A 57,671-nucleotide genomic window follows, 5' to 3' on the forward strand; every position below is an offset into this window, starting at 1 on the left:
TGCAGAAGTACACGCCGGCGCTGATGCCGATCTTCGCGCCGTACATCAATTCGTATCGCCGGCTGTCGCGCTTCATGGCCGCGCCGATCAACGTGCAGTGGGGTTACGACAACCGCACGGTCGGTTTCCGGATTCCGCACGCGAGCCCGGCCGCGCGGCGCATCGAGAACCGCATTCCGGGCGTCGACTGCAATCCGTACCTCGCGCTCGCCGGCACGCTCGCGGCCGGCTATCTCGGCATGACGCAGGCGCTGGAGCCGACCGCGCCGATCGCGACGGACGGCTACAACCTGCCGTACCAGCTGCCGCGCAATCTGGAAGAAGGTCTCACGCTGATGGGCGCGTGCGCGCCGCTCGCGGAGATCCTCGGCGACAAGTTCGTGAAGGCGTATCTCGCGTTGAAGGAAACCGAGTACGAGGCGTTCTTCCGCGTGATCAGTTCGTGGGAACGCAGGCATCTGTTGCTGCACGTATGAGCACGCGCGCGTTCAAGGAGACATCATGAGCAACGATTTCGACACGGCGCGCTACCGGGCGCTCGATGCGGCGCACCACCTGCACCCGTTCTCGGACATGGGTGCGCTGAACCGCGCGGGCAGCCGCGTGATCGTCAAGGCGNAGCGTTCTTCCGCGTGATCAGTTCGTGGGAACGCAGGCATCTGTTGCTGCACGTCTAAGGACGGCATTCGAAGACTGCAATCAGGAGAGCAAGATGACATACAGAATCGGCGAAGTGGCCTATGTGCAACCTCAGCAGGCGCCGAGCGCGAAAATCGCCGCGCCGCGCAGCACCGCGGAATATCGCGCGATGGATGCGGCGCACCACCTGCACCCGTTCTCGGACATGGGTGCGCTGAACCGCGCGGGCAGCCGCGTGATCGTCAAGGCGGACGGCGTCTATCTCTGGGATTCGGACGGCAACCGGATCATCGACGGGATGGCGGGGCTATGGTGCGTCAACGTCGGCTACGGCCGCGCCGAACTGATCGACGCGGGCAGCCGCCAGCTGCGCGAACTGCCGTTCTACAACACCTTCTTCAAGACCACCCATCCGCCCGTGATCGAACTGTCGGCGCTGCTGGCCGAGATCGCGCCCGCGCCGTTCAATCATTTCTTCTACTGCAACAGCGGCTCGGAAGGCAACGACACCGTGCTGCGCATCGTCCACCAGTACTGGCGCACCCAGAACCGGCCGCAGAAGAAATACGTGATCTCGCGCCGCAACGGCTATCACGGCTCGACCATCGCGGGCGGCACGCTCGGCGGCATGGACTACATGCACGAGCAGATGCCGTCGCAGGTCGAGCACATCGTCCATCTCGACCAGCCCTATTTCTTCGGCGAGGCGCCCGCCGGGATGACCCCCGAGGCATTCGGCCTCGAACGCGCGCGCCAGCTGGAGACGAAGATTCTCGAGCTGGGCGCGGACAACGTGGCCGCGTTCATCGGCGAGCCGTTCCAGGGCGCGGGCGGCGTGATCTTCCCGCCGTCGACCTACTGGCCGGAGATCGAGCGGATCTGCCGCCAGTACGACGTGCTGCTGGCCGCCGACGAGGTGATCGGCGGCTTCGGCCGCACGGGCGAATGGTTCGCGCATCAGCATTTCGGTTTCGAGCCGGACCTGATGACGCTGGCGAAGGGGCTGACGAGCGGTTACGTGCCGATGGGCGCGGTGGCGATGCACGACCGGATCGCGCAGGCGCTGATCGCGCACGGCGAGTTCAATCACGGGATGACCTATTCCGGGCATCCGGTGGCGGCGGCGGTGGCGGTGGCGAACCTGAAGGTGCTGCGCGACGGCGGGGTGGTGGAGCGGGTGAAGCGCGACATCGGGCCGTACTTCCAGCAGGCGCTGCGCGACGCGCTGGGCGATCACCCGCTGGTGGGCGAGATCGCGGGCGCGGGGCTGGTGGCGGGCGTGCAGCTGGCGCAGGACCGGGCGACGCGGCGGCGTTTCGCGAACGGCGGCGAGGTCGGCACGCTGTGCCGGGACCACTGTTTCAACGGCAACCTGGTGATGCGCGCGAGCGGCGACCGGATGCTGCTGTCGCCGCCGCTCGTGATCACCCGGACGGAAGTCGACGAGATCGTCGCGAAAGCGAAGCACGCGTTCGACGCCACGGCCGAGCAATTGGGCATTTCGTAATCGCGAGGCCGCCGGCGTGGGACGCTTGGCGCCGGCGGCCAGCACGAACAGGATCACACCATGAGCGAGAAATCCCTTCGACATCACGTGTTGCACACCCTCTCGAGCGCTGCGCTGCTGGCCGTCGCGCTGTCCGTTCCCGGCGCGCAGGCGGCCGAAAAGCAGCTCAATCTCTACAACTGGTCCGACTACATCGCGAAGGGCACGATTCCGGGCTTCGAGAAGCTGACCGGCGTCAAGGTCCGCTACGACAACTACGACAGCGACGATACGCTGCAGGCGAAGATGCTGTCGGGCAGCACCGGCTACGACGTCGTCGTGCCGACCTCCAATACGATGGCCAAGCAGATCGAGGCGGGCGTCTATCAGAAGCTCGACAAATCGAAGCTGCCGAACCTCGCCAATCTCGATCCCGTGCTGATGAAGATGCTGGCGGATGTCGACCCCGGCAACCAGTACGGCGTGCCGTGGGCGTTCGGCACGACGGGCATCGGCTACAACGCGCAGGCGGTACAGAAGGCGCTCGGCGCCCACGCGCCGGTCGACAGCTGGGCGCTGGTGTTCGATCCCGCGCACATGGAAAAACTGAAGAGCTGCGGCGTGTCGTTTCTCGATCAGGCCTCCGACGTGTTCGCGGCGACGTTGCAGTACATGGGCAAGAATCCGAACAGCACCGATCCGGCCGACTATCGTGCAGCCTACGAGGTGCTGAAGAAAGTCCGGCCGTACATCACCCAGTTCAACTCGTCGGGCTATATCAACGATCTGGTCAACAAGGACGTTTGCGTCGCGCTCGGCTGGTCGGGCGACGTCGGCATCGCGAAGCGTCGCGCGAAGGAGGCGAAGCGTCCGTACGACATCCGTTTCTCCAATGCGAAGGAGGGCGGCATTCTGTGGTTCGACGTGATGGTCGTGCCGAGGGACGCGCCGCATCCGGAAGCCGCGCTGCAATGGATCAACTATGTGTCGAATCCGCAGGTGAACGCGGCCATCACGAACGAAGTGTTCTATCCGTCGGCCAATCGTGCGGCACGCCCGTTCGTGACGCCCGCGATCGCGCAGGACCAGGCGGTGTATCCGACCGATGCCGAATTGTCCCGGATGTCGCTGCAGAAGCCGCTGCCGATCGTCATCGTGAAGCTGGAGAACCGGCTGTGGTCGCAGTTGAAGGCAGGCCGTTGAATTGACGCCGCGAGGCAGGCGTCGCGCGACGCCTGCCCGCCAACCATGACGAGACCGCGCGGGTCGGGCAACGAATGAAGCGCCCGCCGGCGGGGCGAAGTTTCCGATCGTAGTCCGCTGTCTGCGAAACGCGTTGCGCGCTTCGCATGGGAGCGCTCACGCCTGCGATTCGTAACGAGAGGGTGATGCCATGAACCAGAACCAGGTTTCCCACGACGATGCGCGCCGCGCGCCGTCATCCGCGCCGCACGCGCAGCCTAAGTCTTTCGTGCGGATCGAGCAGGTGGTGAAGAAATTCGGCGACAGCGTCGCGGTCGATCACGTCGATCTGACGATCGAGAAGAACGAGCTGTTCGCGCTGCTCGGCAGCTCGGGCTGCGGCAAGTCGACGCTGCTACGGATGCTGGCCGGCTTCGAGACGGTGACGTCGGGACGGATCCTGGTCGACGGCGAGGATCTGGCGGCGCTGCCGCCATACAAGCGGCCGGTCAACATGATGTTTCAGTCGTATGCGCTGTTTCCGCACATGACGGCGGAAGCGAACGTCGCGTTCGGTCTCAAGCAGGAGCGGGTGCCGAAGGCGGAGCTGCGCGAACGGGTTGCCGATGTGCTCGCGCTCGTGCAGATGGGCAAGTACGCGCAGCGCAAGCCGCATCAGCTGTCGGGCGGGCAACAGCAGCGCGTCGCGCTTGCGCGTTCGCTGGTCAAGCGGCCGAAGCTGCTGCTGCTCGACGAGCCGATGTCGGCGCTCGACAAGAAGATCCGCCAGAAGACTCAGCTCGAACTGGTCAACATCATCGAGAAGGTCGACGTCACTTGCGTGATGGTGACCCACGACCAGGAGGAGGCGATGACGATGGCGAACCGGCTTGCGGTGATGAGCGAAGGCCGGATCGTGCAGATCGGCACGCCGGGCGAAGTCTACGAGTATCCGAACAGCCGCTTTTCCGCGGAGTTCATCGGCTCGACCAACCTGTTCGAGGGCACGCTGGTCGAGGACGAGCCCGATTACATTTTTGTCGAGAGCGACGCGCTCGACGCCCGCATCCACGTGAGCCACGGCGTGACGGGGCCGCTCGGGATGCCGGTCGGCATCTCGGTGCGGCCGGAGCATGTCGCGCTGTCGCGCGAGCGGCCGGCGTCGCCGCACAACTGGGCGAAGGGCGTCGTCGCCGACATCGCGTACATGGGCAGCTACTCGCTGTATCACGTGCGTTTGCCGAGCGGCAAGACGGTGGTGTCGAACGTGTCGAGCGCGCAGATGGCGCAGACCGGCCTTCCCGATTATGACGACGACGTGTTCGTCTCCTGGCTGCCGACCAGCGGCGTGGTACTGACCCAATGAAAACGTCCACCTCCCCGACCCTGCGCGGCCTGCCCGGCGGCGTGCACGACCCGGCGCGCGGCGTCGCGCGGCGCTTCATCGCGCGCTGGCTGCCGTCCGGCCGCTCGTTCGCGATCGGCGTGCCGTTCCTGTGGCTCACCGTGTTCTTCGCGGTGCCGTTCGTGCTGGTGCTGAAGATCAGCTTCGCCGACCTGCGCATCGGCATTCCGCCGTATACCGAACTGGCCGCGATGAAGGACGGCGCGATCAATTTCACGGTGCAGCTGAGCCATTACGCGTTCCTGCTCGAGGACAGCCTGTATTTCGCCACCTACGTCAGTTCGCTGAAGATGGCAGCGGTGTCGACGGTGTTCTGTCTGCTGATCGGTTATCCGGTCGCATACTGCATCGCGCGTACGTCGCCCGGCACGCGCAACCTGTTGATGATGGCCGTGATGCTGCCGTTCTGGACCTCGTTCCTGATCCGCGTGTACGCGTGGATCGGCATCCTGAAGGACGACGGTCTGCTGAACCGCGCGCTGATCGGGCTGGGGCTGATCCACGAGCCGATCCGGCTGTATCACACGGATTTCGGCGTCTACATCGGCATGGTGTATTCATATCTGCCGTTCATGGTGATGCCGCTTTACGCGCACCTGGTGAAGATGGATCTGTCGCTGATCGAGGCGGCCTACGATCTCGGCGCGAAGCCATGGACCGTGTTCACGCGGATCACGCTGCCGCTGTCGAGGAACGGGATCATCGCGGGCAGCCTGCTGGTGTTCATCCCGGCGGTGGGCGAGTACGTGATTCCCGAACTGCTCGGCGGCGCGGACACGCTGATGATCGGCCGCGTGATGTGGAATGAATTCTTCAACAACATGGACTGGCCGATGGCGTCCGCCGTCACGGTCGCGATGGTGCTGCTGCTGCTTGTGCCGATGGCTGTGTTCCAGTACTACCAGGTGAAAGAGCAGGAGGGCGTGCGATGATCAAGCCGAACAGGGCGATTACGGTGAGCGTGCTGACGGGCGGCTTTCTGTTTCTGTACATCCCGATCATCAGCCTCATCGTGTATTCGTTCAACGAGTCGAAGCTGGTGACGGTGTGGTCGGGCTTCTCGTTCAAATGGTATGCGGCGCTGCTGAAGGACGACGAGTTGCTGAGTGCCGCCTGGCTGTCGCTGAAGATCGCCGTGCTGACCGCGTGCACGTCGGTCGTGATCGGCACCTGGGCGGGCTTTGTGCTCGCGCGCTTCGGCCGCTTCAAGGGGTTCACGCTGTTCAGCGGGATGATCAACGCGCCGCTCGTGATCCCCGAAGTGATCCAGGGGATTTCGCTGCTGCTGTTGTTCGTCGCGATGGAGCAGTTGCTCGGCTGGCCGGCCGGCCGCGGCACGCTGACGATCTGGATCGGTCACATGATGCTGTGCGTGTCGTATGTCGCGATCGTCGTGCAGTCGCGCGTGCGGGAGTTGAATCGCTCGCTCGAGGAGGCCGCGCTCGATCTCGGCGCGGCGCCGCTCAAGGTATTCTTCGTGATCACGCTGCCGCTGATCTCGCAGGCGCTGCTCGCGGGCTGGCTGCTGTCGTTCACGCTGTCGATCGACGACCTGGTGTTGTCGGCGTTCCTGTCCGGCCCCGGTTCGACGACCTTGCCGCTGCTGGTGTTTTCTCGCGTGCGGCTGGGCCTGAATCCGGAAATGAACGCGCTCGCGACGATCTTCATCGTGCTGGTGACGATCGGCGTGATCGCGGTGAACATGCTGATCCTCGCGCGTGAGCGCAAGCGGCTGCGCGACATGCAGGCGGCGCTCGCCGCGCCGCCGCCCGACGAACCGCGCAGCCCCGGCGGTCCGCGCCGCGCGGCCGACGCAGGCTTCGGCGTGCGCGGCTCGGCTCCCTCCCTGTAACGATGGCGAACGCTATGCTCGACTTTGCTCATCAACCGCATGCCGCGTCGTACTACGCGGCCAGCGCCAACGATTCGACCCGGCATCCGCCGCTCGACGGCTCGATCGCGGTGGACGTGTGCGTGATCGGGGCGGGACTCACCGGGCTGTCGGCCGCGTTGAATCTCGCCGAGCGCGGCTATTCGGTGGCCGTGCTCGAAGCGTCGAGGGTCGGCTGGGCGGCGAGCGGGCGCAACGGCGGCCAGTTGATCGGCGGCTACGCGTGCGAGATCGATACGTTTGCCGCGCAGATGCCGCCCGAGGACGTGCGGCGCATCTGGGACATGGGGCTCGAATCGGTCGAGATCGTCAGGGAACGGGTCGCGAAGCACCGGATCGATTGCGATTTGACGTTCGGTTATCTGACCGCCGCGAACAAGCCGCGCGACGCCGCCGCGTTGCGCGCCTGGTGCGACGAGGCGGCATCGCGCTACGACTATCACGCGTATCGCTATGTCGAGCAGCACGACCTGCCGCGCTACGTCGATTCGGCGCGCTACGTGGGCGGACTGTTCGATGCGGACAGCGGCCACCTGCATCCGCTTAATTACACGTTGGGTCTTGCGCGGGCGGCGCGCGAGGCGGGGGCGTCGATTTTCGAGGAGACCTGTGCGCTGTCGTTCGAGAAGGCGAACGGCCGCTATCGGGTCGTCACGGAGCGTGGCGAGGTCGCCGCGGGCCAGGTCGTGCTCGCATGCAATGCGTATCTCGGCCGCCTCGCGCCCCGGCTCGCGCGCAAGATCATGCCGGTCGGTACCTACGTGATCGCGACCGAGCCGCTCGGCGCGGAGCGCGCGCGGGCGTTGATGCCGGCGGACGCGGCGATCTGCGACAGCGCGTTCGTGCTCGACTACTTTCGTCGCTCGAAGGATCACCGCGTGCTGTGGGGCGGCAAGGTCAGCTATTCGAAGCTGGCGCCTCGCGATCTCGCGAAGGCCATGCGCCACGACATGCTGAAGACTTTTCCGCAGTTGGCCGACGCCAAGGTCGACTATGCGTGGGGCGGGTTCGTCGACATCACGATGAACCGTGCGCCGCACTTCGGGCGGCTCGAGCCGGACGTGTATTTCGCGCAGGGATTTTCCGGACATGGGGTGAATGTCACGGGGCTCGCCGGCAAGCTGATCGCCGAGGCGATCGATGCGCAGGCCGCCCGCTTCGACCTGTTCGGCAAGCTCCGGCATCGCGATTTCCCGGGCGGCGACTGGCTGCGCACCCCTGCGCTGGTGCTCGCGATGGCCTGGTATCGGATGAAAGATGCGCTATAACGTTCGAAGGAGTACGCGCGATCTTCACTAAATTTAACAGTGGGGGTCGCGCGGCGGCGCTATGGTGTCGGGATCGGTCGTCCGGTGGTTGGGGGACGATTTGGCCGGCAACATTTTTTCAAGGAGCAGCGATGACCAGGATCTTGCGGGCGCTTTGCGTGGCGGGCGGTGTCGCGCTGGTGGCGGGGTGCGCGACACAAGGGACGCCGTACCAGGACATGTCGGCGTCGATCCCGACGCTCGATGCCGAACACGGCCGGCTGTACTTCTTCCGCGAGACGAGTGCGCTCGGCGCCGCGAGCGGCGCGCAGGTGAAGATCAACGACCAGCCGGTCGGGGCGATGCCGATGGGCGGGTTCTTCTATGTCGACGAACCGGCGGGCGAGTACACGATCACGACGTCGAGCGAGCCGGACAAGCCGTTGAAGGTCGTGCTGGACGGCGGCGACACCCGGTATGTGCGGATGAGCGTGCCGTTCTCGGTGATTGCCGGACCGTTGACGCCGACGCTCGAGAAGGAGCCGGAGAAGGCGCGGCAGGTGGTCGAGACGCTGAAATATGTCGGCGCGGCGCCGGCCGCTGCGGTGGGGAAGAGCGCGGCGTCGCAGTGAGGGAGGGGGCGCGTTATCGTCGTGCCGCGCTCGGTCGCGCTCCTTGCCGTTGTCTTTTGATTCGAGGCAAAACTCTTCACGTTGCGCATGTACAGGAAGCACAACCCGAAGCCCCGGCTCCGGCGGTTGTCGGTCAGGCGAGGTCGCCAGTTCGCGATCTCGTCATTATCGGTATCGCGCACGCTGGCGTACCGGTAACGAGGTAAGGTTGACGGTCCGTGGTCAGGTTCGGCTTTCCGTGCCGTGCGTCGACGTCTCACCTGATGTACGCTCGGCTTCTGATTGAACGATAAAGCTGCACCTTTCGAACCAGCCACTTCGCAAACGTAGCAATTTGCCTCTTGCGATAGCGTGGGTCGTTGACGCTCGGTTTCATGGCGGGCTACTTGCTGGCGGACTTCGACAATCTGGCGCGACGGCTGCAAGCGCAGCCGGGTCGCGCGCGCATAACCGAGCCCTCTCTCGCGCACCCTCTGCGTTTGGCAAGGTCGGTTTCTCGCCGGCCTTTCTTGTTTCCGCCCGGGAATCAGGCGCCGTTCCAGCGTTTTGCCGCGATCGCGACGCGTTCGCCCAGCACTTCGGCCGTTTTTCGATCGCTCTCGAGAATCGCATCCCCGCCCTGATCCGCATTTGCCTGCGCCATTGCACCGAGGAACGAACCAAGCCTGTTCAGATCGTCGACCGACCCCGTGCTGCTGTTGTTGCCGGGCATCAAGCCGAGGCTGACCCAGAGCATCTGATGTTGGGCCGCGAAGACGGAGAGCTGCTGCAGCGTCGCAAGCTTGTCGCCGCTTTGCGAAGCCGACACGGTGAAGCCGGCCGCGAGCTTGTCGCGCCACTTGCCCCAGTACTTCGACGACGCATCCATGAAGCCCTTGAACTGCGCGGAGGCGCTGCCCATGTAGGTCGGCGAACCGAAGATGATCGCCTTCGCATCCTGTTCCAGGTACGTCCAGTGCTCGTCGATCGCATCGACCGGAATCAGCTTGACCGACACACCGTCGACTTTCTCGACACCACGCGCGACGGCTTCCGCAATGACAGCCGCATGGCCGTAGCCACTATGAAAAACCACAGCGATTTCAGACATGAAAAACTCCTTATAGGGTTGAATCGAACATGAACTGTTACTGAAATGGTAACATATAAATTCGCACGATCACGTGTTAACGATAATTCCGCCAGTGACACACTTGAACCCCTATCCGGGAAATTTGCTCGTTCCTCGTCGGCGGCAATCGCTGGTTCGGGATCGATCCGGCCAGGACATCCGGCGCAAGCAATTCCGCCCGCAGGTCTGCCCGGTGCATGCCCGGGAGTGCATTCAAAAACTATTGGCAGGGCATCCAATCACGCTATAGCTGCTGTCTTTCGCGGTGCAGCATCAAGCGAAACGTGCCCAGGTGGCGGAATGGGTAGACGCACTAGGTTCAGGTCCTGGCGGTGGCAACATCGTGTTGGTTCGAGTCCTCTCCTGGGCACCATTTAGAGTCGCTAACACAACCTGGACATCAAGCCATGAACACCATATCCCGGCGGGATGTCGAGACGAAAAATCAGTAACGCATTGTGGGCAGCGCTGGAGCCATTGATTCCTGTATTCGAACCATCGCCCAAAGGCGGTCGCCGACGTACGGTCGACGACCGCGCAGCATTGAACGGCATCCGGTATGTCCTGCAAACGGGTATTCCGTGGGAAGACCTGCCGCAGGAGCTTGGTTTGGGTAGAGGGATGACATGCTGGTGACGACTACGGGATTGGCAGGCAGCGGGTGTGTGGGAGCAACTGCATCTGGCGATGCTTCGTCGATTGCGTGAGCATGACCCGATTGATTGGGAGCGGGCGGAGTCTTGACGCCGCCAGTGTTCGGGCGACCGGAGCACTCGGCTAGCTGCCCTTGAATTCGCAATGACGCGACCGATCGCAGTGGGTCGATCACGGTCCTTGATGAAGCGGCGGCGAAGCAATCTTAGACCTGAGCTGACGCTGACTGACAGATCAGGTCTCGAGTGACGCATGTGCAGTGTCAGGGCATCCCGTTAGCGCGGGAGATGCGAACGAAAAAAAGCCCTGCGAGTGCAGGGCTTTTTCTTTGCCTAGTGGCTTTGCGCTGGCGCCAGAGAGAACTGCTCGATCCAGCGTTGAACGCGTCGCCACAAGCGGCGAATCTTTGGTGGGCGGTACTGGGATCGAACCAGTGACCCCTGCCGTGTGAAGGCAGTGCTCTACCGCTGAGCTAACCGCCCAAAGAGCCTTGAATTATGTCAGAGCTTGATTGGCTCGTAAAGCACTTTTTAGGACATATTCATCGTGGCGGGTACGAACCGTGCTGTAGCGCGATCCGAGGCGTGATTCTACAGTCAATCCGGCACTTTTATCCAGGATTATTTACGTGGGCAACGCAAGGCGCCGGGGTGGGGCGGCTTCTGGACGAGCCCTGAATACGCTCTCCGCGAAGCATGTGGTCCGACGCTTGCCACGACACTGCGCGATCGCCTACGCGCGCTACGGCAACGACACGCTTCGGACATGTCACCGAACGGCGTTCGGCAGATTCCCGATCGCCGCGCGCAAATATTGCGCGAACCGTTCGGCAACAGGCTCCACCGCCCCCGCGCGCCGCAACTGCAGCGTATGCGATTCGAGCGCGTTGTCCCGCAGCGGCCGGTAGCATAGCCGCTCGTTGCGCACCTGCTGCAGCACGCGCGGCACGAGCGCGACGCCCATCTCGAATTCCACCATCGACAGTACCGTCTGCCATAGCCGTGCCTCGTGACGGATCAGCGGGCTGAAGCCGGCGCTCACGCACTGCGCGATGATCAGATCGTGATAGTGCGGCGCCGCGTCGCGCGGAAACAGGATGAACGGTTCCTTCGCGAGCGCGGCGAGCGCGATGCGCTTGCCGCGCGCGAGCGGATGCGCGGCGGGCAGGCAGCACAGGAACGGTTCGGAGAAGATCGTCTCGGCCGCGATGTCGGGCGGAAAGCTGCCCCAGTGCGCGTAGCCGAGATCGATCTGCGCACGCGTCATCGCTTGCACCTGCTCGTGCGTGTTCATTTCCTTCAGCACGATCTCGACGGTCGGGTAATCCGCGCCGAACTGCCGGACCGCCTGCGGCAGACCGCGATACAGCATCGAATTGACGAAGCCGATCCGCAGCCGTCCCGCCAGCCCCGACGCCGACCGGATCGTCAGCCGCCGCGCTTCGTCCGCCTGCAGCAGCAGCCGGCGCGCTTCGCCGAGCAGCACCTCGCCCGCATTGGTCAGCGCAACCGACTTGCTGGTGCGGGCGAACAGCTGCACGCCCAGCGTGTCCTCGAATTTGCGGATGTCGAAGCTCAGCGCGGGCTGCGAAATGAACAGCCGTTTCGCCGCGCGGCCGAAGTGCAATTCCTCGGCGACCGCCACGAAATAGCGCAACTGCTTGAGGTCCATGGCGTCTCCTGTCGCATCTATCGATAAGATTTATTTATCGTACTTGATAAATCGTGTATTGGACGATTATCGATCTCGCTCCTACGCTGATGGGAACAGGAGACGAGCCATGCACGATCACGCCGAAGCGTCCGCCACGGGCGCCGCCAATATCCCCGACAGCCGGGGCATCAACTTCTTCACGAGCGATCCCGATCTCGCCGCGCTGCTGCGGCTTCATCTGGGCGACGCGCCATACCGGCGCATCGAGCCGGAACTGGACGCGCTCGGCCTGCGCGCGTCCAGCGAACTCGACCGCTGGGCGTCCCGCGCGGACCGGAACCCGCCGCAACTCCAGCATCGCACCCGGCGCGGCGAGCCGCTGCAGCACATCGACAAGCATCCCGACTACGTGGCGCTCGAGCGTGTCGCCTATGCCGAGCTGGGGCTCGCGTCCATGAGTCACCGCGCGGATCCGCCGCCGCCGCTCGTCAAGTACGCGCTGACCTTCCTGTTCGTCCAGGCCGAATTCGGTCTGTGCTGTCCGGTCAGCATGACCGACTCGCTGACCCGCACGCTGCGCCGCTTCGGGTCTCCCGGTCTGGTCGAGCGCTTCCTGCCGCTGCTGGCGTCGCGCGATTTCGACGTGCTGTATCAGGGCGCGATGTTCATGACGGAGCAGGCGGCGGGGTCCGACGTCGCCCGCATCGCGACGCGCGCGGTGCGCGGCCCCGCGACGGACGGCGGTGCGAACTGGCGGTTGTACGGCGACAAATGGTTCTGCTCCAACGCCGACGCCGATCTCGCGATGGTGCTCGCGCGTCCGGACGATGCGTCGCCCGGTATCAAGGGACTCGCGCTGTTTCTGCTGCCGAAGACCTTGCCCGACGGCTCGCGCAATCACTACCGGATCATCCGGCTCAAGGACAAGCTCGGCAGCCGTTCGATGGCAAGCGGCGAGATCTCGCTCGAAGGCGCGCACGCGCATCTGATCGGCGAGGTCGGCCGAGGCTTCCAGCAGATGGCGGACATGATCAACATGTCGCGGCTGTCGAACGGCGTGCGCGCGGCAGGCTTGATGCGCCGCGCGATGACGGAGGCGTTGCACGTCGCGCGGCATCGCGAAGCATTCGGCCGCAAGTTGGTCGACATGCCGCTGATGCAGCGGCAGTTGCTGAAGATGCTGGTGCCCGCCGAGCAGGCGCGGTCGATGTTCATGCGGATCGCGCTGCTGCTGGCGCAGGCGGACGCGGGCGACGAATCGGCCGCGCGCTGCGTGCGGATCCTCACGCCGCTGATCAAGTTTCGCGCGTGTCGCGATGCGCGCCGGGTCGCGGGCGATGCGATGGAGGTGCGCGGCGGCACCGGCTACATCGAGGAATGGAGCGACGCGCGGGTGGTGCGCGACGCGCATCTCGGCTCGATCTGGGAAGGGACGAGCAACATCGTCGCGCTGGACATCGCCCGCGCCGTGAAGCGCGAACAGGCACTCGGGCCGCTGCGCGCCTTCTTGCGGGAGACGCTCGCGGGCGCGGCGCTGCCGGATTCGAGTGCGGCCGCGTTCGCACACGCATTGGCGCGCGTGTGCGACACGATGTCTGCGGTCGCCGAGCAGGGCGACGATGCGCAGGTTCGACAGGCCGGCTCGGCGCTGTATCACGTCACGACGGCGATCCTGATGGCGAGCGAGGGCATGCGGCTGGCACCGGATTACCGGCGTCTCGCGCTCGCGCATCTGGTGCTGCGCCACAAGCTGCTGCCCGTCGATCCGCTCGCGTTGCGCGAGCATGCGGACGATGCCGACGCGTTCGCCGCGCTGCTGAACGACCGGCCGGTTTCGCTGCAAGCGGCGATGCGGCTCGCCGGTGGCGCGGGAGCGGCGGCATGAGCGGCGCGGCGCACATGCCGGGCGCGCTGGCCGGCGTGACGGTGCTCGACCTGAGCCGCGTGCTGGGCGGCCCGTACTGTACGCAGGCGCTGGCCGACCACGGCGCCGACGTGATCAAGCTCGAACCGCCCGTGGGCGACGAGACGCGCGGCTGGGGGCCGCCGTTCTTCGACGATGCGGCGTGGTACTTCACCGGCGTCAATCGAAACAAGCGGGGCATCGCGGTCGATCTGTCGTGCGACGCCGGCCGCGAGATCCTGTGGCGCCTGCTGGAAAACACCGACGTGCTCGTCGAGAACTTCAAACCCGGCACGCTCGCGCGCTGGGGCATGGACTATGCGCGCGACCTGCAGCCGCGATTTCCCCGGCTGATCCATTGTGCGATCACGGGCTTCGGGCCGGACGGCCCGCTCGGCGGGCTGCCGGGCTACGACGCGGTGATCCAGGCGATGGCGGGGCTCATGAGCGTCAACGGCGAACCCGACGGCGCGGCCACGCGCATCGGCCTGCCGATCGTCGACATGGTCACGGGGCTCAACGCGCTAGCCGGCATCCTGCTCGCGCTCGCGGAGCGCGAGCGCAGCGGCGCGGGCCAATCGATCGATATCGCGCTGTACGACTGCGGCGTGTCGCTGCTGCATCCGCATCTGCCGAATCATTTCGGCTCGGGCCGGGTGCCGGCACGCAGCGGCAACGCGCATCCGAACATCGCGCCGTACGACAGCTACCGCACCGCTAGCGTGCCGATCTTCATCGCGGTCGGCAACGACCGGCAGTTCGCGCGGCTGTGCGCGTACCTGGGCGCGCCCGAGCTGGCCGCCGATACGCGCTTCATCGACAACCGCAGCCGCTGCGCGCACCGCGCCGAACTCAAGGCCGCGCTGGAGGCCCGCTTCGCCGCGCACGAATGCGATGCGCTCGCGCGCGCATTGATGGCGCAAGGGGTGCCGTGCGGACCGGTGCAGACGATCGACGTGGTGGCCCGTCATCCGCATACGTTGCACCGGGAACTGGTGGTCGAACTCGGCCGCTACCGCGGCACGGCCTCGCCGATCCGGCTGTCGCGCACGCCCGCGACCTACCGCAGCGCGCCGCCCGGGCTCGGCCGCGATACGCGCGCGGTGCTCGACGCGCTCGGCATCGACGCCGGCACGCAGCAGCGGCTGTTCGATGCGGGCGTGCTGATCGAACCCGCCGCCGATGGATGACGGCACCGCCGGCCGGCGGCATACCGGCCAACCCGGTCAAGGCGCGCGTCAGTCGCGCCATCGACGACAGACACGGAGACACGGATGAACCCTCAGCACGACCTTGCCAAGCCGGGCCGCCAGCCCGGCCGCGCGGCCCTGGCCGCGTTCGTCGGCACGACGATCGAATGGTACGACTTCTATATCTACGGTACGGCCGCGGCGCTCGCGTTCGGCAAGGTGTTCTTCTCGCCGACGATGAACCCGGGCATCGCGACCTTGCTGGCATTCGTCACGTTCTGGGCGGGGTTCGTCGCGCGGCCGCTGGGCGGCATCGTGTTCGGCCACCTGGGCGATCGCGTCGGCCGCAAGCAGGCGCTCGTCATCACGCTCGTGATGATGGGGCTCGCGACCACGGGGATCGGCCTGCTGCCCGGTTATGCGCAGATCGGCGCGTGGGCGCCGGCGGGACTCGTGCTGCTGCGGCTGCTGCAAGGGATCGCGGTGGGCGGCGAGTGGGGCGGCGCGGTGCTGATCGCGAGCGAGAGCGCACCCAAGCACAAGAGCATCCTGTACGCGGCGTTCGCGCAGCAGGGCGCGCCGGCCGGCAACCTGATGGCGACGGGCGCGTTCTTCGCGCTCAGCGCGCTGCCGGCGCCCGATTTCATCCAGTGGGGCTGGCGGATTCCGTTCGTGCTGTCGGCGGTGCTCGTGATCGTCGGCATGGTGATCCGGCTGAAGCTCGAGGAGTCCGGCGACATGCAGCGCGTGCTGCGGCGGAACAGGACGGTGAAGCTGCCGCTCGCGGAGGTGCTGCGCGACCACTGGCCGGTCGTGCTGCTCGCGGCCGGCGCGCTGCCCGTGATCCACGTCACGTACTTTCGCAGCACGTTCGCGCTGTCGTGGGCGACCCGCGAGTTGGGCTATGCGCAGAACACCTTCCTCGGCATGCTCGCGATGTCGCTGGTCGTGCAGTTCTGCGCGCAGCCGGTCGGCGCCTGGCTCGTGTCGAGGATCGACATGCGTCGCGCGATGTGCATGATCCTGATTCCGGAACTCGTGCTGATGCCGGCGATGTTCTACGCGATCGAAACGCGCGCGTACTGGCCGGCGGTGCTGGGGATGTGCCTGTCGACGATTCCGTCGGCGATGTTCTACGGCGCGGTCGGCGGGATGCTCGCGCGCGCGTTCCCGGCCAATGTCCGCTATACGGGGCTGTCGCTGTCGTATCAGCTCTGCTCGCTGCTGATCGGCGGCGGGACGCCGGTGCTCGCGCAGGCGATCCTCAACGCGACGGGCAGCATCGCCGGCGTGGCGCTTGCGTCCGCGCTGTACGCGTGCATCTCGCTCGTCTGCATGCTGATGCTGCTGAAACGCACCGGGTATCGCGCGAGCGAGCTGTCGACGGCGGAGCGGGCCGATGAAGAGGAGAGCGGCCCGGCGGAACCGGACCGGGGTGACACAGTCGCGCCGGCATTGAAACCGGGCTGAGCGGCGGTACCGGCGGCGCGATGAGGCCGGGCCGGCGAAGGGGGCTCCCGGCGCGATGCGCGCCCGGAGCCGGGGCGTGAATTCAGTTCTGCGTGGGCGGCACGTAGCCGGTTGCCTGGTCGGCGCCGTCGCCGAAGAAATACTTCTCGGTCTGTTTCACCAGATACTGGCGCGCGCGCGGGTCGGCCATGTTCAGGCGGTTTTCATTGATCAGCATCGTCTGCTGCTTCAGCCAGCCTTGCCACGCTTCCTTCGAGACGCTTTCATAGATGCGCTTGCCGAGTTCGCCCGGCAGCGGCGGGAAATCGAGTCCCTCGGCTTCCTTGCCGAGCTTCGCGCATTGAATCATACGGGCCATCGTGTACTTCTCCTGTAATCGGACTTGGGGGAGGGCGGGCGCTTGGCGACGCTCAGAGCTGCTTCATCAGCACGAGCGACTTGCGCTGCCAGTTATAGAGTTTGCGGCGGTCTTCCGGCAGGTCGTCGACCGTGGCCTTGACGAAGCCGCGCTTCAGGAACCAGTGCTCGGTGCGGGTCGTCAGCACGAAGATGTGCGTGAGGCCGCGCGCGCGGGCTCGCTGCTCGACCCGCTTGAGGAGCCGCTCGCCGTCGCCGGAACCCTGCGCTTCGGGCGCCACGGTCAGGCAGGCCATCTCGCCGATCTTCTCGAGCGGGTACGGATACAGCGCCGCGCAGCCGAACAGCACGCCATCGTGCTCGATCACCGAGAAGTGATCGATGTCGCGCTCGAGCTGGTGGCGGCCGCGCCGCACCAGCGTGCCGTCCGTCTCGAGCGGCTCGATCAGGGTCAGGATGCCGCCGACGTCGTCCGGCGTCGCCTCGCGCAGGCTCTCGAGGTTCTCGTACGAGATCATCGTGCCGACGCCGTCGTGCAGGAACAGTTCGAGCAGCATGCTGCCGTCGAGCGATTGCGGAATCAGGTGGGCCCGGGTCACGCCGCCGCGGCAGGCGCGGATCGCGTGCTTCATGAAGAACGCCTCGTCGCCCTGCAGGTCGCCGGAATCGAGCAGGTCGGCCGCCGCATCGAGCGACATTTCGCGGACCAGTTCGCCGGCTTCGTCGACGATGCCGGGGGTTTCGGTCAGGAAAATGATCTTGTCGGCGCGCAGCGCGATGGCCGCCGCCGAGGCGACGTCTTCCATCGACAGGTTGAACGCCTCGCCGGTCGGCGAGAAGCCGAGCGGCGACAGCAGCACGAGCTTGCGGCTCGCGAGGGAATGGCGGATCGACTCGGCGTCGATCTTCCTCACGATGCCCGTGTGCGCGAAATCCACGCCGTCGAGGATCCCGACCGGCCGTGCGGTCACGAAGTTGCCGGACACGACGCTGATGTGCGCGTGCGCCATCGGCGTGTTCGGCAAGCCCTGGCTGATCGCCGCCTCGATATCGAGCCGCACTTCGCCGGCCGCTTCCTTCGCCGATTCGAGCGCGCGCGCATCGGTGATTCGCAGGCCGTGCGAGAACGCCGACTCGACGCCGTGCAGGCTCAGCTGTTCCTCGACCTGTGGCCGCGAGCCGTGAACCAGCACGATCTGGATCCCCATCGCCTGCAGCAGCGCGATGTCGGCCACCAGCGCGTTGAGGAGCCCCTGCTGCACGACCTCGCCGCCGAATCCGACGACGAACGTGCTGTTGCGGAACCGGTGAATATAGGGCGCGACGGAGCGCATCCAGTCGACGAACTGCGCATGGCCGGCGACGATGTCGCCGTCGGGCTGGGCGTTCGCGGCGCCTGCCTGGGCGGTGGGGAGGTCGGTTTGGGAATTCATGGCCGGGATTATAATGCGCCCCCATGTCGAATGTACCTAAAAGCCCCGCACAAAAGCGGGCAGACGCGCCGGGGGGCCATCGCCCGGACGGTGCGCCGGATCCGCGCGCGCCGCAACCCGATCCGGCGGCGCCGGCCGCCGCCGAACGCGCGCGCGCGGCCCGCCGCGAAACCGGGCCGCGCGCCGCCCGTGCGCCGGTCGTCCCGAACCCCGTTCCGCCGATCACGTTTCCCGAAGCTCTGCCGGTATCCGGCAAGCGCGATGAGATCGCGCGCGCGATCGCCGCGCATCAGGTCGTGATCGTCTGCGGCGAAACCGGCTCGGGCAAGACCACGCAACTGCCGAAAATCTGTCTGTCGCTGGGCCGGGGCCTCGGCGCGGGCGGCCGCGGCCTGATCGGCCACACGCAGCCGCGCCGGCTCGCGGCGTCGTCCACCGGGCGGCGCATCGCGGAGGAGCTGGGCACGCCGTTCGGCGAGGTGGTCGGCTACAAGGTGCGCTTCACCGACAATCTGGCACCCGGCGCGTCGGTCAAATTGATGACGGACGGCATCCTGCTCGCCGAAACCCAGACCGATCCGCTCCTGAAGGCGTACGACACGCTGATCATCGACGAGGCGCACGAACGCAGCCTCAACATCGATTTCCTGCTCGGCTACCTGAAGCAGATCCTCCCGCGGCGCCCCGATCTGAAACTGATCGTCACGTCGGCGACGATCGACGCCGACCGCTTCGCGCGCCATTTCGGCAGCGACGAGCGGCCGGCGCCCGTGATCGAGGTGAGCGGCCGGCTGTACCCCGTCGAGGTGCGCTACCGGCCGATCGCGGAGGACCGTCCGGCCGTCAGGAACGCCGAAGGCACCGCGAGCCGCGACCGGGTGAAGAGCGCCCGCGAGTCGGAGCGCGACCTGATGGACGGGATCGTCGACGCGGTCGACGAGTTGTGCCGCGAAGGCCCGGGCGACGTGCTGGTGTTCCTGCCGGGCGAGCGCGAGATCCGCGACGCCGCCGAGGCGCTGCGCAAGCACCATCCGCCGCACACCGAGATCCTGCCGCTGTTCGCTCGGCTGTCGGCGGCGGAGCAGGAGCGCGTGTTCAAGGCGTCGAACGCGCGCCGCATCGTGCTCGCGACCAATGTCGCGGAAACCTCGCTGACCGTGCCCGGCATCCGCTACGTGGTCGATACCGGCCTCGCGCGGGTCAAGCGTTATTCGTACCGGAACAAGGTCGAGCAGCTGCAGATCGAGTCCGTGTCGCAGGCGGCCGCGAATCAGCGCTCGGGGCGCTGCGGGCGGGTCGCCGACGGCATCTGCATCCGACTGTATGAAGAGAGCGACTTCCAGGCGCGGGTGCGCTTCACGGATCCCGAGATCCTGCGCTCGTCGCTCGCGGCGGTGATCCTGCGGATGAAATCGCTGCATCTGACGGCGATCGAATCGTTCCCGTTTCTCGAACCGCCGCCGGGCCGCGCGATCGCGGACGGCTACCAACTGCTGAACGAGCTGGGCGCCGTCGACGACGACAACGCGCTGACGCCGCTCGGCCGCGAGCTGGCGCGGCTGCCGCTCGACCCGCGGGTCGGCCGGATGATCCTTGCCGCGCGCGACCAGCAGGCGCTGCGCGAGGTGCTGATCATCGCGAGCGGGCTGTCGGTGCAGGACCCGCGCGACCGGCCGATCGACGCGCAGGAGCAGGCCGACCAGGCGCACAAGCGCTTCGCCGACGAACGCTCCGAGTTCATCCAGTGGCTCAAGATCTGGGCGTGGTTCGAGGACGCGGTGGCGCACAAGAAGTCGAACCGGCAACTGATCGACGCGTGCCGCGCCAACTTCCTGTCGCACTTGCGGCTGCGCGAGTGGCGCGACGTCCATTCGCAGCTGCTCACGGTGGTGCGCGAGCACGGCTGGCGGCTGAACGACAGCGAGGCGACCTTCGAGCAGATCCATCTGGCGCTGCTGACGGGCCTGCTCGGCAACCTCGGCATGAAGGCCGACGACGAGCCGCACTATCTGGGCGCGCGCGGCATCAAGTTCTTCCTGTGGCCGGGCTCGGCGCTGGTGAAGAAGGCGGGGCGCTGGGTGATGGCGGCCGAGCTGGTCGAAACCAGCCGTCTGTACGCACGTTGCATCGCGAAGATCGAGCCGGAGTGGGTCGAGAAGGTCGGCGCGCACCTGCTGAAGAAATCGCTGTCCGAGCCGCATTGGGAGAAGCGTCCGGCTCAGGTCAGCGCGTTCGAGCGCGCGACGCTGTACGGGCTGACGATCTATCACCGGCGGCGCGTCGCGTTCGGCCGCCAGGATCCGGCGCGCGCGCGCGAGCTGTTCATCCGCGGCGCGCTCGTTGGCGGCGAGTTCGACACGAAGCTGGCGTTTTTCGCGCACAACCGCAAGCTGCTCGCGGACATCGAGCAGCTCGAACACAAGTCGCGCCGGCAGGACGTGCTGGTCGACGACGAACTGATCCACGCGTTCTACGATCAGGCGCTGCCGGACGGCATCCATACCGGCGCGGCGTTCGAGCGGTGGTATCGCGACGAGGTGAAGAAGAGCGGGCAGCCGGAAGACAAGCTGCGGCTCCTGTACCTGTCGCGCGACGACCTGATGCGCCACGAGGCGGCGGGGGTCACGACCGACCTGTTCCCGAAGCGCGCGACGATGGCGGGCGTCGAGATGGCGCTGACCTACCATTTCGAGCCCGGCACGCCGCGCGACGGCGTGACGCTGGCGGTGCCGCTGTTCGCGCTCAACCAGGTCGATGCGCGCCGCGCCGAGTGGCTGGTGCCGGGGATGGTGAAGGAAAAGGTGCAGCTGCTGCTCAAGTCGCTGCCGCAGAAGCTGCGCCGCCATTGCGTGCCGCTGCCCGAATTCGCGGCGGGCTTCGCCGCGCGCACGGCCGGCGCGCGCTTCGGCGCGGGCGGGCTGGTCGAGGCGCTGATCGCCGATGTGCGGGAAGAGACCCAGATCGCGATGAAAACGGCCGATTTCAAGCTGGAAACGCTGCCCGCGCATCTGTTCATGAATTTCAAGGTGATCGATGAGCACGGCCGCCAGCTCGCGATGGGCCGCAATCTGGCGCAGTTGCGCGCGGAGCTGGGCGCGCAGGCGCAACAGCACTTCCAGAAGATCGCGGCGAGCGCGACGCTCGCGCCGGTCGGCGACGCCCCCGGGTTCGACGCGGTGCCCGCCGGCCAGCCCGGCGCGGCCGCCAAGCGCGCCGCGCCGGCGCCGCAGACCGGGCCCGCCGCGGCGGGCGGCGCGGACGGCGGCGGAGCGACCGCGCTCTACGAGAACCTGACGACGTGGAATTTCGGCAAGCTGCCCGAGCTGCTGGAAATCCGCCGCCGCGGCCAGACCCTCTTCGGCTATCCGGCGCTCGTCGATCGCGCCACGCATTGCGACGTCGAGGTGTTCGACTCGCCGGAGGAGGCCGCGAGGATCCACCGCGCGGGGCTGCGGCGGCTGTTCTGGCTGCAATTGAAGGAGCCGATCAAGTTCCTGGAGAAAAACCTGCCGGGCCTGCGCGAGATGGCGATGCAGTACATGGCGCTCGGCACGCAGGAGGCGCTGCGCGACCAGTTGATCGAGACCGCGCTGGACCGCGCGTGCCTGCAGGATCCGCTGCCCGACGACGACGCGAGCTTTCACGCCCGGCGCGACGAGGGGCGCAGCCGCCTGAACCTGCTCGCGCAGGAGATCGCACGGCTGGTCGGCCAGATCCTCGCCGAGTACGCGGGCCTCGCGAAGAAGCTCGCGCAGGCCAAGGCGTTCGGCGCCGTGCACGCGGACATGCAGGCGCAGCTGAACGCGCTCGTCGGCAAGCGCTTCGTGATCGACACGCCTTATCCGCAGCTTGCGCATTTTCCGCGCTACCTGAAGGGGATCGCGCTGCGGATCGACAAGCTGAAGGCCGATCCGGCTCGCGATGCCCGCCAATTCGCCGATCTGCAGCCGCTGGCCCAGCATTATCAGCGGGCGGTGTCGCAGCGCGGCGGCGTGGCCGATGCGCGGCTGGCGGAATTCCGCTGGCTGCTCGAGGAGTTGCGGATTTCACTGTTCGCTCAGGAACTGCGCACGCCGATGCCGGTCTCTGTGAAGCGTCTGCATAAAGTGTGGGAATCGATGCAACGCTGAAGCGCGTACGGACGAAGGCCACCTGTGTCAACCGGCGGCTTTCCCGAACGTTCTACAATAACGGCTGTCCCACGACGTGAGTCTTCATGCGCAATTTCCTCTCCCTCGGCCGCACGCTGGCGCTGGCCGCCGCCGTGCTGGCGCCCGTCGCCGCCCAGGCAAATAACGTCATCGTCCTGAATTCGGCCGAAGCGACCCTGTCCCTCATCGACCAGAACACCCGCCAGGTGATCGGCACCATGCCGACCGGCAAGGAACCGCACCACTTGATGGCCAGTCCCGACAACGCGTCGCTGATCGTCGCGAATTCGGTGTCGAACAGCCTGATGTTCCTCGATCCGAAGACGGGCAAGCTGCAGCGCACCGTCGAGGGGATCGACGATCCCTACCAGCTCGGCTTCTCGCCGGACCGCAAATGGTTCGTGGCGGCCGGTCTGCGGCTCGACCGCGTCGACATCTACAGCTACGACGGCCGCGACGTGAAGCTCGCGAAGCGGGTGCCGCTCGAAGTGATGCCGAGCCACCTCGCGTTCACGAAGGACAGCAAGACGGTGCTGGTGTCGCTGCAGGTCTCGGGCGAACTGGCCGCGATCGATCTGGCGACGCAGACCGTCAAATGGAAGATGAAGGTCGGCAAGGTGCCGGCCGGCCTGTGGATGACGCCCGGCGACAAATACGTGCTGGTGGGTATGACCGGCGCCGATTACGTCGCGGTGGTCGACTGGCGCAACCAGAAGGTCGTGAAAACGATTCCGACCGGCAAGGGCGCGCACAATTTCCGCTCGCTGGCCGACGGCACGCATGTCGCGGTCACGAACCGGGTGGCGAACACGATCAGCATCATCGACGAGAACACGCTGACCAACGTCGGCGACATCACGGGCCTCCTGCCCGGCCCGGACGACATGGAGCTGTCCGCCGACAAGAAGACGCTGTGGGTCACGTTCCGCTTCGCGAAGAAGGTCGGGATCATCGATCTGCCGACCCGCAAGCTGGTGCAGACGATTCCGGTCGGCCGCTCGCCGCACGGCATCTATTTCTTCGACCGCGCGCCGGTGACGGCGCCGAACGGCGCGTGACGCGGACGGGGAGCGCAGCATGTTCCATATGATCCTCGCCGCGCTGGACGGCTTCGTGTCGAACCTGCAGACCTGGCTGTACGTCGACGTGGTGCAGCCGCTGATGTTCCGGTTCGATCTGATGGATTACGACGAGGACACCTACGACGCGCTCTACTGGGTGATCGTCGGCGCGCTGCAGGTGGTCGCGATGTACGCGCTGCTGCGCCCGCTCGAGGCGCTGCGCCCGGTGGAGGCGTGGCGGGACCGCCGGCAGGTGCGGGTCGACGTGCTCTACACGCTGATCGCGAAACTGGGCATCTTCAGCCTGTTCTTCTTCTTCGCGATGCAGCCGCTGTTCGACAATTTCCAGGCATGGCTGCGCCTGCACGGCGTCGCGAACTACAACCTCGACTACCTGTGGCCGGGCGTGACCTCGCAGCCGATCGTGGCGTTCGCGATCTATATCGTCGTGCTCGATTTCGCCGGCTACTGGTATCACCGCTGGCAGCACCGGTTCGGTGTCTGGTGGGAGCTGCACGCCGTGCACCACAGTCAGCGGCAGATGTCGCTGTGGTGCGACGACCGCAACCACCTGCTCGACGACGTGATCCAGGCCTGTTTCTTTGCCGCGATCGCGCTCGTGATCGGCGTGCCGCCGGCGCAATTCGTCGTGCTGACCGCGCTCACGAACTTCGTGCAGAGCATCCAGCATACGAACGCGAAGCTGCCGTTCGGCTGGCTAGGCGAACGCCTCCTCGTGAGCCCGATCTTCCATCGCCGCCATCACGCGGTCGGCTACGGCCACGAAGGCACGAAGTACGGCTGCAATTTCGGCGTGCTGTTTCCGTGGTGGGACATGATGTTCGGCACCGCGTCATGGAATCGCACGCTCGAACCCACCGGCATCCGCGAGCAGATCGAGGGCGTGTCGTACGGCGACGGCTTCTGGGCGCAGCACTGGCTCGCGTTCGCGCGGATCGCGAAGCGTCTCGCGCCGAAAAAATCGACCGTACCGACCTGAGCGGCGGGCGCACAGCCCGCCATGTCCGCCGCGGGCAGCATGCCCGGCGGGCGCATTCCCGATCCTCCGGCGCCCGCGGCAGCATGCGTCGCGGTTGCCTGCGGGGGCGTGCCGGCACAGCGCCCGGCCGGTGCGGCGATACGGCCGGCCGCCGCCGCGCGCACTTTGGCGCGCGTGCGCCGCGTGGTTTATCCTTTCTGCGCTTTCCCCGATTTCCTACTACGAACAGGCCCGCATGAACGACCTGCTGCGCTCATTCGGCCGGGCACTCGCGAGTGCGCTGCACCCGCGGATGCTCTGGCTCACCTTCATGCCGTTCATCGTCGCGGCGCTTTTCTGGGGCGTCGTGCTCTGGTTCTCGTGGCAGCCGCTGATCGACGGCGCCCGCGCGGCGCTCGACGGCTTCGCGCTGACCGCGCTGCTCTACAAGCTGTTCAGCGCGATCGGCGTGCCGCAACTGCACGCGGTGGTCGCGCCGTTCGTCGTCGTTGCGATGGCGATTCCGCTGATCGTGCTGACGGTGCTGCTGCTGATCGCGACCTTGTCGATGCCGGTCGTCGTCGGCCATCTGAGCCGCAAGCAGTTCGCCGCGCTCGAGACGAAGCGGGGCGGCACCTGGTACGGCAGCGTGTTCAATTCGCTGTGGGCGGCGCTCGCGAGCATCGTGCTGTTGATCGTCACCTTGCCGCTGTGGCTGATCCCGCCGTTCTTCGCGCTGCTGCCCCCGGTGATCTGGGGCTGGCTCACCTACCGCGTGATGACCTACGACGCGCTCGCGCAGCATGCGAGTGCCGACGAGCGTCGCGCGCTGATCCGCCGGCATCGCTGGCCGCTGATCGGCATCGGCGTCGCGAGCGGTCTGCTCGGCACCGTACCGACGTTCATCTGGGTGTCGTCGATCTGGATGATGGTGCTGTTTCCGTTCGTCGCCGCGGCGATGATCTGGGTCTACGCGTTCATCCTGGTGTTCTCCGCACTGTGGTTCGGCTTTTACTGTCTGCGCGCGCTGCAGGACCAGCGCGCCGCGGCCGGGCAATCCCTTTCGACCTGACGAGGCGCGCATGGCCATCGGCATCATCATCATCGGCGACGAAATCCTTTCGGGGCGCCGCCGCGACAAGCATCTGGCGAAGGTGATCGAGCTGCTCGGCGCCCGCGGGCTCGCGCTCGACTGGGCCGAATACATCGGCGACGATCCCGCGCGCATCACCGCGACCCTGAAACGCGCGTTCGACGCGGGCGACATCGTGTTCTCGACGGGCGGCATCGGCGCGACGCCGGACGACCATACCCGGCAGTGCGCGGGGGCCGCGCTCGGCGTGCCGCTCGCGCTGCATCCGGAGGCGCGGCAGCTGATCGCGGAGCGGATTCGCGAAATGCACGCCGATCCGGCGCAGCCGGTCGATCTCGAATCGCCGGAGAACCGCCATCGCTTCAATATGGGCGTGTTTCCGCAAGGCGCGTCGATCATTCCGAACGGTTACAACCGGATTCCGGGCTTCTCGGTCGGCGACATCCACTTCGTGCCCGGTTTCCCGGTCATGGCATGGCCGATGATCGAATGGGTGCTCGACACGCGGTACGCGCACCTGCATCACGCGACGCCGCACGCGGAGCGCTCGCTGTATGTGTTCGAGTTGCCGGAATCGACGCTGACGCCGCTGATGGAGCGGATCGAGCGCGATTTTCCGGGGGTGCGCGTGTTCAGCCTGCCGAGCGTCGGCGACGCGGAGCGCGGCGGCATCTATGCGCGCCGCCACATCGATCTCGGCGTGAAGGGCGAGCCGGAGGCCGTCGCGGCCGCCTATGTAAAGCTGCGCGAGGGCGTGCACCTGCTCGGCGGCGACGTGGTCGAGGCCGAGGCGCCGCGCGTCTGACGGCCGGCGCGCGTGCGGCCGTGTCGGGGTACCGGGCCGTCCGTGCCGGGCGGGGCCGAACGATCCGTCATCACGCTGTCATCGCGTGGCCGGACGATGGTGACCCGATAACGGTCGGCGAATCACGCGCCGATCCAGGGCAGCTTGTGATGGCACCAGCCTTCGACCGTCTTCCGATGTCCATGAGCGTCCTTCGCGCCCTCGAACCCTTCGAGCAGGTCGAAGGCCCGGGCGAAGCCGGCCTGCGCGGCGGCCACTGCCGCCAGCTTCGAGCGCGCGGCGCTGCGGCACAGGAACAGGACCGGCGTATCGGCCGCGACGGCGCTCCGCAACTGCGCGATGAAATCCGGATTCGGCACGCCGCCGGGATAGCGGGTCCATTCGATATGCAGATACTGACCGTCGCCGACGAGCGGGCGGCCGACCCAGTCCAGTTCCGCGCGCGTGCGAACGTCGACCAGGCGGGCGCTCGGATCGAGTTGCAGCAGTTCGAAGGACTCGGCGGGCGACAGCGCGCCGGCGTAATGCAGCCGGCTCGCCGTGCGGCGTTGGTCGGCCCGCGCATAAAGTTGTTCGAGCGTGCTCATGGCGGAAAATCTCCTGCGAATCAAAAAAACATTCTAGCGCGTCGCGTGCCGGGCAATGAACCGGCGCCTCCGCCCGGTACGGGAGGGCAACCCGTCGTCACCAAAAAGGTGCAAAATATCGTGTTGGCACCAAAACCGGGATCGAGGGCGTTGCACAACATTGGCGCGCATCGTTATGGTGCATCGTGCGCCGCGCGCGCCCGGCCCGAGGCCCCGAAACTGCGCGGTCTGCCCTTGTCCGGGCGCGGGGCGGCGCGATTCGCGCCGAACTGGCGCATGCATGGCATGGAAGCTGCTATATAAGCTCCAGTCGAATCGGTTGTACGCGGCACAACGAACGCTGCGCCGAGCAGCTCGCTTAACGAGGCGGTCCCAGTCCGCCGGATTTGTTCAATCAGGAGAAGAGGTTATGAGTAAAACCGTCGCCGACGTCATGCAGCTCGTGAAGGACGAGGACGTCAAGTTTGTCGATTTCCGCTTCACGGACACGCGCGGCAAGGAACAGCACGTGTCGGTGCCGGTGTCGGCCTTCGACGAAGACAAGTTCGAGAGCGGCCACGCGTTCGACGGTTCGTCGATCGCCGGCTGGAAGGGGATCGAGGCGTCGGACATGCTGCTCATGCCGGACCCGACGGCCGCCTTCGTCGATCCGTTCTATGAAGAAGCGACGCTGGTGCTGACGTGCGACGTGGTCGAGCCGGCCGACGGCAAGGGCTACGAGCGCGATCCGCGTTCGCTCGCGAAGCGCGCGGAAGCGTACCTGAAGAGCACCGGTATCGGCGACACCGCGTACTTCGGTCCGGAGCCGGAATTCTTCATTTTCGATTCCGTGCAGTGGAATACCGACATGTCGGGCTGCTTCGTGAAGATCAACTCGGAAGAAGCGCCGTGGTCGTCGGGCAAGGAATTCGAAGGCGGCAACACGGGCCATCGTCCGGGCACGAAGGGGGGCTATTTCCCGGTCGCGCCGGTCGACTCGTTCCAGGACATGCGTTCGGAAATGTGCCTGCTGCTCGAACAGCTCGGCATCCCGGTCGAAGTGCACCACCACGAAGTGGCGGGCCAGGGGCAGAACGAAATCGGCACGAAGTTCTCGACGCTCGTGCAGCGCGCCGACTGGACCCAGTGGTCGAAGTACATCATCCATAACGTCGCGCATTCGTACGGCAAGACGGCGACGTTCATGCCGAAGCCGGTCGTCGGCGACAACGGTTCGGGCATGCACGTTCACCAGTCGGTCTGGAAGGACGGCCAGAACCTGTTCGCGGGCAACGGCTACGCGGGCCTGTCGGAGCTGGCGCTGTTCTACATCGGCGGGATCATCAAGCACGCTCGCGCGCTGAACGCGATCACGAACCCGACGACGAACTCGTACAAGCGTCTGGTGCCGCACTTCGAAGCCCCGGTGAAGCTCGCGTACTCGGCGCGCAACCGTTCGGCGTCGATCCGCATTCCGCACGTGTCGAACCCGAAGGGCCGCCGCATCGAAACGCGCTTCCCGGACCCGATGGCGAACCCGTACCTGTGCTTCTCCGCGCTGATGATGGCGGGCCTCGACGGGATCCAGAACAAGATCCACCCGGGCGAAGCCGCGGACAAGAACCTGTACGACCTGCCGCCGGAAGAGGATGCAAAGATCCCGACCGTGTGCGAAGGCCTCGACCGGGCGCTCGAAGCGCTCGACCAGGATCGCGAGTTCCTGACGCGCGGCGGCGTGTTCACGGATGCGATGCTCGATGCGTACCTTGGCCTGAAGGAGCAGGAACTGGCGAAGTTCCGGATGACCACGCATCCGATCGAGTTCGAGATGTACTACTCGCTGTAAGCGGCGATGGCGCTTCGCCACGTCAGCGAGCGAAGCGCCGCGATGCCGGCTGGCTCCCGGGCCGAGGGTGGCTCGGGGGGCACCGGACACTGAAAGGGGACGGCGCCCAGCCGTCCCTTTTTTGTTCGTCGGTTTTGATAATCTTTGACGCGGCATCCACGCAAGATGGTTCTGAAGAATCTGATCAAGGCCAGGGCCGGCCAGCCGGAGCGCCTGTCGGACGATGACCGGCTGGTGCGCTCGGGACTCCTCACGGGGCTGGAAGCGCTGCCGACCGTCGTTCTCGTGCTCGACCGCCGCACGCTGCGGATCGCGTTCGCGAATCCGTCGGCGGAGGCGATGCTCGATATTTCGCGCCGCCAGCTTGCGCAGATGCCGTGGGGCGAGATTTTCCCGAATTCGAACGAACTGGCGACCACGATCACGGCGATCGGCGAAGAGCGCTTTCACGCGACGCATCTCGACACCGTGCTGGACCGCCCGGGCCGCGAACCGCTGCACGTGCATGCGATCGTCGGCTTCCTTGAGGGCGCGCAGGACTACGTGCTCGTCGAGCTGTTCGAGAACGAACGGCAGTCGCGCACCGACCGCGAGGAACGGATCCACGACCTGACGGCCGTCAACAAGCAACTGATCCGCAATCTCGCGCACGAAATCAAGAATCCGCTCGGCGGCATCCGCGGCGCGGCGCAACTGCTCGAATTCGAGCTGAGCGAGCGCGAACGGGGCGAACTGCGCGAGTACACGCAGGTCATCATCAAGGAATCGGACCGGCTGCAGACGCTGGTCGACCGGCTGCTCGAGCCGCACCGCCACCCGCATATCGTCGGCGACGTCAACATTCACGAGGTGTGCGAGCGGGTGCGCGCGGTGATGCTCGCGGAATTTCCGCGCGGGCTCACGATCGAGCGCGACTACGACGTCAGCGTGCCCGATCTGCGCGGCGACAAGGAACAGCTGATCCAGGCGCTGCTGAACATCGTGCGCAATGCGGCGCAAGCGCTGCGCGAGCGGATCGCGCAGGGCGACGCGCGCATCGAGCTGCGCACCCGCATCGCGCGCAAGATCACGATCGCGAAGCGGCTGTACCGGCTGGCGCTGGACCTGCGCATCCTCGACAACGGCCCGGGCATCCCTGAGGACATTCGCGACCGGATCTTCTATCCGCTCGTATCCGGCCGCGAGGACGGCAGCGGTCTCGGCCTCACGCTGGCGCAAACCTTCGTTCAGCAGCACGACGGCATGATCGAAGTGGAAAGCCGGCCCGGCCGCACCGAATTTCAGATTCTGCTGCCGCTCGATCATTGAGCAGCGGCTCAGCCTTTACCCATCCTTCTGACCGACCTATGAAGCCGATCTGGATAGTAGACGACGACCAATCGATTCGCTGGGTGCTCGAAAAGGCCCTCGCGCGCGAAAGTTTCGCGACGAGAAGTTTCGCGAACGTTCGCGAAGCCCTCGGCGCGCTCGACCACGAAACGCCGCAGGTGCTGGTGTCCGATATCCGGATGCCGGGCGGCTCGGGTCTCGAATTGCTGCAGGCGATGCACGAACGGATGCCGGGCCTGCCCGTCATCATCATGACCGCGTTCTCGGACCTGGACAGTGCCGTGGCCGCGTTCCAGGGCGGCGCGTTCGAATACCTGGCGAAGCCGTTCGACGTCGACAAGGCGGTCGAACTGATCCGCCGCGCGGTGGAGGAGAGCCTGCGCGGCGGCGTGCCCGACGACGACAAGCTTGCCGAAGCGCCCGAGATGCTCGGTCAGGCGCCCGCGATGCAGGACATGTTCCGCGCGATCGGGCGGCTGTCGCATTCGGCGGCGACCGTGCTGATCACGGGCGAATCCGGCACCGGCAAGGAACTGGTCGCGCGGGCGCTGCACCGGCACAGCCCGCGCGCGAGCGGACCGTTCATCGCGCTCAATACGGCGGCGATTCCGAAGGACCTGCTCGAATCCGAGCTGTTCGGCCACGAGCGCGGCGCGTTCACGGGCGCGCAGACGACACGGCAGGGCCGCTTCGAGCAGGCCGAGAACGGCACGCTGTTCCTCGACGAAATCGGCGACATGCCGTTCGACCTGCAGACGCGTCTGCTGCGCGTGCTGTCCGACGGGCAGTTCTATCGCGTCGGCGGCCACAATCCGCTGCGCGCGAACGTGCGCGTGATCGCCGCGACGCATCAGAATCTCGAAGCGCGGGTTCGGCAAGGATTGTTCCGCGAGGATCTGTATCACCGCCTCAACGTGATCCGACTGCGCCTGCCCGCATTGCGCGAACGCAGCGAGGACATTCCGCTGTTGACGCGTCATTTCCTGCAGAAGAGCGCGCGCGATCTCGGCGTCGAGCCGAAGCGCGTGTCGGACGACGCGCTCGCATACCTGACGTCGCTACCGTTCCCGGGCAACGTGCGCCAGCTCGAGAATCTCGCGAACTGGCTGACGGTGATGGCGCCGGCGCAAACGGTCGAAATCAAGGATATGCCCCCCGACCTGATGCCCGTGCAGGCGCTTGCCGCCGAAGCGGTATTCGCGTCGTCCGGCGCGACGGCGAACGGGGACGTGTCGATGGCGCCGGGCGGGGGCGTGCCGCTGGCGGGCATCGGCCAGCCCGCCGCCGCGACGGGCGGTGCCACGGTCGGCCATCCGGTGTGGGAGCATGGCCTGCGTACCGAGGTCGCGCGTCTGTTGCGCGAGAATTCGGCCGACGTGATGGACGCGCTGGCTCGCCGGTTCGAGGCCGCGGTGATCCGCGAGGCACTCGACTTCACGCGCGGCCGCAAGGTCGAGGCTGCCGAGCGGCTCGGCATCGGCCGCAACACGATCACGCGCAAGATTCAGGAATTGCATCTCGAATCGTGATCCGCGCGCCCGCGCAGACTCGTGCATTTTTGTACGAGGTCTGCGCGGCGTGCGCCTGTCCGGCGCTCGGCCGGGCATAATCGCCGTTTTCCGCAACGCGATGCCACGATGTCCGCTTCCCCTGTCTGGCCGGATACCCCGGATCCTTTCCTGTTTCTCGAAGCGCTGGAGAGCACCGGCGCGCGCGACTGGGTCGACGCGCAGAACGCGCTGACCCGCGCCGCGTGGCGCGACGGCGATGCCTATCGCGCATTGACCGAACGCCTCGCACGCGCCTATCTGCCGCGCGAGCGGCCGGTGATTCCCGAACGCTGGCGCGACTGGGCCTACGACCTGTGGCAGGACGACCGGCATCCGAAGGGCCTCTGGCGGCGCACGCCGTGGGCAAGCTGGCGGGCCGGCAAGCCGGAGTGGGAGGATCTGCTGGATCTCGATGCGCTCGGCGTCGAGGAAGGCGAGCCGTGGGTGTTCGAGGGCGATGCGATCCTGTACCCCGACGGCGATAGGGCGTTGTTGTCGTTGTCGCCCGGCGGCTCGGACGCGGTGGTCGTGCGCGAGTTCGACCTGACGCGGCGCGAATTCGTCCGCGACGGCTTCGTGATCGACGTGCCCGGCCATCACACGCTCGACTGGATCGACCGCGACACCGTATATGCGAGCTGGGATCGCGGCGATGCGTCGCTCACGCGCTCCGGCTATCCGTACGAAGTGCGGCGCTGGACGCGCGGCACGGCACTCGCGGAGGCGCCCGTGGTGTTTCGCGGCGAATACGACGACATCAGCGCGGGTGCGGGCTTCGACCCGATCGATGGGCGGCACGTCGCATGGCGCAGCGTCGATTTCTTCGATGTGCATACCTATTGGCTGACCGCGGCCGGCGAATGGGCGCGTTACGACGTCCCCGCGCATGTCGGCGTCGGGCACTGGCGCGGCTGGCTCGTATTCGAGCCGCGCCTCGATTGGACGTGCGGCGGGGTCACGCATCCGGGCGGCGCGCTGCTCGCGATCCGCGAGGAGGCGTTCCTCGCCGGCGCACGCGCGTGCTTCACGCTGTTCACGCCGGACGTCGCGACGTCGGCCTGTACGTGGACGGATTCGCGCGGCTATCTGCTCGCCAGCTGGCTTGACGACGTACAGACCCGCACCGAGCTGTGGCAGCCGATCCGGGACGACGGCGGCAACTGGTCCTGGCATTCGCGGCCGTTCGATGGGCCCGCGGGCGCGCAGGTCGGCGTGGAGCCGATCGAATCGTCGCTTAACGACGACGCGTATGTCGACGTCGACACCTATCTGCAGCCGCCCGAGTGCTGGCTGGTCGATCTCGCGAACGACACGCCGTCGACGCGCGTGCTGCTCGACCGACCGCCGGTGCAGTTCGACGCGACGGGGCTCGTGGTGCGGCGCGCGCATGCGCAATCACGCGACGGCACGAGGGTGCCGTATACGCTGATCGGGCCGCGTGACGCGCTCGAAGGCGCGCCGCGTATCGCGCGCCCGTGCTTGCTGTCGGGCTACGGCGGCTTCGCGCTGCCGAATCTGCCGGGATACAGCGACCGGCTCGGCATCGGCTGGCTCGAGCGCGGCGGCGTGGCGGTGTTCGCGCATATTCGCGGCGGTGGCGAGTTCGGTCCGGACTGGCATCTCGACGCGCAGCGCGAGCATCGGCAGCGCGCATTCGACGATTTCATCGCGGTCGCCGAGCAGTTGATCGCCGACGGCGTGACCACCTCGGCGCAACTCGGCATCGAGGGTGCCAGCAACGGCGGGCTGCTGGTCGCCGCCTGCATGGTTCAGCGGCCGGCGCTGTTCGGCGCGGTGCTGTGTCAGGTACCGTTGCTCGACATGCAGCGTTATCACCTGTTGCACGCGGGCGCGTCGTGGCTCGACGAATATGGCGATCCGGACGATCCGCGCGAAGCGGCCGCGCTTGCCGCGTACTCGCCATACCACCGGGTGGCGGCCGGCGTCGCGTATCCGCCGCTGTTGCTCACGACGTCGACGCGCGACGACCGGGTCCATCCGGCGCATGCGCGCAAGATGGCCGCGCGTATGCGGGCACTCGGCCACGACCGGGTCTGGTATTGGGAAAACACGGACGGTGGCCACGGCAGCGCGGACGATCTCGAACTGGCGCAGGCCAATGCGGCCGAGTGGGGCTTTTTGTGGGCGCATCTCGGGCCGGCCGTACCGCGCGGCTAGTGGCCGCGGGTACACCGCTTGCGATGCGCGGACCGGCGGCCGCGCATCGCACGTCACGTCATTCGACGAGTGCGAACACCGGAGTGTGGTCGGACGGCTGCTCCCAGGTGCGCGGCGTGCGATCGACCTCGCAGGCGGTGCAGGTCGCGGCGAGCGCGGGCGACAACAGGATGTGGTCGATCCGCAGCCCCGCATTGCGGCGGAACGCGAACATCCGGTAGTCCCACCACGTGAAGGATTTTTCCGGCTGCTCGAAGCGGCGGAACGCATCGACGAACCCTTGTTCGAGCAGTTGCGCGAAATGCGTGCGCTCCTGCGGCGACACGAGATTCTGGCCTTCCCATTTCGCGGGGTCGTGCACGTCGCGATCTTCGGGGGCGATGTTGTAGTCGCCGAGCAGCGCGAGCTTCGGGAAGCGCTGCAGCTCCGTCTTGAGCCATGCCTGCAGCGCGTCGAGCCATTGCAGCTTGTAGACGAACTTGTCGGAGTCGAGCGCCTGGCCGTTCGGGAAGTAGGCGGAGATGATGCGCACGCCGCCGACCGTTGCGGCGATGACCCGCTGTTGCGGATCGTCGAAGCCGGGGATGTTGCGCACGACGTCCGTGTCGTCGAACGGCAGGCTGTCGCGTGCGACGATGGCGACGCCGTTATAGGTCTTCTGACCCGCGAACCAGCTGCGATAGCCGGCCGCCTCGAGTTCGGCGCGCGGGAATTTCTCGTCGGTCAGCTTGAGTTCCTGCAGGCACAGCACGTCGGTCTGGCTCTGCGCGAGCCAGTCGAGTACATGCTGCTTGCGCACGTTCAGGGAGTTGACGTTCCAGGTGGCAATCTTCACGGAAAATTCTTTGGCTTGTCTGGTAATGGTTTGTGGAAAATACGGATTGCGGTGACCAATCCGGCGGCCTGTCTCGCACGGGGGAGTCGCCCATGCTACTCCCGTGCTTTTCCCGAGATCAATGTGTCGATCGCTTGGCCTTGGCCTGGCCACCTTGCGTTCCGATCTTGACGAACCTCAGGGTACCAGCCACAACCATACGATAAATCGTGGCAGGCGACACGCTGATTTGCATCATCGCCTCGCTGATCCGGTAGCGCTTGGGGCGGACGGTGCTCTCGGCATGGTTTTTTTCAAGGTGCATGAAATTGGCCGTGGCGCGCATTGTATTCATCGTGCCCTCGTGATCATGGGGCATGCGACGCGTCGGCCGATTTCGCGAGCATAGATTGCAAACTCGGTGCGAGGCGTGGGCAGGCGGCCCGGAGTCTCGAGTCGGGCGCGCGGTGCCGTGGCGGTTGGCAGTTGCTAGTTCGTATGCAGCATTGTGCTTCTTTACGTTCGGGTTGATCCGGGTTCGGCTGGCGTAGAGGAGCGTATCAATGAAATCCTCAATCACCGCTGTCGATGTGTGAAGCACGGCCACCAAGGAGGGCAGCGGGCGTATCCGCCGCCGCGCAGCACTCCGGCGACGGTCGTGTTGTTGATGCGGCGGACTAGCCCTAGCGGCCTTCTTCCGTATGTCAGTGCATCCATTCCTTCAATGCAGTTTCCGCGGCCTTGATGGGTATCAAGCCACGGTATACCGGGGTCTCGGCCTGAATCGGTTACAAATAATTCTCGTCCGGTGTAACCGATCATGTGGGTCGCACGAATTAACTTGCGTACCCGCGACGAGCTTTCACAGAGAGGCGAGCCCAACACGGCGCAACAGATCGCGGTGATGCAAGTCCCGAAGACGGTCGTCAGCTTCTCCGCCGGTATCGGGCGATTCTTGAGAAAACTGGTGGCCCGGTTGGACCCGTTCATCACAACTGGCGCGGCGATCTTGGCGATGCCGCAAGTCAATGTAGCCATCGAAAATTCCGGCAAGTTTCATGGTTGCAGAAAGAGGCATGGATCCGGATGGGCCACATTGCGGCTGGGCCCGCAAAGATTCAACCTGTTCGTTGTGGGGACCGACGGTGATCCCCTCGATGACCGGCGCCAGCCCGCGTCGGTGAGGGCGATCGCTGCGGGTTCCGGCGAAATCAATTCGAATCAATGTTTGCGGCCTTCGCTTAAAAGCCTTATACTCTCGTTTCTATGACGCGGGGTGGAGCAGTCTGGCAGCTCGTCGGGCTCATAACCCGAAGGTCACAGGTTCAAATCCTGTCCCCGCAACCAACACCGCGATGCGGCGCACATCTGACCGATGTCTGTCTCGTCCGACAAGAACCCGGCCCCGGCCGGGTTTTTTGTTTTCCGGCGTCGCGCGCGTGCCGTACCTCGCACGATATCGTTGTTGGGCCGGCCATGCGTCACGTAGTCGGGTCTGGGCGATAGATCCGCATCGTCCGCGTCGGACACATGGGAAGGTCCAACGAATGCTTAGCTGATCGAAGCAAATGGGCGAGACCCACTTCGAGCGAGAGACTCGACGCTTGTGGTCTGATACGCGTGTGCTCGCCCAAGCGTGGCGCACCGCGTCGTGCCGCGAAACAAATCGGACGCAGAGATTGACTTAAGTGCTGAATAGCCCTATAATCTTTTTTCTCTGACGCGGGGTGGAGCAGTCTGGCAGCTCGTCGGGCTCATAACCCGAAGGTCACAGGTTCAAATCCTGTCCCCGCAACCAACACCGCGATGCGGCGCACATCTGACCGATGTCTGTCTCGTCCGACAAGAACCCGGCCCCGGCCGGGTTTTTTGTTTTCCGGCGTCGCGCGCGTGCCGTACCTCGCACGATATCGTTGTTGGGCCGGCCATGCGTCACGTAGTCGGGTCTGGGCGATAGATCCGCATCGTCCGCGTCGGACACATGGGAAGGTCCAACGAATGCTTAGCTGATCGAAGCAAATGGGCGAGACCCACTTCGAGCGAGAGACTCGACGCTTGTGGTCTGATACGCGTGTGCTCGCCCAAGCGTGGCGCACCGCGTCGTGCCGCGAAACAAATCGGACGCAGAGATTGACTTAAGTGCTGAATAGCCCTATAATCTTTTTTCTCTGACGCGGGGTGGAGCAGTCTGGCAGCTCGTCGGGCTCATAACCCGAAGGTCACAGGTTCAAATCCTGTCCCCGCAACCAATACCGCGATGCGGTGCCCATCCGACCGATGGGCGTCTCGTCCGACAAAAAACCCGGCTTCGGCCGGGTTTTTTGTTTTCCGGTCCATTCGTTTCGATTTCGTCAACAATCCAGCTTGCCAGTTAGTCGCCTCGTCCCATAGAATTAATGAGAATTATTATCATTACGGGGTGGCGTTGCATTTCGAGCGGCGCCGGGGAGTGCATGGGCGTCATCGACAGTCATCCGCAGCGGGATTTCCGCATGCTCTACAACGATCACCACGGCTGGTTGCGCGGCTGGCTGAGGAAGCGGCTCGGCAATGCGGGCGACGCGGCCGATCTCGCGCACGACACCTATCTGCGCGTACTCGCATCGGGCAGCGCGCCGCAGCCGGAAGACTCCCGCCGGTTTCTCACCCAGATCGCGAACGGTCTGGTCATCGATATGTATCGGCGACGGCGCATCGAAGCCGCCTATCTCGACACCCTCCGTTGGTTGCCTGCGCCCGACGCGCCGTCACCGGAAACGCGCGCGCTCGTGCTCGAAACGCTGTGCGAGATCGACGCGATGCTCGATCGCCTGTCCGCCAATGCGCGTCACGCGCTGCTGATGTGCAAGCTCGAGGGGCTGACGTATCGCGAGATTGCGGTACGCCTCGGCGTATCGTCCTCGTCGGTCGAGAAGTACGTGGCGTCCGCGCTGCGCGCTTGTTATGCGACGTTGTACGGAGAGGCCGCATGAGCGGCCGCCCCGATCCGAGCGGATCGCCGGCACCGATCGCGGACGAGGTTGTCGAGCGCGCGGTCGGCTGGCTCGCGCGCCTCTGGTCCGGCGACGCGACCGACGACGACGCGGCGCGCTGCGCAGCATGGCGGGCGGAGCATCCGGATCACGAACGCGCATGGCGGCGTCTTGGCGGTATCGAGGCGAAACTGCAGAGCGTACCCGCGGCCGCCGCGCAGCACACGCTGCTGCAGGCCCGGCCCAAGCGCGGCGGCACCGCGGCGCCGGCCCGCCGCCGCGCGATGCGCGCGCTCGGCCTCGCGATCACCGTGGGCGGCGCGTGCTATGGCGTGCGCAGCACGCGCGCCTGGCAAACCGCCGCGGCCGACTATGCGACCGCCGTGGGCGAGGTGAAGGAGATCGTCCTCGCCGACGGCACGCGAATATGGCTCGATACGTCGAGCGCGCTCGACGTGCGCTTCAGCGGAGGCGAACGCCGCGTGGCGCTGAGGCGCGGCGCGATCTATGTCGCCACCGCCCATGATGCGCTCGGCCGGCCGTTTCGCGTCGAGACCCGGCAAGGCACGGTGCGGGCGTTGGGCACGCGCTTCGCTGTGCGCGACGCCGGTGCCGGCGCGCGGGTCGACGTACTCGAGGGGGCGGTCGAGATTCGCGCCGCACGTGTTCCGACGCAACTGCGGCGTCTCGCGGCGGGCGAGGCGGTGCGCTTCACCGCCGATACGATCGGGGCGCCCGGGTCCGCCGACGAGCAGGCGTCAGCGTGGACGCGGCACTTGCTGATCGCCGAGCGGATGCCGGTCGACGCATTCGTCGCGACGCTCGCGCGCTATCGGCCGGGCGTGGTGCGTTGCGATCCGGCGCTCGCGCGGGCAAGCGTGTCCGGCGTGTTTTCGCTGGCCGATACCGATCGCGCGCTCGCAAGCCTGCAGGCGGCGCTGCCGGTTTCGGTCGTGTATCGGACGCGTTACTGGGTGACGGTCGCCCCGCGCTGATTCGTTTCGCGGATGCGTGGACGGCCTGCCGGCGGTGCAGTCGCGCGACGGCCGCGATCGCCCGGAACCCGGGTCCGCCGACTTCCGCTTCAGCACATCTCGACAAAAAAATTCCGCCGGCGCTTGAGGGTTTCGGATCTTCGTTCGGAATACACAACGCAACTTCGCAACCTTTCCGAACACAAAGGATTCGTCATGGCGCCGCGCCAGTTCATTCCGTTTGCTTCCCGTTCCGCTCCGTCAACCGCCCGATTCGATGCCCGCGAGCTTGCGGCACGCGCATTGATCCGGCCCGCGATCGTCGCGGCGTTCGCACTGGCCGTGCCGCTGGGCGCGCAGGCGCAGCTCGACGATGCGCCTGCCCGGGTCGAGCCGGACGAACGGCGCGCTTACGCGATCCCGGCCGGGCCGCTCGATGCGGTGCTGAACCGTTTCGCGGCGACGGCGGGGGTCGAACTGGCGCTCGATGCGTCGCTGACGAACGGCTTGACGAGCACGGGCCTGAGCGGCCGGATGAGCGTTGCGCAAGGTTTCGAGCGCCTGCTCGCGCCGCACGGTCTCGAAGCGGTGCGCAACGGCGGCGGCTACGTGCTGCATCGACAAACGCATGCGCAGGGGGCGGCCGTTCCGACGTTGCCGACGATCGTCGTGAACGCGCAAGGCGACGCATTGCCCGACGCCTACGACGGCGGCCAGGTTGCGCGCGGCGGGCGGCTCGGCATGCTCGGCAACACCGACTTCATGGATACGCCGTTCAACATCACGAGCTATACGTCGAAGCTGATCGAGGATCAGCAGGCCAGCACGGTATCCGACGTGCTGGAAAACGATCCGTCGGTGCGCTTCACGACGTCGACCGGCCATATCTACGAGAACTACAGCATTCGCGGTTTCAACGTGAATGCCGACGATCTCGCGTTCAACGGCATGTACGGACTCGCGCCCTACGGCCATTCGCCGACCGAGTTCATCGAGCGCATCGAGGTACTGAAGGGCCCCAACGCGCTGCTCAACGGCATGTCGCCGAGCGGCGGCGTGGGCGGGGCGATCAACCTGGTGCCGAAGCGGGCGGGCGACAAGCCGCTCGCCCGCATCACCGCCGACTACATCTCCGACAGCCAGTTCGGCGTGCAGGCCGATGTCGGCCGGCGCTTCGGCGATCGGAATCAGGTGGGCATCCGGATGAACGGTTCCTATCGCGACGGCCGCACGACGATGGACGGCCAGAACAAGAAGCGGGAGTTCGGATCGCTCGCGTTCGATTTCAAGGGCGAGCGTGCGCGCTTCTCGCTTGATGCGTACACCGATACCGAACGATTCGACGGCGGCAGCCCGTGGATGGCGTCGTTCGCGAGTCGGGTGGCGCCGCCGCCGTCGGCGGGCGCCAACCTGCTGCGCGGCGCATGGGGCAAGGTGTTCAACCAGGCGGTGGTCGCGCGGGCCGAAGCCGACGTTACCGACCGGCTGACCGTGTACGCCGGCATCGGCAGTCTCACCTATCGCTACGCCGGCTTCATCAACGGCACGCGCGCCGGCGCGATCAAGCCCGACGGCAGCTATCGCGCGATGACCTACAACCAGGACGGCTACAACGACACGCTGTCGATGGAGGCCGGCGTGCGCGCCCGCTTCCGGACCGGACCGGTCAAGCATCAGCTGGTCTTCAGCGCGACGTCGCTGCAGATCGAAGGCGGGACGATCAACAAGACGAGCGCCGCCTACGCGTCGAACATCTACGCGCCGGTCGACCCGCTTCTTGCGCCGTCGCCGGGCAGCGCGCCCAAGACTTCCGAGACGACGCTGTCGGGCGTGGCGCTGGCCGACACGCTGTCGGTGGCGAACGATCGGGTACTGCTGACGGTGGGGCTGCGCAGCCAGCGCGTGCGGGCGAAAACCTACGCGGCCGCGACCGGCAAGCAGACGGCGGACTACAACGAGACCGCGCTGACCCCCGCGGTCGGGCTGGTCTTCAAGCCGTTCGGCCCCGACGTGTCGCTGTATGCGAACTACGTCGAGGGGCTCACCCAAGGCGACACCGTCGGCGACGTCACGGCGAAGAACTACGGGCAGATGTTCGCGCCGTACAAGAGCAAGCAGATCGAGGTCGGCGCGAAGTGGGAGACCGGCGAATTCGCGAACACGCTGAGCCTGTTCCAGATCACGAAGCCGAGCATGCTGCGCGACGTCGCGAGCAACACCTACAACGCGGACGGCGAGCAGCGCAACCGGGGCGTCGAATGGAACGTCTTCGGCCAGGTGGTGCCGCGCGTGCGGGTGCTGGGCGGTGTCGCGTATACGCAGGCGATTCTCACGCATACGGCGGTGCGAGCCTACGACGGCAACACCGCATTCGGCGTGCCGAAATGGACTGCGAACCTGGGGCTCGAATGGGATGCGCCATGGCTCGCCGGATTCACGCTGAGCGGTCGCGCGGTGGCGACCAGCGCGCAGTTCGTCAATTCGTCGAACACGCAGCGGATTCCCGGCTGGACCCGCTTCGACCTCGGCGCGCGTTACGCGACGCGGGTCGCGGGCCGTGGCGTCGTGCTGCGCGGCGGCGTCGAAAATGTCGCGAACCGGACGTTCTGGGCCGGGTCGTTCAACGACGGTTTCGTCACGCAGAACGCGCCGCGCACCTTCAAGGTGTCGGCCAGCATCGATTTCTGACGGGTGTTACGGATGACGATGTTTTCGAAGTGTCTGCTTCGCATCGCGTGTGCGTGGCTCTGCGGCGCGTGGGCGTCGGCGCCCGGCGCGAACGCGGCAGATGTCGCGGATCGGCCGCTAGCGGCGGGGCGGACCGCTGCGGGAGAATTGGCAGACCAGGACCGCGCCTATCCGCTTTCGCTCGAGGCGGGCGCGTTCGTGCAGGGCCGCCTGGACGGTGCGGCGGCGAACGTCGACCTGGTCGACCGCGATGGTCGGCACGTGCGCCGCTTGCTGCAAACCGATGCGCCGTCGCGCGGTTTCATGTTCGTCGCACCGGAGGCGGGCGGATACGCGCTGCGCGTCGGGGCTGCGTCCGGCGCCACGCCGCCGCCAGACGCGCGCGGCTATCGGCTCACGATCGAGCAGATCGTGCCGCGCGCGCAACAGCATCGGCCCGAGGCCGCCATCGCGAGTCCGCGGCTGCGCGCGCTGGCGGACACGCTGCAGGCAGGCGGCGATACCGGCGCGTTCTGGCGGGAAATGGCGGCGCATGGCACGCCGCTCGTCGAGCCCGCGCCGGCGCAGCCGGGCGGGACCGACGCGACCGTCGCGCGCGGCCTCGTGCCCGTCGACGAAGCGACCCGGCTCGTCACGTTCCTGTGGCGCGGCGCGCGTGACAACGTGCGCTTGCTCGGCAGCCCGTCGGGCGAGCACGATGCGCTGCAGCGCCTGCCGGGCAGCGACGTCTGGTATCGCAGCTACGTGGTGCCCGCGACCACGCGGCTCAGCTATCTGCTCGCGCCCGACGTGCCCGAACTGGACCGGCCGGACGCGGAGCGCCGCCGCGCGATTCTCGCGACCGCACAGCGCGATCCGTTCAACCCGCGCGGCTTCATGGGGCCGGGGCTCGACCCGTATCAGGGCAAGTCGGTGCTGGAGCTGCCCGACGCACCGCCGCAGCCGTGGCGCGTGCGGCGTCCTGCCGTGCCCGAGGGGCGCGTCGAAGCGTTTCGTTTCGACAGCACGATCCTCGGCAACACGCGCGACGTCTATCTCTATCGTCCGGCGGGCTATCGCAGCGACGATCCCGCGCGCGCGCTCGCGGTGATCTTCGACGCGCACGCGTATGCCGACCCCGACACCGTGCCGACGCCGACAATCCTCGACAACCTGATCGCCGAGGGACGCCTGCCCAGGACGGCGGCGGTAATCGTCGGCAATCCGGACAGCACGACGCGCGGCCGCGAGCTGCCGCCGAATCCGGCGTTCGCGCGTTTCCTCGCCGACGAGCTGATGCCATGGGCGCGCGGGCAGGGCGTGAGTGCCGTCCCGGCGCGCACCGTGATCGCGGGGTCGAGCTATGGCGGCCTCGCGTCCGCGTATGCGGCGTTCCGGCATCCGGAGCTGTTCGGCAACGTGCTGAGCCAGTCGGGCTCGTTCTGGTGGGCGCCCGCGCAGGGCGATGCGCGCACCCGAGCGGCCGAATGGCTGACCCGCGAATATGCGGCGCGCGACCGGCTGCCGGTTCGTTTCTATCTGGAGAGCGGCCGTTTCGAGGACGGCAAGGGGCCGGCGGGAATCGGCACGACGAGCCGGCATCTGCGCGACGTGCTGAATGCGAGGGGCTATCCCGTGACGTATGCGGAAACCGCCAGCGGACACGACTACCTGCATTGGCGCGGATCGCTGGCCTGCGGGTTGATCGCGCTGATCGGCACGCCCGGCGCACGGGCCGCGCTGCATCGCACGGCGCCCGAATCGGCCGATGCGGCGATCGTGAGCCGCGCGTGCCCGCTGCTTTAGCGCGAGCGAGGGCGGGGGCGGGGGCCGTCGAGTCGCGTCAGCAGGCCGCCCAGTCGACCGCGGCGCGCGCGTGCAGCGCGGTAGTGTCGAATACCGGCAGCGGCGTATCGGCGGCACCGATCAGCAGCGTGATTTCGGTACAGCCGAGTATCACGCCTTGCGCGCCGCGCTGCGCGAGCCGTTCGATGATGGCCTGGTAGGTTGCCCGGGAGGCGGGGTCGATCACGCCGTGGCACAGTTCGTCATAGATGATCCGGTGGACTTCCGCCCGTTCCCGCTCGTCCGGTACGAGCACGTCGAGCTCGAACTGCTCGCGCAGCCGCTGCGCATAGAACGGCAACTCCATCGTGTAGCGCGTGCCGAGCAGGCCGACCCGCTCGACGCCGGCGCGCTTGAGCGCGTCGCCCGTCGGGTCGGCGATATGCAGACACGGCACCGCAACCGCCTGTTCGATCGCGCCGAACACCCGGTGCATCGTATTGGTGGTCAGCACGACGAGTTCCGCGCCCGCGCGTTCGAGCTGGCCGGCCGCCGCCGCCATCCGCGCGCCGAGCGCATCCCAGTCCTGTGCGCGCTGCAGCACCTCGATCTCCGCGAAATCGACCGTCACCATCACGCTGCGTGCGTTGTGATGGCCGCCGTGCAGCGCCTTCGAATACTGGTTCATCATGCGGTAATACTCCGCCGACGATTCCCAGCTCATTCCTCCGATCAATCCGATGGTTTTCATGCAAGGTCTCCTGCCGATCCGATGGGTGGGTCGAGTATAGGGAGCGGTGCCTGCCGGCGGCGGTACACCCGGGTGCCGATCGGACCGGTACGGCGCCCGGCACGATGGCAGTACGGGGCAGTTGAAACGCTTACTGTGTTTTTGTACAGTAACGGCACCTTGAACCTATCCTCACATTCTCACGACGCCACGCCGCTGCCGCCGGGCCGCGCGGATGCGCTCGCGCGCAAGATCATCCACTGCGATTGCGACTGCTTCTACGCGTCGGTGGAGATGCGCGACGATCCGTCGTTGCGCGGCCGGCCGCTCGCCGTCGGCGGGCGGCCCGACCAGCGCGGCGTGATCGCCACCTGCAACTACGATGCGCGGCGCTTCGGCGTGCATTCGGCGATGTCGTCCGCGCTTGCGATGCGCAAGTGCCCCGATCTGCTGATCCTGCCGCCCGCGATGGACAAGTATCGCGCCGCGTCGCGGCTCATCATGTCGATCTATCGCGACTACACGCCCGATGTCGAGCCGCTGTCGCTCGACGAAGCCTATCTCGACGTCAGCGGCTCGGAGCGCTGCCAGGGCAGTGCGACGCGGATCGCGCAGGAGATCCGCGCCCGCGTGTATGAAACGGTCGGCGTCACGGTGTCGGCGGGCGTCGCGCCGAACAAGTTCGTCGCGAAGATCGCGTCCGACTGGAACAAGCCCGATGGCCTCTTCGTGGTGCGGCCGCGGGAAGTGGACGCATTCGTCGCTGCGCTGCCGGTGCGCAAGCTGTTCGGCGTCGGCAAGGTCACGGCGGCACGGCTCGACAAGCTCGGCATCCAGACCTGCGCACAGTTGCGCGAATGGTCGCTGTTCGACCTGCATCGTGCGTTCGGCGCGTTCGGCCGGCGCCTGTACGAGCTGTCGCGCGGGATCGACGAACGGCCGGTGCGCGCGGACCAGGCGCGCAAGTCGGTCAGCGTCGAGACGACCTACGTGCACGATCTGACGACGCCCGCGCAATGCGCGGAAGAGATTCGCCGGCTCACCGCGCTGCTCGACACGCGGATCGAGCGGGCCGGCGCGGCGCGCTCGATCAGAAAGCTGTACGTGAAGATCCGTTTCGCCGACTTCCAGCGGACCACGGTCGAGTGCGTGGCCGACGCGACCGACGCGGACACGGCCGTCGCGCTGCTCGACAAGGGGCTCGCGCGGCGCCGGCAGCCGGTGCGGCTGCTGGGCGTCGGCGTGCGGATCGACGAAGACACCGCCGAGCGGCACGGCCAGATCGCGTTGTTCGACAGCGCGCCGCCCGACGGGCGATAAAAAACGGCAACCCGCGCGAGCGGATTGCCGTGGATCGGACAGGCCGGCGCGCGGGCCGGCATCGGATGCTCAGTGCGCGGCGTCCGTCATCCCGTTATGGCGCAGCAGCGCGTCGATGTTCGGTTCGCGGCCGCGGAACGCCTTGAACGACTCCATCGCGGGACGGCTGCCGCCCACCTCGAGAATCTCACGGCGGTAGCGCGTGCCGGTCGCGGTGTCGAGCACGCTGCCGCCGGCAGCCTGCGCGGCTTCCTCGAACGCCGCGTACGCATCGGCGGACAGCACCTCGGCCCACTTGTAGCTGTAGTAGCCGGCCGCATAGCCGCCCGCGAAGATGTGGCTGAACGTGTTCGGCCAGCGCGAGAACGGCGCCTGCGGAATCACGTGGAAGCGTTCGTTGATGTCGCGGGCGAACGCGTTGACGCTGGTCCGGCCGGCGGGGTCGAAATCGACGTGCAGCAGCATGTCGAACATCGAGAACACGATCTGGCGCAGCGTACCCAGCCCGCTCTGGAAGTTCTTCGCGGCGAGCATCTTGTCGAACAGCGCGCGCGGCAGCGGCGCACCCGTTTCCACGTGCGACGACATCGACGTCAGCACGTCCCATTCCCAGCAGAAGTTCTCCATGAACTGCGACGGCAGCTCGACCGCGTCCCATTCGACGCCGTTGATGCCCGATACGCCGATTTCGTCGACGCGGGTCAGCATGTGGTGCAGACCGTGGCCGAACTCGTGAAACAGCGTGATCACCTCGTCGTGCGTGAAGCACGCGGGCTTGCCGCCGACCGGCGCGGAGAAGTTGCAGGTCAGGTACGCGACGGGCGTCTGCACGCTGCCGTTGCCGCGCTTCGCGCGCGAGCGGGCGTCGTCCATCCATGCGCCGCCGCGCTTGCCTTCGCGCGCGTAGAGGTCGAGATAGAACTGCGCGACCAGCGAACCGTCGCGATTCTCGACGCGGAAAAAGCGCACGTCCTCGTGCCACACCGGCGCGTCGTCGGGCTTGATGCGCACGCCGAACAGCGTTTCCGTGACCGTGAACAAGCCCTTCAGCGCGGCCGGCTCGGGGAAGTACTGCTTCACTTCGTTTTCGGAGAACGCGTAGCGCTGCTGGCGCAGCTTTTCGGCGGCGTAGGCAACATCCCACGGCGCGAGCGTGTCCATCCCGAGTTCCTTCGCGGCGAACGCGCGCAGTTCGTCCCAGTCTTTTTCCGCATGTGCCCGCGCGCGGGCGGCGAGATCTTCCAGGAACGCGGTCACCTGCTGCGGCGATTCGGCCATCTTCGGCGCGAGCGAGACTTCCGCGAAATCGCGATAGCCGAGCATCCGGGCCTCCTCGCGGCGCAGCTTGAGCTGGTCGGCGACGATCGCGGTGTTGTCCCATTCGGCATTGCCGCCGCCGTATTGCGCGCCGAGTTCGGACGCGCGCGTCACGTAGGCGCGATACATCGCCTCGCGCATCGTGCGGTTGTCCGAGTATTGGAGCACGGGGAAGTACGACGGGAAATGCAGCGTGAATTTCCAGCCGTCCTTGTCGTCCTTCTGCGCGGCCTCGCGCGCGGCCGCGATCGCGTCGTCCGGCAGGCCGGCCAGCTCGGCCTCGGTCTGCGCGAAATACGCATACGCATTGGTCGCATCGAGCACGTGGTCGGAGAACGATTTCGACAGCGCGGCCTGCTGTTCCTGCAGTTCCGCGAAGCGCGGCTTCCGGTCCTCGGGCAACTCGGCGCCGGACAGACGGAAGTCGCGCAGCGCGTTGTCGAGGATCTTCTTGCGCTCGACGGACAGCGACGCGTATTCGGCGCCGGCGGCGATCGCCTTGTACTTTTCGTACAGCGCGAGATTCTGGCCGACGCTCGACCAGAACTCGGTCACGCGCGGCAGATTCTCGCCGTATGCGGCACGCAGCGCCGGCGTATCGGCGACGGCGTTCAGGTGGCCGACGACGCCCCACGCCCGGCCGAGCGGCTCGGTCGCGCGCTCGACGGTTTCGACGATGTCCTGCCAGGTCGCGGGCGTGGCGGGGTCCGCCGCGCGCGTGACCGCGTCGTCGGCGGTTTCCAGCAGTGCGTCGAGGGCGGGGGTGATGTGTTCTGGGCGGATTTCGCCGAAACGGGGCAAGCCGGTGAAATCGAGAAGCGGATTCGCTGTTGCGCTGACGGACATAGTGCTCCCTGATTATTTCGGATTGAAACGGAAGACGGAAGGCGGCGCGAAGCCGCCCGGTATCGACATTATTGTGGCGCCTTGCGCGCTTTCCAATCGATTGTTCCTAACGAAGCGATTGGCGCGGTAAGCCGGGCCGCGTTCAGCCCGCGTCCGCCGCGCGCTCGGCCGCTTCGAGCGTGTTGATCAGCAGCATCGTGATCGTCATCGGTCCGACGCCGCCCGGCACCGGCGTGAGATGGCCCGCCACCGCGCCGACACCGGCGAAATCGACGTCGCCGCACAGCTTGCCTTCGTCGGTGCGGTTCATGCCGACGTCGATCACCGTCGCGCCCGGTTTCACCATGTCCGCCGTCAGCACGTTGCGCTTGCCCACGGCCGCGACGATCACGTCGGCCTGGCGGGTGTGCGCCGCGAGGTCGCGGGTCTTGCTGTGGCAGATCGTGACGGTCGCGCCGGCTTCGAGCAGCAGCAGCGCCATCGGCTTGCCGACGATGTTCGAGCGGCCGATCACGACCGCGTTCGCGCCCTGCAGCGGGATGCCGTACGCGTCGAACATCTTCATCACGCCGTACGGCGTGCACGGACGGAACAGCGGCTTGCCCGTCATCAGCGCGCCGGCGTTCGCGACGTGGAAGCCGTCGACATCCTTCTCCGGCGCGATCGCCTCGATGACCTTGTGGCTGTCGATGTGCGCGGGGAGCGGCAGTTGCACGAGGATGCCGTGGATTCGCGGGTCGCGGTTCAGTTCGTCGATCCGCTTGAGCAGGTCGGCTTCCGGCAGCACGGCCGGATAGCTGTCCTTCAGCGAGAAGAAGCCGTTGTCCTCGCACGCCTTGATCTTGTTGCGCACGTAGACCTCGCTGGCCGGGTTGTCGCCGACGAGAATCACGGCGAGGCCGGGCTGATGACCACGGGCGGCGAGGGCGCCGGCGCGTTGCGCGGCGGCGGCGCGCAAGGTCTTGGAAAGGGCGTTGCCGTCGATCAGGGTGGCTGTCATGGTGGGATTCGCTTGGCGAGTTGGGAATGCGGGTGTGCGGCACGGCTGGCGCGCCGCAGCGAAGCACGCAATTATACCGGTCGCCTGCCGCGGTCCGACATGATCGCACCGGAACGCGCCATGCGGCGCCGGGCGGGCAGCCGGCGGACGATATAGCGCGGGATAGATAACGGGGGGCGCGGAAAACGGCGGGAGGGGCGAGGGCGGCCGGCGGCGGCCCGGCGCCCGATCGACAGGCCCGACGCGAGGGCGCCGGGCGAACGGGGAACGGCGCGGCGGCCGCTCAGGCCTGTTTCTTCGACAGCGCGAGACGCAACAGGTCGGCGACCGTGTTGACGTTGAGCTTTTCCATGATATTCGCGCGGTGCGCTTCGACCGTCTTGATGCTGATGCCGAGATCGTCGGCGATCTGCTTGTTCAGGCGGCCGGCGATGATCCGCTCGAGCACCTGCTGCTCGCGCGCGGTCAGCTTCGACAGGCGCTCGCTCGCGGCGCGCTGCTCCTGGACGCTCTTGCTTTCGCTGCGGGCCTTGTCGAGCATGCGCTCGACCAGCTTGCGCAGTTCGGCTTCGTCGAACGGTTTCTCGATGAAATCCATCGCGCCCTTTTTCATGGTCGACACGGCCATCGGCACGTCGCCGTGGCCCGTCACGAAGATGATCGGCAGCGCGGCGTTGTCGGCGATCAGGCGCTCCTGCAATTCGAGGCCGCTCATGCCGGACATCCGCACGTCGAGGATCAGGCAGGCGATCTGGCCCGCCTGCTGCGCGGGCTGGTAGGCATCGAGGAACTGCTCGGCGCTCGAGAAGCATTGCACGCGATAGCCGTTCGCCTCCAGCAGCCAGCGCAGCGAGTCGCGCACGGCCTCGTCATCGTCGACGACAAAGACGGTTTCCTGAGGGGTGGTGACAGGGCTATTCATATATCTCCCGTTACAGTATGTGATGTCGATGCCTCGGACCCGCCGCGGCCGAGATCCTCGGGTTCCCCAATGGGCAGACTGCAGTGGAACGTCGCGCCGGAGATCCGGCCGTCGGCCTCGACGTTGTTGACCACCCACAGACGCCCGCGATGCGATTCGATAATCGAACGGCAGATGTTCAGCCCCATGCCCATCCCGTCGGACTTGGTGCTGTAAAACGGTTCAAACAGTCGTTCGGCCGTCGCCTCGTCGACGCCCGGACCCTGGTCGATCACGCGGATGTCGACGAAGCCCGCTTCCAGGTCGGCGACGACGCGGATCGCGCCGTCGAGCGCCTGCGGCCGGGCGTCCTGCATCGCCTCGGCGGCGTTCTTCATCAGGTTGACGAGCACCTGCTCGATCAGCACCGGGTCGACATAAATAATAGGCATTCTGGCGCGGATTTCGGTGACGATGCGAATCCGGCGCTTGCGGGCCTCGATTTCCGCGAGGCCGACCGCATCCGCGACGATGTCCGCGACCCGCGCCGGCTCGCGTTTCGGCTCGCTGCGCTTCACGAATTCGCGGATCCGCTTGACGATCATCCCGGCGCGCAGCGCCTGCTGCGCGGTTTTTTCGAGCGCGGGCAGCAGGGTCTCGGGCGCCGAGCGGCCGCTTTTCACGAGCGCGACCGTCCCCGAACAATAATTGTTGATCGCGGCGAGCGGCTGGTTCAGCTCGTGCGCAATCGACGACGCCATTTCGCCCATCGTCATCAATCGGCTCGTGAACTGCAGTTTTTCTTCCTGCTGGTGCGCGAGTTCCTGCGCCTTCTTGCGGGTCGTGATGTCGGTGGCGATCTGCATCTGCGCGAGGTGGCCGTCGACCCACTGGATGTACTGGCGGCGCACTTCGAACCATTTCTGGATGCTCTCGACGTACACCTCCTGCGCGTCGGCGGTGCTCTCGGTGAGCGCCGCCGCGGGCAGGCCCGCATACGCGTCGACCAGATCGATCGAGTCCGACGACGCCTGCGCGCTGTCGAAGCCGCCGCCGGACAGTTCGAGATGGCCGTCCGGCCGGATCCCGAACAAATGGCGGTAGTAGCGGTTCGCGAACAGCAGCTCCGCTTCGTCGGCGGCCAGCACCGATACCGCCGCATCGAGGCTTTCGAGGACGGTGGTGAAGCGCTCGTGCGCGGCGGCGAGTTCCTCGCGCGCGCGCTTCGGTTCGGTGATGTCCGTCATCGACGACATCCAGCCGGTCTGCCGGCCGGCGCTGTCGATCAGCGGCGACACGTAGAGACGGGCGTGGAACAGCGAGCCGTCCTTGCGCCGCACCCGCAGCTCGAAGCCCGACGACGGCGCCTTGCCGCGCAGCGTCATGTCCAACTGGCGCTGCATTTCCGGATAAGCGTCGCGCGGCCAATACGGAAACGGCGCGACCTTGCCGACGAGGTCGCTCTCGTCCCAGCCTGTCATCCGGCAGAACGCCGGATTCACATGGGTGATGCGGCCGTGCATGTCGAGCACGCGCATGCCGATCAGGACGGAGTTTTCCATCGCGCGGCGGAAGAACGCCTCGGCGTAGAGCGCCTGCTGCGCCTCGAAGCGCTGGCGGGTGTGCTTCCACAGGCTCCAGAGGCTCCACAGCACGAAGCACGACAGCCCCGCGACCAGCCACACGAGCGTGTTGTTGGTCAGGTTCGTCATCTGCGGGTAGGCGTACACGCGTACCGTCAAGCCCTGGCCGGGCGGGTCGAGCGGCAGGTCGTAGTGCGCGTCGCGCGGCAGGCGCGGCCGCGACGAGGTCGATGCCAGTTCGCGGTTGTTCGCGTCGGTGATCGAGATCTTGTACTTGGCCGACAGTTCCTGCGGGATGTCGTGCTTGAGAATGCCCTCGACGGAGAACACCGCCGCGACCGAGCCGAGATAGTCGCGGTCGCGCATCACGGGCGTCTGCAGCGTCAGGTAGCCGTTGCCGAAATCGTCGTAGACGAGCGGCGAGTAGGCCTGCCGGCGCGTACTGCGCGCGTCGGCGAACGCGCCGCGCGCGACGTCCTCCATCTGCGAATCGTTGGGCTTCGACAGGCGCTGGCCGAGCACCGGCAGCAGCATCGCGGGCCAGCGCTTAGTGCCGGGCGACGTGTACCAGTTCAGGTAGAGGATCTCGGGGTGGGCCTGCATGATGTCGCCGACGGCCAGCTGGAACGCGTGCTCGTCGATGCGGCCGGCCGCGAGATCGCGCGCGAAGGCCTGCAGTTGTTCTTGAGCGCCCGTCATCGACAGGCGGATCTGCTGCTGCGCCCAGGCGACGTTGCGGTAGAGCGTGTCTTCCTGCTGCTGCTGCTCGCGGCGGTTGAGGCTCCACAGAATGAGGCTCATCACCACGAGGAACACCAGGATCGACAGCAGGGGAGTCAGTAGATAGGAATTGGACCACCACGGTCCGTGGTGCCAGCGGGACGGCTGCGATTCCGCCGGCGAACCCGACGGTCGCGCCGAGCGTGCGAAAAGCCGTTCGGTCAACATGGCTGGATTGTAGCGCAGCGCATAGTACGCCCAAGGCGCGTAGGAAATATTGAACCGAAAGCGAAATTGTTAAGAGGTAAAGGAAGCTGGAACCCTTGTCGGGTGGGTGCAGCGCAGCAATATTTCATATTACGAGAAAAGATCTCACAATTCGAAAATTTTGTTGCGCGCAGCCCGCGACGCTCTTTACAATCCGCGGGAGCTTGCCGCAGCCGGCCGGAACGGCGTCGTCTGCACGAAGAGCGATCCTCACATTTCAGGACCCAGGAGACGAGTATGTCCGCTGTACCGAACGAAGTGATGAAGTATGTCGTCGCCGATCGTGACGACGATCCCCAGGAAACCGTCGAATGGCTCGAAGCGCTGGACGGCGTGATCTCCTCCGTCGGTCCCGGCCGCGCGCACTACCTGATCGAGAAGCAGATCGAATTCGCCCGCGTGCACGGCGAACACCTGCCGTTCTCCGCGAACACTCCGTACATCAACACGATTCCGGTCGAAAACCAGGCGAAGATCCCCGGCGACCAGGACATCGAACACCGGATCCGCTCGTACACGCGCTGGAACGCGATCGCGATGGTCGTGCGCGCGGGCAAGGACACCAACGTCGGCGGCCATATCGCGTCGTTCGCGTCGGCCGCGACGCTCTATGACGTCGGCTACAACCATTTCTGGCACGCGCCGTCCGCCGAGCATGGCGGCGATCTCGTGTTCGTGCAGGGCCATTCGTCGCCGGGCGTGTATTCCCGCGCGTTCCTGCTCGGCCGTCTGACCGAGAATCAACTGGACAACTTCCGCCAGGAAGTGGGCGGCAACGGCATTTCGTCGTACCCGCACCCGTGGCTGATGCCGGACTTCTGGCAGTTCCCGACCGTGTCGATGGGCCTCGGCCCGATCATGGCGATCTACCAGGCGCGCTTCATGAAGTACCTGCAGGCGCGCGGCATCGTGACGACGGAGGGCCGCAAGGTGTGGGCGTTCCTCGGCGACGGCGAGACGGACGAGCCGGAATCGCTCGGCGCGATCGGCATGGCGAGCCGCGAGAAGCTCGACAACCTGGTGTTCGTGATCAACTGCAACCTGCAGCGTCTCGACGGCCCGGTGCGCGGCAACGGCAAGATCATCCAGGAACTGGAATCGGAATTCCGCGGCGCCGGCTGGAACGTGATCAAGGTGATCTGGGGCAGCCGCTGGGATGCGCTGTTCGCACGCGACAAGACGGGTGCGCTGATGCGCCGGATGATGGACGTCGTCGACGGCGAGTACCAGACCTACAAGTCGGAATCGGGCGCGTTCGTCCGCGAGCATTTCTTCAACACGCCCGAGCTGAAGGCGCTCGTCGCGGACTGGTCCGACGACGACATCTGGAATCTGAACCGCGGCGGCCACGATCCGCACAAGATCTACGCGGCCTTCCAGGAAGCGAGCAATTCGAAGGGCGCGCCGACCGTGATTCTCGCGAAGACCATCAAGGGCTACGGGATGGGCGAGTCGGGCCAGGCGATGAACATCACGCACCAGCAGAAGAAGCTGCCCGTCGAGCAACTGAAGAAGTTCCGCGACCAGTTCCGTCTGCCGATCTCGGACGACGTGATCGCCGACGTGCCGTACCTCAAGTTCGAGGAAGGCTCGAAGGAGCTCGAATACATGCGTGCGCGCCGGATGGACCTCGGCGGCTACCTGCCGCAGCGCCGCCAGAAGGCGCAGTCGCTGCCGGTGCCGGCGCTCGACGCGTTCGAGCCGCTGCTGAAGGGCACGGGCGAAGGCCGCGAGATCTCGACGACGATGGCGTTCGTGCGGATCCTGAACATCCTGCTGAAGGACAAGGCGCTCGGCAAGCGCATCGTGCCGATCGTGCCCGACGAGTCGCGCACGTTCGGGATGGAAGGCTTGTTCCGCCAGATCGGCATCTGGAACCAGCAGGGCCAGAAGTACGTACCGGAAGATTCCGACCAGTTGATGTTCTACAAGGAATCGGAAACCGGCCAGATCCTGCAGGAAGGGATCAACGAAGCAGGCGGCATGTGCGACTGGATCGCGGCGGCGACGTCGTATTCGACGCACGGCGAGATCATGGTGCCGTTCTACATCTTCTACTCGATGTTCGGCTTCCAGCGTATCGGCGACCTGGCATGGGCGGCGGGCGACATGCGTTCGCGCGGCTTCCTGCTCGGCGGCACGGCGGGGCGCACGACGCTCAACGGCGAAGGCCTGCAGCACGAAGACGGCCACTCGCTGCTGTGGGCGGCGTCGGTGCCGAACTGCGTGAGCTACGATCCGACCTTCGGCTACGAACTCGCGGTCATCATGCAGGACGGCCTGCGCCGGATGGTGCAGGAGCAGGAAGACGTGTACTACTACGTCACGGTGATGAACGAGAACTACGAGCACCCGGCGATCCCGCAGGGCGAGCACGTAGCGGCGGACATCATCAAGGGCATGTACGCGTTCCGGAAGGCGGACGCCGACAAGAAGGCGCCGCGCGTGCAACTGATGGGCGCGGGCACGATCTTCAACGAAGTGATCGCCGCGGCCGACCTGCTGAAGAACGACTGGGGTGTCGCCGCCGATCTGTGGAGCGTGCCGAGCTTCACCGAGCTGGCGCGCGAAGGCCATGAGGTCGAGCGCTGGAACCTGCTCAATCCGACCGGCGAGCGTCGCCAGTCGCACGTGCAGAAGTGCCTGAAGGACACGCAAGGTCCGGTCGTCGCGTCGACCGACTACGTCCGCGCGCTGGTCGACCAGATCCGCGGTCAGGTCGATCGCCGTTTCGTTGTGCTCGGCACCGACGGCTACGGCCGCTCGGACACGCGGGCGAACCTGCGCCACTTCTTCGAGGTCGACCGCCATTGGGTCACCGTCGCGGCGCTCAATGCGCTGGCCGACGAAGGCACGATCGAGCGCAAGGTCGTCGCCGATGCGATCGCGAAGTACAACCTCGATCCGTCCAAGCCCAACCCGATGACGGTTTAACGCACGCATGCCGTGTGATGCCGCGCCGGCCGTCCGTCCCGGACGGGCGGCGCAGCTCAGGAGACACAGACAGATGAGTCAAGCAATCGAAGTGAAGGTGCCGGATATCGGCGATTACAAGGATGTGCCCGTCATCGAAGTGCTCGTGAAGGCGGGCGACGCGGTCGAACCCGAGCAGTCGCTCGTCACGCTCGAGTCCGACAAGGCGACGATGGACGTGCCGAGCCCGGTGGGCGGCACGGTCAGGGAAGTGAAGGTCAAGGTGGGCGATTCCGTTTCGGAAGGCACGCTGATCATCCTGCTCGAAGGCAGCGCCGAGGCGAAGCCCGCGCAGGCGAACGGCGCTGCCGCGCCTGCGAGTGCGCCTGCGGCCGCAGCGGCCCCGGCGGCCCCCGCAGCGTCGGGCGGCGGCGCGGTCGAAGTGAAGGTGCCGGATATCGGCGACTACAAGGACGTGCCCGTCATCGAGATCGGCGTGAAGATCGGCGATACGGTCGAGAAGGAGCAGTCGCTCGTCACGCTCGAATCCGACAAGGCGACGATGGACGTGCCGAGCCCGGCCGCCGGCGTGGTGAAGGACATCAAGGTCAAGGTGGGCGACGCGGTGTCGGAAGGCACGCTGATCGTGTTGCTGGAGTCGGCCGGCGGTGCGAGCGCGCTCGCCGCGGCGCCGCAGGCTGCGCCCGCTCCGGCTCCGGCCGCACCGGCGCCCGCGCCGAAGGCTGCCGCGCCCGCTCCAGCGGCTCCGGCTCCGGCTCCGGCCGCGGCACCCGCCGCGAGCGGCGAGTATCGCGCAAGCCACGCGTCGCCGTCGGTGCGAAAGTTCGCGCGCGAACTGGGCGTCGACGTGTCGCGTGTGCAGGGCACGGGTCCGAAGAGCCGCATCACGAAGGACGACATCACCGGTTTCGTGAAGGGCGTGATGACCGGCCAGCGCGCGGCGCCGGCCGGTGCGGGCGCGCCCGCGAGCGGTGGCGAGCTGAACCTGCTGCCGTGGCCGAAGGTCGATTTCGCGAAATTCGGCCCGGTCGATCCGAAGCCGCTGTCGCGCATCAAGAAGATCTCGGGCGCGAACCTGCATCGCAACTGGGTGATGATCCCGCACGTCACGAACAACGACGAAGCCGACATCACCGAGCTCGAAGCGCTGCGCGTGCAGCTCAACAAGGAGAACGAGAAGGCGGGCGTGAAGTTCACGATGCTCGCGTTCGTGATCAAGGCCGTGGTGTCGGCGCTGAAGAAATTCCCGACGTTCAACGCGAGCCTCGACGGCGACAATCTCGTATTCAAGCAGTACTACCACGTCGGTTTTGCCGCCGATACGCCGAATGGCCTCGTCGTGCCGGTGATTCGCGACGCGGACAAGAAGGGCCTCGTCGACATCGCGAAGGAAATGACCGATCTGTCGAAGGCGGCTCGCGAAGGCAAGCTGAAGCCGGATCAGATGCAAGGCGGCTGCTTCTCGATTTCGTCGCTCGGCGGGATCGGCGGCACGAATTTCACGCCGATCATCAACGCGCCGGAAGTGGCGATCCTCGGTCTGTCGCGCAGCGCGATGAAGCCGGTGTGGGACGGCAAGCAGTTCGTGCCGAAGCTCACGCTGCCGCTGTCGCTGTCGTATGACCATCGCGTGATCGACGGTGCGGAAGCGGCGCGTTTCAACGCGTATCTCGCGGCGATCCTGGCCGATTTCCGGCGCGTGATTCTTTGATGAGCGGGGGAGCTTGCAACGGCGCGGATAGGTTGTCGGTCATTCGCGCCTCGTCGTTGAACCTGTATCGCTGACGGTGTGCCGGCGTCGCCCTCGTGCGGCGCGGCGGGCGCTTTTCCCGGTCTTTCGGGGAAAAAGCGCCCACAAGATACGCGCGTCCTCGGGCGGACGGCAAAGATGGTTCTGCCCAGGTGCGCGTCTCTTCGTCAGGGCGTGGCAGGTTCCGGCCGCGAGTTTCTCTCCCTCTGTCTGCAGCCAATCAAGAAGGGGACAGTAATGAGTCTCATCGAAGTCAAAGTACCGGATATCGGCGATTTCAGCGGCGTCGATGTCATCGAAGTCAACATCAAGCCCGGCGACGTGATCGAGAAGGAGCAGACGCTCGTCACGCTCGAATCCGACAAGGCATCCATGGAAGTGCCGAGCGACGTCGCCGGCACGGTGAAGGAAGTCCGCATCAAGGCCGGCGACAAGGTCTCGCAAGGCACGGTCGTCGCGATCGTCGAAGCCGCCGAAGCGACCGCCGCGCCCGCGAAGGCGCCGGAAGCCGCCAAGCCTGCCGCCGCCGCGCCCGCGCCTGCCCCGCTGGCCGCGGTGCCCGCTCCGCAGGCCGGCAGCTACGCCGGCGCCGTGGATGTCGAATGCGACATGCTCGTGCTGGGCGCCGGCCCCGGCGGCTACTCGGCCGCGTTCCGCGCCGCCGATCTCGGCATGAAGACCGTGCTGGTCGAGCGCTATGCGACGCTCGGCGGTGTGTGTCTGAACGTCGGCTGCATTCCGTCGAAGGCGCTGCTGCACACCGCGCTCGTCACGGAAGAGGCCGCCGCGCTCGCCGATCACGGCATTTCGTTCGGCAAGCCGGAAATCGATCTCGACAAGCTGCGCGGCTTCAAGTCCGGCGTCGTCAAGAAGCTGACCACGGGCCTTGCCGGTATGGCGAAGGCACGCAAGGTCGAGGTGGTGACGGGCGTCGGCGCGTTCGTCGATCCGTATCACCTCGAAGTCCAGACCGACGGCGGCAAGAAGGTCGTCCGGTTCAAGCAGGCGATCATCGCGGCGGGTTCGCAGGCGGTGAAGCTGCCGTTCATGCCGGAAGATCCGCGCGTCGTCGATTCGACGGGCGCGCTCGAACTGCGCCAGTTGCCGAAGCGCATGCTCGTGATCGGCGGCGGGATCATCGGTCTCGAAATGGCGACCGTCTATTCGACGCTCGGCGCCGAGATCGACGTCGTCGAAATGATGGACGGCCTGATGATGGGCGCCGATCGCGATCTCGTGAAGGTGTGGGAGAAGTACAACGCGAAGCGCTTCGGCAATGT

General features: G+C 66.4%; 39 protein-coding genes, 5 tRNA genes and 3 pseudogenes (1 of these 47 running past the window's edge). 34 read left to right on the forward strand and 13 right to left on the reverse strand.

Translation table 11 applies throughout. The features are described 5' to 3' along the window. From RZR99_RS15195 to RZR99_RS15230, 8 genes and pseudogenes are all read left to right on the forward strand, one after another. Window positions 1-476 (forward strand): annotated as a pseudogene (locus RZR99_RS15195) (glutamine synthetase); the annotation flags it as partial. A 236-nt stretch (window positions 477-712) separates the two neighbouring features. Continuing rightward, window positions 713-2,146, forward strand: coding sequence for an aspartate aminotransferase family protein (locus RZR99_RS15200; protein ID WP_323120610.1), 1,434 nt, complete (start codon window positions 713-715; stop codon window positions 2,144-2,146). Window positions 2,147-2,206: 60 nt separating this feature from the next. Next, window positions 2,207-3,328 carry a polyamine ABC transporter substrate-binding protein gene (locus RZR99_RS15205; RefSeq protein ID WP_323120611.1) on the forward strand — a complete coding sequence of 374 codons (1,122 nt, stop codon included), beginning with the start codon at window positions 2,207-2,209 and terminating at the stop codon, window positions 3,326-3,328. A gap of 190 nt (window positions 3,329-3,518) precedes the next feature. Next, window positions 3,519-4,673: an ABC transporter ATP-binding protein gene (locus tag RZR99_RS15210; protein WP_323120612.1), complete on the forward strand. Its 1,155-nt coding sequence runs from the start codon at window positions 3,519-3,521 to the stop codon at window positions 4,671-4,673. Then, a complete protein-coding gene (locus RZR99_RS15215; RefSeq protein WP_323120613.1) occupies window positions 4,670-5,644 on the forward strand; it encodes an ABC transporter permease subunit in 975 nt (324 codons plus the stop codon). Before RZR99_RS15210 ends, RZR99_RS15215 begins: the two co-directional genes overlap by 4 nt. Further along, window positions 5,641-6,564, forward strand: a complete 924-nt coding sequence (locus tag RZR99_RS15220) for an ABC transporter permease subunit (RefSeq protein ID WP_323120614.1) — start codon at window positions 5,641-5,643, stop codon at window positions 6,562-6,564. Before RZR99_RS15215 ends, RZR99_RS15220 begins: the two co-directional genes overlap by 4 nt. Window positions 6,565-6,578: 14 nt before the next feature. Then, window positions 6,579-7,871 (forward strand): NAD(P)/FAD-dependent oxidoreductase, encoded by a 1,293-nt coding sequence (locus RZR99_RS15225; protein WP_323120615.1) that lies wholly within the window; start codon window positions 6,579-6,581, stop codon window positions 7,869-7,871. Window positions 7,872-8,002: 131 nt separating this feature from the next. Beyond that, window positions 8,003-8,482, forward strand: a complete 480-nt coding sequence (locus tag RZR99_RS15230) for a DUF2846 domain-containing protein (RefSeq protein WP_323120616.1) — start codon at window positions 8,003-8,005, stop codon at window positions 8,480-8,482. A gap of 526 nt (window positions 8,483-9,008) precedes the next feature. Here the strand turns inward: RZR99_RS15230 and RZR99_RS15235 are convergent. Next, on the reverse strand, window positions 9,009-9,572 hold the full coding sequence (locus RZR99_RS15235) for a flavodoxin family protein (protein WP_323120617.1): 564 nt from the start codon (window positions 9,570-9,572) through the stop codon (window positions 9,009-9,011). 307 nt (window positions 9,573-9,879) lie between these two features. Here RZR99_RS15235 and RZR99_RS15240 point away from each other — a divergent pair. Both RZR99_RS15240 and RZR99_RS15245 read left to right on the forward strand, forming a co-directional pair. Further along, a tRNA-Leu gene (locus RZR99_RS15240) sits at window positions 9,880-9,966 on the forward strand. 56 nt (window positions 9,967-10,022) lie between these two features. After that, window positions 10,023-10,328 (forward strand): annotated as a pseudogene (locus RZR99_RS15245) (transposase); the annotation flags it as partial. Window positions 10,329-10,654: 326 nt separating this feature from the next. Here RZR99_RS15245 and RZR99_RS15250 read toward each other — a convergent pair. Together RZR99_RS15250 and RZR99_RS15255 are read right to left on the reverse strand one after the other, a co-directional pair. Further along, window positions 10,655-10,729, reverse strand: a tRNA-Val gene (locus tag RZR99_RS15250). A gap of 286 nt (window positions 10,730-11,015) precedes the next feature. After that, window positions 11,016-11,918 (reverse strand): LysR family transcriptional regulator, encoded by a 903-nt coding sequence (locus tag RZR99_RS15255; RefSeq protein ID WP_323120618.1) that lies wholly within the window; start codon window positions 11,916-11,918, stop codon window positions 11,016-11,018. 109 nt (window positions 11,919-12,027) lie between these two features. Between RZR99_RS15255 and RZR99_RS15260 the strand changes: the two genes are divergently transcribed. The 3 genes and pseudogenes from RZR99_RS15260 (at window position 12,028) to RZR99_RS15270 (ending at window position 16,463) form a co-directional block, all read left to right on the forward strand. After that, window positions 12,028-13,785, forward strand: coding sequence for an acyl-CoA dehydrogenase family protein (locus tag RZR99_RS15260; RefSeq protein WP_323120619.1), 1,758 nt, complete (start codon window positions 12,028-12,030; stop codon window positions 13,783-13,785). Window positions 13,786-13,802: 17 nt separating this feature from the next. Beyond that, window positions 13,803-14,993 (forward strand): annotated as a pseudogene (locus tag RZR99_RS15265) (CaiB/BaiF CoA transferase family protein); the annotation flags it as partial. Between the two features lie 84 nt (window positions 14,994-15,077). Next, window positions 15,078-16,463 carry an MFS transporter gene (locus RZR99_RS15270; protein ID WP_323120620.1) on the forward strand — a complete coding sequence of 462 codons (1,386 nt, stop codon included), beginning with the start codon at window positions 15,078-15,080 and terminating at the stop codon, window positions 16,461-16,463. Window positions 16,464-16,545: 82 nt separating this feature from the next. Here RZR99_RS15270 and RZR99_RS15275 read toward each other — a convergent pair whose 3' ends face one another. Together RZR99_RS15275 and argA are read right to left on the reverse strand one after the other, a co-directional pair. Continuing rightward, entirely contained in the window at window positions 16,546-16,821 is a 276-nt protein-coding gene (locus RZR99_RS15275) for an oxidative damage protection protein (RefSeq protein ID WP_323120621.1), read from the reverse strand. 52 nt (window positions 16,822-16,873) lie between these two features. Further along, entirely contained in the window at window positions 16,874-18,253 is a 1,380-nt protein-coding gene (gene argA / locus RZR99_RS15280) for an amino-acid N-acetyltransferase (RefSeq protein ID WP_323120622.1), read from the reverse strand. A 23-nt stretch (window positions 18,254-18,276) separates the two neighbouring features. Here argA and hrpA point away from each other — a divergent pair, with 23 nt between their 5' ends. The 5 genes from hrpA (at window position 18,277) to RZR99_RS15305 (ending at window position 26,342) form a co-directional block, all read left to right on the forward strand. After that, window positions 18,277-22,383 carry an ATP-dependent RNA helicase HrpA gene (gene hrpA / locus RZR99_RS15285; protein WP_323120623.1) on the forward strand — a complete coding sequence of 1,369 codons (4,107 nt, stop codon included), beginning with the start codon at window positions 18,277-18,279 and terminating at the stop codon, window positions 22,381-22,383. An 86-nt stretch (window positions 22,384-22,469) separates the two neighbouring features. Continuing rightward, window positions 22,470-23,462 (forward strand): YVTN family beta-propeller repeat protein, encoded by a 993-nt coding sequence (locus RZR99_RS15290; protein ID WP_323120624.1) that lies wholly within the window; start codon window positions 22,470-22,472, stop codon window positions 23,460-23,462. A gap of 19 nt (window positions 23,463-23,481) precedes the next feature. Then, window positions 23,482-24,465 (forward strand): sterol desaturase family protein, encoded by a 984-nt coding sequence (locus tag RZR99_RS15295; RefSeq protein WP_323120625.1) that lies wholly within the window; start codon window positions 23,482-23,484, stop codon window positions 24,463-24,465. 235 nt (window positions 24,466-24,700) lie between these two features. Then, window positions 24,701-25,516, forward strand: a complete 816-nt coding sequence (locus RZR99_RS15300) for an EI24 domain-containing protein (protein WP_323120626.1) — start codon at window positions 24,701-24,703, stop codon at window positions 25,514-25,516. A gap of 10 nt (window positions 25,517-25,526) precedes the next feature. Then, entirely contained in the window at window positions 25,527-26,342 is an 816-nt protein-coding gene (locus tag RZR99_RS15305) for a competence/damage-inducible protein A (RefSeq protein WP_323120627.1), read from the forward strand. Window positions 26,343-26,464: 122 nt separating this feature from the next. On the opposite strand, the gene RZR99_RS15310 is transcribed toward RZR99_RS15305, so the two are convergent. Then, window positions 26,465-26,929 carry a rhodanese-like domain-containing protein gene (locus RZR99_RS15310; protein WP_323120628.1) on the reverse strand — a complete coding sequence of 155 codons (465 nt, stop codon included), beginning with the start codon at window positions 26,927-26,929 and terminating at the stop codon, window positions 26,465-26,467. 409 nt (window positions 26,930-27,338) lie between these two features. On the opposite strand from RZR99_RS15310, the gene glnA reads away from it, so the two are divergent. The 4 genes from glnA (at window position 27,339) to RZR99_RS15330 (ending at window position 33,811) form a co-directional block, all read left to right on the forward strand. Next, a complete protein-coding gene (glnA, locus tag RZR99_RS15315; RefSeq protein ID WP_323120629.1) occupies window positions 27,339-28,754 on the forward strand; it encodes a type I glutamate--ammonia ligase in 1,416 nt (471 codons plus the stop codon). A 165-nt stretch (window positions 28,755-28,919) separates the two neighbouring features. Further along, window positions 28,920-30,062, forward strand: a complete 1,143-nt coding sequence (gene glnL, locus RZR99_RS15320; RefSeq protein ID WP_323120630.1) for a nitrogen regulation protein NR(II) — start codon at window positions 28,920-28,922, stop codon at window positions 30,060-30,062. Between the two features lie 38 nt (window positions 30,063-30,100). Beyond that, complete coding sequence (gene ntrC, locus RZR99_RS15325; protein ID WP_323120631.1) at window positions 30,101-31,612, forward strand: nitrogen regulation protein NR(I); 1,512 nt, start codon at window positions 30,101-30,103, stop codon at window positions 31,610-31,612. Between the two features lie 108 nt (window positions 31,613-31,720). Continuing rightward, window positions 31,721-33,811: a prolyl oligopeptidase family serine peptidase gene (locus RZR99_RS15330; protein ID WP_323120632.1), complete on the forward strand. Its 2,091-nt coding sequence runs from the start codon at window positions 31,721-31,723 to the stop codon at window positions 33,809-33,811. Between the two features lie 58 nt (window positions 33,812-33,869). Here RZR99_RS15330 and xth read toward each other — a convergent pair whose 3' ends face one another. Together xth and RZR99_RS15340 are read right to left on the reverse strand one after the other, a co-directional pair. Next, window positions 33,870-34,646 carry an exodeoxyribonuclease III gene (gene xth, locus RZR99_RS15335; RefSeq protein WP_323120633.1) on the reverse strand — a complete coding sequence of 259 codons (777 nt, stop codon included), beginning with the start codon at window positions 34,644-34,646 and terminating at the stop codon, window positions 33,870-33,872. A 118-nt stretch (window positions 34,647-34,764) separates the two neighbouring features. Then, a complete protein-coding gene (locus tag RZR99_RS15340) occupies window positions 34,765-34,980 on the reverse strand; it encodes a hypothetical protein (protein WP_323120634.1) in 216 nt (71 codons plus the stop codon). Window positions 34,981-35,466: 486 nt separating this feature from the next. Between RZR99_RS15340 and RZR99_RS15345 the strand changes: the two genes are divergently transcribed. The 8 genes from RZR99_RS15345 to RZR99_RS15380 all read left to right on the forward strand — a co-directional run bounded on the left by RZR99_RS15345 (window position 35,467) and on the right by RZR99_RS15380 (window position 43,044). Continuing rightward, window positions 35,467-35,895: a hypothetical protein gene (locus tag RZR99_RS15345; protein WP_323120635.1), complete on the forward strand. Its 429-nt coding sequence runs from the start codon at window positions 35,467-35,469 to the stop codon at window positions 35,893-35,895. Further along, window positions 35,896-35,972 (forward strand) — tRNA-Met (locus RZR99_RS15350). A 374-nt stretch (window positions 35,973-36,346) separates the two neighbouring features. Then, window positions 36,347-36,423: transfer RNA gene (locus RZR99_RS15355), tRNA-Met, on the forward strand. A 374-nt stretch (window positions 36,424-36,797) separates the two neighbouring features. Beyond that, window positions 36,798-36,874: transfer RNA gene (locus tag RZR99_RS15360), tRNA-Met, on the forward strand. A gap of 204 nt (window positions 36,875-37,078) precedes the next feature. Then, window positions 37,079-37,597 carry a sigma-70 family RNA polymerase sigma factor gene (locus tag RZR99_RS15365; RefSeq protein ID WP_323120636.1) on the forward strand — a complete coding sequence of 173 codons (519 nt, stop codon included), beginning with the start codon at window positions 37,079-37,081 and terminating at the stop codon, window positions 37,595-37,597. Continuing rightward, complete coding sequence (locus tag RZR99_RS15370) at window positions 37,594-38,592, forward strand: FecR domain-containing protein (protein ID WP_323120637.1); 999 nt, start codon at window positions 37,594-37,596, stop codon at window positions 38,590-38,592. Before RZR99_RS15365 ends, RZR99_RS15370 begins: the two co-directional genes overlap by 4 nt. 195 nt (window positions 38,593-38,787) lie before the next feature. Further along, complete coding sequence (locus RZR99_RS15375; RefSeq protein WP_323120638.1) at window positions 38,788-41,259, forward strand: TonB-dependent receptor; 2,472 nt, start codon at window positions 38,788-38,790, stop codon at window positions 41,257-41,259. A gap of 147 nt (window positions 41,260-41,406) precedes the next feature. After that, window positions 41,407-43,044: an alpha/beta hydrolase-fold protein gene (locus RZR99_RS15380; protein WP_323120639.1), complete on the forward strand. Its 1,638-nt coding sequence runs from the start codon at window positions 41,407-41,409 to the stop codon at window positions 43,042-43,044. 37 nt (window positions 43,045-43,081) lie between these two features. Here RZR99_RS15380 and RZR99_RS15385 read toward each other — a convergent pair whose 3' ends face one another. Then, entirely contained in the window at window positions 43,082-43,774 is a 693-nt protein-coding gene (locus tag RZR99_RS15385) for an aspartate/glutamate racemase family protein (RefSeq protein ID WP_323120640.1), read from the reverse strand. A gap of 159 nt (window positions 43,775-43,933) precedes the next feature. Between RZR99_RS15385 and dinB the strand changes: the two genes are divergently transcribed. After that, window positions 43,934-45,073: a DNA polymerase IV gene (gene dinB / locus RZR99_RS15390; RefSeq protein WP_323120641.1), complete on the forward strand. Its 1,140-nt coding sequence runs from the start codon at window positions 43,934-43,936 to the stop codon at window positions 45,071-45,073. A gap of 69 nt (window positions 45,074-45,142) precedes the next feature. Here dinB and RZR99_RS15395 read toward each other — a convergent pair whose 3' ends face one another. The 4 genes from RZR99_RS15395 to fixL form a co-directional block, all read right to left on the reverse strand. Then, window positions 45,143-47,236 carry a M3 family metallopeptidase gene (locus tag RZR99_RS15395; protein WP_323120642.1) on the reverse strand — a complete coding sequence of 698 codons (2,094 nt, stop codon included), beginning with the start codon at window positions 47,234-47,236 and terminating at the stop codon, window positions 45,143-45,145. Window positions 47,237-47,378: 142 nt separating this feature from the next. Then, a complete protein-coding gene (folD, locus tag RZR99_RS15400) occupies window positions 47,379-48,236 on the reverse strand; it encodes a bifunctional methylenetetrahydrofolate dehydrogenase/methenyltetrahydrofolate cyclohydrolase FolD (RefSeq protein ID WP_323120643.1) in 858 nt (285 codons plus the stop codon). Window positions 48,237-48,519: 283 nt separating this feature from the next. Further along, window positions 48,520-49,158, reverse strand: a complete 639-nt coding sequence (gene fixJ / locus RZR99_RS15405) for an oxygen response regulator transcription factor FixJ (RefSeq protein WP_323120644.1) — start codon at window positions 49,156-49,158, stop codon at window positions 48,520-48,522. Beyond that, window positions 49,155-51,668 carry an oxygen sensor histidine kinase FixL gene (gene fixL, locus RZR99_RS15410; RefSeq protein WP_323120645.1) on the reverse strand — a complete coding sequence of 838 codons (2,514 nt, stop codon included), beginning with the start codon at window positions 51,666-51,668 and terminating at the stop codon, window positions 49,155-49,157. Before fixL ends, fixJ begins: the two co-directional genes overlap by 4 nt. Before the next feature lie 276 nt (window positions 51,669-51,944). On the opposite strand from fixL, the gene aceE reads away from it, so the two are divergent. The 3 genes from aceE to lpdA all read left to right on the forward strand — a co-directional run. Beyond that, a complete protein-coding gene (aceE, locus tag RZR99_RS15415) occupies window positions 51,945-54,641 on the forward strand; it encodes a pyruvate dehydrogenase (acetyl-transferring), homodimeric type (protein WP_323120646.1) in 2,697 nt (898 codons plus the stop codon). Window positions 54,642-54,714: 73 nt separating this feature from the next. Continuing rightward, the gene (gene aceF / locus RZR99_RS15420; RefSeq protein ID WP_323120647.1) at window positions 54,715-56,352 is read left to right on the forward strand and encodes a dihydrolipoyllysine-residue acetyltransferase; all 1,638 of its coding nucleotides are present in this window, start codon (window positions 54,715-54,717) and stop codon (window positions 56,350-56,352) included. Between the two features lie 276 nt (window positions 56,353-56,628). Beyond that, on the forward strand, window positions 56,629-57,671 hold the 5' portion of the coding sequence (gene lpdA / locus RZR99_RS15425) for a dihydrolipoyl dehydrogenase (RefSeq protein WP_323120648.1). Its footprint extends 724 nt past the window's final position; only the first 1,043 of its 1,767 coding nucleotides appear in the window; the start codon lies at window positions 56,629-56,631; its stop codon lies off the right edge, out of view.

The sequence above is a fragment of the Burkholderia alba genome (genome assembly GCF_034721475.1).
Classification (GTDB): domain Bacteria; phylum Pseudomonadota; class Gammaproteobacteria; order Burkholderiales; family Burkholderiaceae; genus Burkholderia; species Burkholderia alba.

Excerpts from the sequence above, each read along its gene's own strand:
- RZR99_RS15200 (WP_323120610.1), top strand. The coding sequence starts at position 713 with ATGACATACAGAATCGGCGAAGTGGCCTATGTGCAACCTCAGCAGGCG.
- RZR99_RS15205 (WP_323120611.1), top strand. The coding sequence starts at position 2,207 with ATGAGCGAGAAATCCCTTCGACATCACGTGTTGCACACCCTCTCGAGC.
- RZR99_RS15210 (WP_323120612.1), top strand. The coding sequence starts at position 3,519 with ATGAACCAGAACCAGGTTTCCCACGACGATGCGCGCCGCGCGCCGTCA.
- RZR99_RS15215 (WP_323120613.1), top strand. The coding sequence starts at position 4,670 with ATGAAAACGTCCACCTCCCCGACCCTGCGCGGCCTGCCCGGCGGCGTG.
- RZR99_RS15220 (WP_323120614.1), top strand. The coding sequence starts at position 5,641 with ATGATCAAGCCGAACAGGGCGATTACGGTGAGCGTGCTGACGGGCGGC.
- RZR99_RS15225 (WP_323120615.1), top strand. The coding sequence starts at position 6,579 with ATGCTCGACTTTGCTCATCAACCGCATGCCGCGTCGTACTACGCGGCC.
- RZR99_RS15230 (WP_323120616.1), top strand. The coding sequence starts at position 8,003 with ATGACCAGGATCTTGCGGGCGCTTTGCGTGGCGGGCGGTGTCGCGCTG.
- RZR99_RS15235 (WP_323120617.1), bottom strand. The coding sequence starts at position 9,572 with ATGTCTGAAATCGCTGTGGTTTTTCATAGTGGCTACGGCCATGCGGCT.
- RZR99_RS15255 (WP_323120618.1), bottom strand. The coding sequence starts at position 11,918 with ATGGACCTCAAGCAGTTGCGCTATTTCGTGGCGGTCGCCGAGGAATTG.
- RZR99_RS15260 (WP_323120619.1), top strand. The coding sequence starts at position 12,028 with ATGCACGATCACGCCGAAGCGTCCGCCACGGGCGCCGCCAATATCCCC.
- RZR99_RS15270 (WP_323120620.1), top strand. The coding sequence starts at position 15,078 with ATGAACCCTCAGCACGACCTTGCCAAGCCGGGCCGCCAGCCCGGCCGC.
- RZR99_RS15275 (WP_323120621.1), bottom strand. The coding sequence starts at position 16,821 with ATGGCCCGTATGATTCAATGCGCGAAGCTCGGCAAGGAAGCCGAGGGA.
- argA (WP_323120622.1), bottom strand. The coding sequence starts at position 18,253 with ATGAATTCCCAAACCGACCTCCCCACCGCCCAGGCAGGCGCCGCGAAC.
- hrpA (WP_323120623.1), top strand. The coding sequence starts at position 18,277 with ATGTCGAATGTACCTAAAAGCCCCGCACAAAAGCGGGCAGACGCGCCG.
- RZR99_RS15290 (WP_323120624.1), top strand. The coding sequence starts at position 22,470 with ATGCGCAATTTCCTCTCCCTCGGCCGCACGCTGGCGCTGGCCGCCGCC.
- RZR99_RS15295 (WP_323120625.1), top strand. The coding sequence starts at position 23,482 with ATGTTCCATATGATCCTCGCCGCGCTGGACGGCTTCGTGTCGAACCTG.
- RZR99_RS15300 (WP_323120626.1), top strand. The coding sequence starts at position 24,701 with ATGAACGACCTGCTGCGCTCATTCGGCCGGGCACTCGCGAGTGCGCTG.
- RZR99_RS15305 (WP_323120627.1), top strand. The coding sequence starts at position 25,527 with ATGGCCATCGGCATCATCATCATCGGCGACGAAATCCTTTCGGGGCGC.
- RZR99_RS15310 (WP_323120628.1), bottom strand. The coding sequence starts at position 26,929 with ATGAGCACGCTCGAACAACTTTATGCGCGGGCCGACCAACGCCGCACG.
- glnA (WP_323120629.1), top strand. The coding sequence starts at position 27,339 with ATGAGTAAAACCGTCGCCGACGTCATGCAGCTCGTGAAGGACGAGGAC.
- glnL (WP_323120630.1), top strand. The coding sequence starts at position 28,920 with ATGGTTCTGAAGAATCTGATCAAGGCCAGGGCCGGCCAGCCGGAGCGC.
- ntrC (WP_323120631.1), top strand. The coding sequence starts at position 30,101 with ATGAAGCCGATCTGGATAGTAGACGACGACCAATCGATTCGCTGGGTG.
- RZR99_RS15330 (WP_323120632.1), top strand. The coding sequence starts at position 31,721 with ATGTCCGCTTCCCCTGTCTGGCCGGATACCCCGGATCCTTTCCTGTTT.
- RZR99_RS15340 (WP_323120634.1), bottom strand. The coding sequence starts at position 34,980 with ATGAATACAATGCGCGCCACGGCCAATTTCATGCACCTTGAAAAAAAC.
- RZR99_RS15365 (WP_323120636.1), top strand. The coding sequence starts at position 37,079 with ATGGGCGTCATCGACAGTCATCCGCAGCGGGATTTCCGCATGCTCTAC.
- RZR99_RS15370 (WP_323120637.1), top strand. The coding sequence starts at position 37,594 with ATGAGCGGCCGCCCCGATCCGAGCGGATCGCCGGCACCGATCGCGGAC.
- RZR99_RS15375 (WP_323120638.1), top strand. The coding sequence starts at position 38,788 with ATGGCGCCGCGCCAGTTCATTCCGTTTGCTTCCCGTTCCGCTCCGTCA.
- RZR99_RS15385 (WP_323120640.1), bottom strand. The coding sequence starts at position 43,774 with ATGAAAACCATCGGATTGATCGGAGGAATGAGCTGGGAATCGTCGGCG.
- RZR99_RS15395 (WP_323120642.1), bottom strand. The coding sequence starts at position 47,236 with ATGTCCGTCAGCGCAACAGCGAATCCGCTTCTCGATTTCACCGGCTTG.
- folD (WP_323120643.1), bottom strand. The coding sequence starts at position 48,236 with ATGACAGCCACCCTGATCGACGGCAACGCCCTTTCCAAGACCTTGCGC.
- fixJ (WP_323120644.1), bottom strand. The coding sequence starts at position 49,158 with ATGAATAGCCCTGTCACCACCCCTCAGGAAACCGTCTTTGTCGTCGAC.
- fixL (WP_323120645.1), bottom strand. The coding sequence starts at position 51,668 with ATGTTGACCGAACGGCTTTTCGCACGCTCGGCGCGACCGTCGGGTTCG.
- aceE (WP_323120646.1), top strand. The coding sequence starts at position 51,945 with ATGTCCGCTGTACCGAACGAAGTGATGAAGTATGTCGTCGCCGATCGT.
- aceF (WP_323120647.1), top strand. The coding sequence starts at position 54,715 with ATGAGTCAAGCAATCGAAGTGAAGGTGCCGGATATCGGCGATTACAAG.